This window comes from Streptomyces sp. NPDC004658, assembly GCF_040609555.1.
Lineage (GTDB): Bacteria > Actinomycetota > Actinomycetes > Streptomycetales > Streptomycetaceae > Streptomyces.
Genome location: NZ_JBEXKG010000028.1, coordinates 1 through 56100 on the forward strand (window position 1 = coordinate 1; position 56100 = coordinate 56100).

Consider the following 56100-nt stretch of genomic DNA (forward strand, 5'->3'; position numbering starts at 1 on the left):
CCTCCTCAACCGCGGCCCCTGGAAGCTCAGCGGCGGCGAGGCGACGGTGAACGCCACGGGCTGGAACGCCGCCGGCGGCTACAACGTGGTCTGGGTGCCGTCCATGCGGATGGTCGTCAACCTCGCCGACCTCGACAAGTCCAAGTGGATCAACCTGACCGGCGCCTCCGGGCACGCCTTCAGCGCGCACTACACGGACCAGACGAGCAAGTGGGCCAAGGGCGAACTGCTGCCCTGGTCGTTCTCGGGCAAGGCGGTGGACAAGAGCACGAGCGACACCCTGGTGCTCAGGCCCTGACCACCGGCGCCCAGCACGGGAACGGCCCTCCACGCGCGCGTGGAGGGCCGTTCCCGCGTCGCGGGAGCGGGGTCAGCCGCGCGGGAAGCGGCGCACTCCCGACGGCGTCACCACCGCGTCCACCGGCTTGTCGTGCGCCTCGGCCGGGACGCGCGCGACGACCTCCGTGTCGTACAGCAGCACCACGAGCCGGGGGTGCGCGCCCGCGCGCTCCAGCCGGGCCAGCACCCGGTCGTACGACCCCCCGCCGCGCCCCAGGCGCATCCCGCGCGCGTCCACCGCGAGCCCGGGCAGCAGGACCACGTCCGCGGCCGTCACGGCGTCCGGGCCCAGACGCGGGCCGGAGGGCTCGAAAAGCGCCATCTTCCCGCCGTGTTGCACCCGCGCGAGGGAGTCCGGGCCGGCGTACTCGCCCCAGTCCAGGTCGTTGTCGGGCAGCAGCGCGGGGAGCAGGACGCGCACGCCCCGCGCGCGCAGCGCGTCCAGCAGAGCGAGCGTGCCGGGTTCGCCCCCCACGGACACGTACGCCGCCACCGTGCGCCCGCGCGCCAGCTCGGGCAGCTCCAGGGCGCGCTCCGCGAGCGCGCGGCCCGCCAGCCGGACGTCATCCGCCGTCAACCTGTTCCTCACCGCGAGGACCTCTCGCCGCAACACGCGCTTGTCAGGCTGGTCCGTACGTCCGTCGTGTTCCACTGGTCGTCCTCGCGCCCTTCTCATGCAGGTCATACAAGGGTCAAGCAACCCGAGCCACAGATTCCCCACAAAGGCACCGGATATGGTTGCGGGCATGACTCAGTCCCACCCCAGGATCAGCAAGGCTGTCATTCCCGCAGCCGGCCTCGGCACCCGGTTCCTGCCGGCTACCAAAGCCACTCCCAAGGAGATGCTGCCGGTCGTAGACAAGCCGGCGATCCAGTACGTGGTCGAGGAGGCCGTGTCGGCGGGGCTCGACGACGTCCTGATGATCACCGGGCGCAACAAGCGTCCTCTCGAGGACCACTTCGACCGCAACTACGAGCTGGAATCGGCGCTGGAGAAGAAGGGCGACGCCGAACGGCTCGCGAAGGTGCAGGAGTCCAGCGACCTGGCCACCATGCACTACGTGCGCCAGGGCGACCCGCGGGGCCTCGGCCACGCCGTGCTGTGCGCCGCCCCGCACGTCGGCCACGAGCCCTTCGCCGTCCTCCTCGGTGACGACCTGATCGACCCGCGGGACCCGCTGCTCGCGCGCATGATCGAGGTCCAGGAGCGGCACGGCGGCAGCGTGGTCGCGCTGATGGAGGTCGCGCCCGAGCAGATCCACCTCTACGGCTGCGCGGCCGTGGAGGCCACCGCCGACGGTGACGTCGTCAAGGTGACGGGACTGGTCGAGAAGCCGGACCCGGCGGACGCGCCGTCGAACTACGCGATCATCGGCCGCTACGTCCTCGACCCGCACGTCTTCGACATACTGCGCAAGACCGAGCCGGGCCGCGGCGGCGAGATCCAGCTCACCGACGCCCTCCAGCAGCTCGCGCAGGACGAGAAGGTCGGCGGCCCGGTGCACGGCGTCGTCTTCAAGGGCCGCCGCTACGACACCGGTGACCGTGGCGACTACCTGCGTGCCATTGTCAGACTCGCGTGCGAACGTGAAGACCTGGGCCCGGACTTCCGGACCTGGCTTCGCAGTTACGTAGCCGAGGAGATGCAGCAATCTTGAGCAGCGCCGCGACCCGCCCCGCCGGCCCGGACGACCTGTGGTCGGTGGACGAGCATCTGGAGGACATCCTCTCGACCGTCCGCCCCCTCGAACCCATCGAGCTGCAACTGCTCGACGCCCAGGGCTGCGTCCTGGTCGACGACGTCACGGTGCCGGTGTCCCTGCCGCCGTTCGACAACAGCTCCATGGACGGGTACGCGGTGCGGGTCGCGGACGTGGCGGGCGCCGGGGAGGAGTTCCCGGCCGTCCTCGAGGTCGTCGGGGACGTCGCGGCCGGCGCGGCCGAACCGGTGCGGGTCGGCCCCGGACAGGCCGCGCGCATCATGACCGGCGCGCCCCTGCCGCCCGGCGCCGAGGCCGTCGTCCCCGTCGAGTGGACCGACGGCGGGCTCGGCGAGGGCCCGGTCGGCGGCATGCGGGCGCGCAGCCTGGCCCCCGAGGGCGCCGAGGGACACGTGCACGTGTACCGCCCCGCCGAGGCACGCGCGCACGTGCGGGCCCGGGGCAGCGACGTGAAGGCCGGGGACCTCGCCCTGGAGGCCGGGACGATCCTCGGCCCGCCGCAGATCGGGCTGCTCGCCGCGATCGGCCGCGGCACGGTGCGCGTGCGCCCCCGCCCGCGCGTGGTCGTGCTGTCCACCGGCAGCGAACTGGTCCAGCCCGGCGAGCAACTGGCCGGCGGGCAGATCTACGACTCCAACAGCTTCGCCCTCACCGCCGCCGCACGGGACGCGGGCGCCATCGCCTACCGGGTGGGCGCCGTCGCCGACGACGCCGAGACGCTCCGCTCCACCATCGAGGACCAGCTCATCCGCGCCGACCTGCTGGTGACCACGGGCGGGGTGAGCGTCGGGGCGTACGACGTCGTCAAGGAGGCGCTGTCGTACGCCGGGGACGCGGACGAGCCGGGCGGCGGCGTCGAGTTCCGCAGGCTCGCCATGCAGCCCGGCAAGCCCCAGGGCTTCGGCTCCATCGGCCCCGACCACACCCCGCTGCTGGCGCTGCCCGGCAACCCCGTGTCGTCGTACGTCTCCTTCGAGCTGTTCGTCCGGCCCGCCATCCGCGCGCTGATGGGCCTCACGGACCTGCACCGGCCCCGCGCGCGGGCCGCTCTCAAGGCGGACGCGGCGCTGCGCTCGCCGAAGGGGCGCCGGCAGTTCCTGCGCGGCACGTACGCCGACGGCGAGGTGACCCCCGTGGGCGGTGCCGGGTCCCACCTGGTCGCCGCGCTGGCGCGGGCGGACGCGCTGATCGTCGTGCCGGAGGACGTGGAGTCCGTCGAGCCCGGCAGCGAGGTCGAGGTGGTCCTGCTCGGCTGAGCCCCGTGGCTTGGCGGTACCGTGTCGCGCACAGCAGGCCCGCGCGCCGCACCGCGCCGGGCCCGGACCGGGAGCGCCACAGCCATGACCCAGCCTTCCCGGGGGGAGACCCCCGGAGCCCCTGCGCAGGACCGACTGACGCACATCGACGAGGCGGGCGCGGCCCGCATGGTCGACGTGTCCGGCAAGGACGTGACCGCGCGCACCGCCCGTGCCAGCGGCCGGGTCCTCGTCGCACCACGCGTGGTCGAGCTGCTGCGCGGCGAGGGCGTGCCCAAGGGGGACGCCCTGGCCACCGCGCGGATCGCCGGGATCATGGGGGCCAAGCGCACCCCGGATCTGATCCCGCTGTGCCACCCGCTGTCGGTGTCCGGTGTGACACTGGACCTGTCGGTCGCGGACGACGCCGTGGAGATCCGGGCCACCGTGAAGACCACGGACCGCACGGGCGTCGAGATGGAGGCCCTCACCGCCGTGACGGTCGCCGCGCTCACCGTGATCGACATGGTCAAGGCGGTCGACAAGGGAGCGGTCATCACGGACGTACGGGTGGAGGAGAAGACGGGCGGCAAGTCGGGCGACTGGAGCCGGGCATGACCTACCGCGCTCTGGTGATCACCGCCTCCAACCGCGCCGCCGCGGGCGTCTACGCGGACAGGGGCGGCCCGCTGCTCGCCGAGGGCCTCAAGAGCCTCGGGTTCGACGTCGACGGCCCGCGGGTCGTCCCCGACGGCGACCCCGTGGAGGCGGCCCTGCGCGCGGGAGTCGCCTCCGGGTACGACGTGGTCGTCACCACCGGCGGCACCGGCCTGTCGCCCACCGACCGCACGCCCGAGGCGACCCGCGCGGTGATCGACCACGAGGTGCCGGGCATCGCGGAGGCCGTCCGCGCGTACGGGCGGGAGAAGGTGCCGGCCGCCGCGCTGTCCCGGGGTCTGGCCGGGGTGGCCGGGCGCACGCTGATCGTCAACCTGCCCGGGTCGACCGGCGGGGTGCGCGACGGCCTCGCCGTGCTGGAGCCCCTGCTGATCCACGCCGTCGACCAGATCCGCGGCGGTGACCACCCGAGACCCGGTGGTACGGGGGGTGCGAGCTGAACAGCCCTTCCTGGCCTGTCGTACTGGCGGACGGCGATGTCGTCCTCCGGCCGATAAAGCTGCGCGACCAGCGGGCCTGGCGCGAGGTGAACCGGCGCAACCGCGACTGGCTGCGCCCGTGGGAGGCGACGATCCCGCCGCCCACCCCGAGCGGGCCGATCGCGCACCGGCCGACCTACCGCCAGATGGTCCGGCACCTGCGCTCCGAGGCGAACGCGGGCCGGATGCTGCCGTTCGTCATCGAGTACCAGGGGCAGCTGGTCGGGCAGTTGACGGTCGCCGGGATCACCTGGGGGTCCATGTGCTCGGGGCACGTCGGCTACTGGGTGGACGAGGCGGTGGCCGGGCGCGGGGTGATGCCGACGGCCGTAGCGCTCGTGGTGGACCACTGTTTCCGCACCGTCGGCCTGCACCGCATCGAGGTCTGCATTCGCCCCGAGAACCGGCCGAGCCGGCGGGTCGTGGAGAAACTCGGATTCCGCGAGGAGGGGCTCCGGCCCCGTTATCTGCACATCGACGGCGCCTGGCGCGACCATCTCGTGTTCGCGCTCACCGCGGAAGAGGTGCCCGACGGTTTGCTCGCGCGGTGGAAGCGGGCACGCTCTCGCGGGAGCCAGCGGACCGAGAGCCAGTGAATTGAATATGTGTTCGAAAATGATCGGCGGTTGACCGTCTCGGGGCGCTGAATTCCCGGCTGCGGTGGTCCTCTGATCGCAAGGGTCGCAAAAAATGCTGGAAATATGAGCCGGATCGTGCGACACACCGGCCCAATTGGCGGATGGCCTCGCGCAAACCCCTCTACGGTGTGAGCGTGAGCAGCAGCGGCCTCATCTACGCAGTCATTGTCGGGGCCTGGGCCGCCTACTTGGTGCCGATGTGGCTCCGTAGGCAGGACGAGCTGAACGAGGCCCGTCCGACGGAACGCTTCAGCACCGCCATCCGGCTGCTGTCCGGACGGGCGGGTATGGAGCGCCGGTACGCCAGGGACCTGCGGGCGCGCTCCGCCCAGGAGGGGGAGCCGGACGCCGTCGATCCGGACGCCGTCACCGACTCGGTGGACGTCCGGGCCTTCGCCGTGCCTCCGACCCGCCGTCAGGTGGCCGCGGAGGCCGAGCCCGAGGCGCCCGACGGCCCCGAAGCGGCGGGCGACCACGCCTCCGTCCCGGCCTCCCGGCCCGTCTCCGCGCCCGCGCCCGCGTCCGGGACCCCACCGGTCCAGCAGCGTGAACCGGCAGCACGGAGCGCGCCGTCGGCGCAGTCGGCCGCGGCACGCGCCCAGCGCTCCAAGGTGCTCGCGCGCCGCCGGCGCACCACCGTGATGCTCTTCCTCGCCTTCACGCTCGGCGCGATCGTCGCCGCCGTCGGCGGCCTCGCCTTCCTCTGGGCTCCCGGCGTGCCCGCCGTGCTGCTCAGCGCGTACATCGCCCATCTGCGGACGCAGGAGCGCCGCCGGTTCGCCTACCAGATGGACCGCCGCCGCGCCGAAGCCGCGGCCCAGCGCCTGCGCGAGCGCCAGCCGCGCCGGCGCCCGCCCGTCGACGCGGCACCGGGCGCCGAGGAACCGCAGGAGGGGCAGGCCACCGAGACCGGCACCGGCCTGTCCGCGCTCGCCGCCGACCGGCGCGCCCTCGTCGAGCAGACCGACCACGCCGAGTGGGTCGACCAGCAGCGCGAGCGGCAGCGGCGGCCCGGCCACGGGGACAGCTGGGACCCGGTGCCGGTGCCGCTGCCGACGTACGTCACCGCGCCGGTCGCCCCGCGGGCCACCTCCGACGTGGATCTCGGGGCCCCCGACACCTGGAGCTCGGCGCGGTCCAGCACGGTCGTGCCGGAGCATGAGGCGGGCCACGCCAAGGAGGGCGAGACACGCGAGCCGGAGCCGGAGCCCGGGGAGAAGGCGGACGGGACGGCGGGCGGGCGCGGCGAGGGACGCCCGCACCCCCGGTCCCGCTCGCGCGGCGGGGCCTCCGCCGCGGCCGCCGCCCGCCGGGCACGGGAACGGGGACGCACGCCCCTCTTCGATCAGTTCGACCAGTTCGACCAGTACGACGACGGCGACCGCCCGCGCGCGGCCAACGAGTGACCCGGGTCACCCCGGAGACCTGCGCTCTGACCAGTCAGGGAGCGGATTTCCAAGCACGCCGATCGGGATGCTAAAGTTTCACTCGTTGCAAGGGCCTGTGGCGCAGTCCGGTAGCGCACCTCGTTCGCATCGAGGGGGCCAGGGGTTCAAATCCCCTCAGGTCCACGCAGCTCAAAGCCCCGGTCGGGATCTCCCGACCGGGGCTTTGACGTGTCGGACGGCAGCGAACTGATCATGGCCCCCGCCCACCTCCCGGAAGTCGTCCGGGAAGCGGTCGGCGTACACCGTGGGGCAGCGGCTTCACCGCCCCCGCGGTCAGAGCCGCTTGGCGTAGCAGAGGCTCTCCTCGTGGTGCCGGTAGTAGCCGAACTTCGCGCACGGCTCGTAGCCGCTGGAGGCGTACAGGGCGATGGCCTCCGGCTGCTTGGTGCCCGTCTCCAGGACCATGCGGACCCGGCCGGCCGCGCGGGCGTCCTCCTCCAGGGCCGCGAGCATGCGGCGGGCCAGGCCCCGGCCGCGCATCTCCGCGACGACGAACATCCGCTTGAGTTCCGCGTCGCCGTCCTCGTTGCCCTCCTCGTTGCGGTCCTGGCTGCGCCAGCCGCCGGTGGCCACGGGGCGGTCGCGCTCGTCGTACGCGATCAGGTACACACCCCGGGGCGGGTCGAAGTCGGCGGCGTCCAGGACCGTGGCGTCGCCCCCGTCGCCGTAGCGCTGGTGGTATTCCTCCTGGACCTCGTCGTTGAGTTTGACGGCGTCGGGGTGATCGAAACGAACGCGGCGGATAATCATGCTGGGTATCGTACTTCTATGCAGTCGGCGGGGGTCCCCGGATTTTGCGGACCCGGACCAGTGTGCCGGTATCGTGCCCGGGTGCTGACTGTGACCTCGGTGAACGTGAACGGGCTGCGGGCCGCCGCGAAGAAGGGCTTCGTGGAATGGCTCGCCGGGACGGACGCGGACGTCCTCTGCCTTCAGGAGGTGCGGGCCGAACCGCACCAGCTGCCCGAGGAGGTCCGCCGGCCCGACGGCTGGCACGTCGTGCACGCCCCGGCCGCCGCCAAGGGCCGCGCGGGCGTCTCCCTCTACACCCGGCGCGAGCCCGACCGCGTCCGCGTCGGCTTCGGCTCGTCGGAGTTCGACGGCAGCGGCCGTTACGTCGAGGCCGACCTGCCCGGCGTCACCGTCGCCTCCCTCTACCTGCCCTCCGGTGAGGTCGGCACCGAGCGGCAGGACGAGAAGATCCGCTTCATGGGCGAGTTCCTCGCCCACCTGAAGGAACTGCGCGAGCGGGCCGCCGCCGACGGGCGCGAGGTCCTCGTCTGCGGCGACTGGAACATCGCCCACCGGCAGGCCGACCTCAGGAACTGGCGCGGCAACACCAAGAACTCCGGCTTCCTGCCCGAGGAACGGGACTGGCTCGGCCGGGTGTTCGCCGCCGAGGACGGCGGGTACGTCGACGTCGTCCGCGCCCTGCACCCGGAGGCGGAGGGTCCGTACACCTGGTGGTCGTACCGGGGGCGGGCTTTCGACAACGATTCGGGTTGGCGCATCGACTACCACGTCGCCACGCCGGGACTGGCCGGCAAGGCGGTCAAGGGCCTGGTCGAGCGCGCGGCCACGCACGCCGAGCGCTGGTCGGACCACGCGCCGGTCACGGTCGTCTACGACCTCTAGCCCCCGTGTCCGGCCGGTCCCACCCGGTCAGTCCCGCTTGTTCAGCCGCCGGTCCAGCGCCAGGGAGAGTTCCGCCTCCACGACGCTGCGGGCCAGCGGGCGCAGTCGGCGCAGGTTCTCCTCGGGGCCGTGGCGCAGGATCAGGTCGGTGAAGAGTCCGGCCAGGGCGTCGGCGTGTTCGCGGACGCGGGCGCCGGCCGCCAGCACCTCCGCGAGGGGGATGCCCTCGCGGACCAGGGCGGAGGAGACGTCGAGCAGGCGCCGGCTGATGTGGACGATCTCGTCGCCGTCGGTGCCGAGGTAGCCCAGCTTCAGGGCGGCGGCCAGGTTCTCGGCCGTGACCTCGCCCTCGAAGCGGGCGGCGAGTTGCTCGGGGGTGAGGCGGACGGGCTCCTCCTCGGTGGGGGTGCCGACGCCGAGCAGGTCGGCGACGTCGCGGCCCTGGTCGAGGGCGTCGGCGAGTTCCGCGATGCCGTTGAGGGTGTGGCCGCGCTCCAGGAGGGCCGCGATGGTGCGCAGCCGGGCCAGGTGGTGGTCGTCGTACCAGGCGATGCGGCCCTCGCGGCGGGGTGGCGGTATCAGCTTGCGTTCGCGGTAGAAGCGCAGGGTGCGCACGGTGATGCCCGCGAGTCGGGCCAGCTCCTCCATGCGGTACTCGCGCCTGACCGGGGGGTGTTCCGCGTCCTCTGCCACGACCGCAGCCTATGGCGTACCGACGGTAACTTTCCTTCGCCCGCCCCCTACCGCTCGGTAGGCGGCTGCTCTACAGTCCCATTGCGCCAGTGTTCACTGGCAGAGTTCCTAGGTGACGCGTGGAGGCTTCGGGATGGCCGAGCACGAGCATGTACGGGTGGCGGTGATCGGGTCCGGGTTCGGCGGGCTGGGGGCCGCCGTGCGGCTGCGCCGCGAGGGAATCACCGACTTCGTCGTCCTGGAGCGGGCGGACAGCGTCGGCGGCACCTGGCGGGACAACAGTTACCCCGGGTGCGCCTGTGACGTGCCCTCGCACCTCTACTCCTTCTCCTTCGCCCCCAACCCGGACTGGCCGCGCACCTTCTCCGGGCAGCGGCACATCCGCGCCTACCTGGAGCACGTCACCGACCTCTTCGGACTGCGCCCGCACATCCGCTTCGACTCCGAGGTCAAGCTGATGACCTGGGACACCGAGAACCTGTGGTGGACCGTCGAGACCACGCGCGGCACGCTGACCGCCGACGTGGTCGTCTCCGCCACCGGGCCGCTGTCCGACCCGAAGATCCCCGACATCCCCGGCCTGGAGTCCTTCCCCGGCAAGGTGTTCCACTCCGCCCGCTGGGACCACGACTACGACCTGCGCGGCAAGCGGGTCGCCATGGTCGGCACCGGCGCCTCCGCCATCCAGATCGTCCCCGCCATCCAGCCGCAGGCCGGCCGGCTCACCCTCTTCCAGCGCACCCCGCCCTGGGTGATGCCCCGCGTCGACCGCGCCATCAGCGGCGCCGAGCGCTGGCTGCACCGCCGGCTGCCCGCCACCGCCCAGGCCCGGCGCGCACTGCTGTGGGGCATCCGCGAGCTCCAGGTGCAGGCCTTCACCAAGCACCCGGACGAACTCGGCCTGGTCGAGCAGCTCGCCAGGCGGAACATGGCCCGCGCGATCAAGGACCCGGCCCTGCGCGCCAAACTCACCCCGGACTACCGCATCGGCTGCAAGCGGATCCTGCTGTCCAGCACGTACTATCCGGCGCTGGCCCAGCCGAACGTGGACGTCGTCGCCGGCGGGCTGAGCGAGATCCGGGGGTCCACGGCCGTGGCGGCCGACGGCACCGAGGCCGAGGTCGACGCGATCGTCTTCGGCACCGGCTTCCACGTCACGGACATGCCCATCGCCGAGCGCGTGGTCGGCGCGGCGGGCGTCACGCTCGCGGAGTCCTGGAAGAACGGCATGCGGGCACTGCGCGGCGCGTCGGCCGCCGGGTTCCCGAACTGGATGACGATCATCGGGCCCAACACCGGCCTCGGGAACTCCTCCATGATCCTCATGATCGAGTCCCAGCTGAACTACATGGCCGACTATCTGCGCCAGCTCGACGTCCTGGGCGGCCGTACCGCCCTCGACGCCCGGCCGGCCGCGGTCGACGCCTGGAACGACCGGGTGCAGCAGCGCATGGAGCGGACCGTGTGGAACACCGGCGGCTGCACCAGCTGGTACCTGGACGCGAGCGGCCGCAACACCACCATCTGGCCCGGTACGACGACCGAGTTCCGGCGCGCCACCCGGCGGGTGGACCTCGCGGAGTACGAGGTCCTGCGCAAGCCCGCGCCGGTGTCCGGTGCCGGCGCCGCCCCGGCCGGCCGGCCGAGCGGGGCCGCCGCATGAGCCGGAGCGCCCACGTCACCTCCGGCCCCTACGCCCCGCCCGCCCCGGCCCGCACCCTCACCGCCGTCTCCGCCGACGGCGCGCGGCTGCACGTGGAGGTGCACGGCCCCGCGGACGCGCCACCGGTCGTCCTGGCCCACGGCTGGACCTGTTCGACGGCGTTCTGGGCCGCCCAGATACGGGACCTGGCGGCCGACCACCGGGTGATCGCCTACGACCAGAGGGGGCACGGGCGCAGTCCCGCGAGCCCCGCCTGCACCACCCGGGCGCTGGCGGACGATCTGGAAGCGGTGCTGGCGCAGACGCTGACGCGCGGGGAGAAGGCGCTCGTCGTCGGCCACTCCATGGGCGGCATGACGGTGATGGCCGCGGCGGAGCGCCCCGGTTTGCGGGAGCACGCCGCCGCCGTCCTGCTGTGCAGCACGGGGAGTTCGCGGCTGGTCGCCCAGTCGCGGGTGGTGCCGCTGCGCGCCGGGCGCGTGCGCACCTGGATCACCGGGCGCGTCCTCGGGTCCCGCGCGCCCCTCGGGCCGGTCACGCCGGTCGCGCGGAGCATCCTCAAGTACGCCACGATGGGCGCCGGTTCGGAGCCGCACATGGTGGACGCGTGCGCGCGGATCGTGCACGCCTGCCCGCGCGCCGCGCGCCACGCGTGGTCGGTCGTCCTCGCCGGGCTCGATCTCGACCACGGCGTACGGCGGTTGAGCGCGCCCACCGCCGTGCTGCACGGCGCGTCCGACCGGCTCACGCCTCCGGTGCACGCCCGTGCGCTGGTCGCGGCGCTGCCGCACTGCGTCGGCCTGACCGAGCTGTCCGGCGTCGGTCACATGACCCCGGTCGAGGCACCCGAGCCGGTGACCGCCCGCATCCGGGAACTCGTCGGCACGTATGTCACGGGGGCTGCCCCCGAGCACGGTTCCACCCCCGAGCAGATCAAGGAGGGCGCATGAGCAGGGTCAGCCTCGAAGGGCAGGTCGCGGTCGTCACGGGGGCGGCACGCGGCGTCGGTGAGCTGCTGGCGCGCAAACTGTCCGCGCGCGGCGCGACGGTGGCGCTGGTCGGGCTGGAGGAGGAGGCGCTGAAGGAGGTCTCCGGGCGGCTGCACGGCGACAGCGCCCACTGGTACGCCGACGTCACCGACCACGAGACGATGAGCCGGGTCGCCGAGGAGGTCAAGGCGCGGTTCGGGAAGGTCGACATCGTGGTCGCCAACGCCGGTGTGGCGACGGGCGGTCCGTTCGCCGACTCCGATCCGCAGGCGTGGCGGCGGGTGATCGAGGTGAACCTCATCGGTTCGGCGGTGACCGCGCGGGCGTTCCTGCCGGTGCTCGTGGAGAGCCGCGGCTATCTGCTCCAGATCGCCTCGCTCGCCGCCATCACACCCGCGCCGATGATGACGGCGTACTGCGCGTCCAAGTCGGGCGTGGAGGCCTACGCGCACAGTCTGCGCGCCGAGGTCGGCTACCAGGGCGTCCGCGTCGGCGTCGGGTACCTGTCCTGGACGGACACCGACATGGTGCGCGGCGCCGACGAGAACGACGTCATGCGGGAGCTGCGGCAGCGGCTGCCGTGGCCGTCCAACAAGACCTACCCGCTGGGTCCCGCCGTGGACCGGCTCGTCGCCGGCATCGAGCGGCGCTCCGCGCACGTGTACGGGCAGTGGTGGCTGCGCGGCATGCAGGGCGTGCGCGGCTATCTGCCGGCGCTCATCGGGACGGTCGGGCAGCGCGAGATGAAGCGGTTCGCGCCCCGCCTGAAGGACATGCGCTCCGGGCTCGTCGGCGCAGGTGGGGCGGCTGACGAGGCAGCGCGCGCTACACAGCGTAACTGATCGACATGCAGAGGGTGTTCGTCCGTGTGAATCTGGTCGAGGCCCCACCGAGGGGCCGGACCCCCACTCATCACGGGAGTGAACCCACATGGGTATGAAGGACCAGTTCCAGGACAAGTCGCGCCAGGCCAAGGAGAAGATGGACCAGGGCCGCGAGAAGGCCGGCCAGCGCGGTCAGCAGGGCCGCCAGGGTCAGCAGCAGGGCCGTCAGGGCCAGCAGCCGCCGGAGCGGGGCGGCCAGAACCACCGTGACATCGAGGACACGGAGCAGCAGATGGAGGACCGGTTCGACCGGGACTACGACGCCTGACCGCTGCGCTCGGCCTCGGCCGGTTGACGTGGGGTGCCCTTCTTCCGGGAGGGCACCCTGCGTCGGTTCCGGGTGGCTCAGGAAGTCGCCCGTGGGGGCAGTTTCGGGCGGGATCGGTTCGGGACGTCGCTGTAGGTCGGGGGGACCGCCGCCGGGTTGGACTCCAGGAGTTCGAGGGCGAGTTCGACGGCGTCGGCGAGCTGGGCGTGACGGCCCTCCGCCCAGTCCAGGGGGGTGCGCAGGATCTCCAGGTCGGGGGCGACGCCGTGGTTCTCCACGGACCAGCCGTAGGCGTCGAACCAGGCGGCGTTCATCGGGACGGTGATGACCGTGCCGTCGCCGAGGCGGTGCCGGCCGGTCATGCCGACCACTCCGCCCCAGGTGCGCTGGCCGACGACCGGACCGAGCTTCAGCAGCTTGAAGGCGGCGGTGATCATGTCGCCGTCGGAGGACGTCGCCTCGTCGGCCAGGGCGACCACGGGCCCGCGCGGGGCGTTCGAGGTGTACGACACCGGTTGCGCGTCCCGGGTGAGGTCCCAGCCCAGGATCGTCCGGGTCAGCTTCTCGATGACGAGTTCGCTGATGTGCCCGCCCGCGTTGCCGCGCACGTCGACGATCAGTGCCGGCCGGGACACCTCCATGCGCAGATCGCGGTTGAACTGGGCCCAGCCGGAGCCGCCCATGTCGGGGATGTGCAGGTAGCCGCACTTGCCGCCGCTCAGCTCGCGGACGACCTCGCGGCGTTTGGCCACCCAGTCCTGGTAGCGCAGCGGCCGCTCGTCGACGAGCGGGACGACGGCGACCCGGCGGGCGTGCCCGGTCTCGTCCTCGGACGGGGTGAACGTCAGCTCCACCGTCGTACCGCCCGAGCCGGCCAGCAGCGGGTACGGGCCCGTCACCGGGTCGACCGGGCGCCCCTCGACGTGGGTGAGGACGGCGCCCTCGCGGATGCCCGTGCCGGCGAGCGGCGAGCGGGCCTTGGAGTCGGAGGAGTCGCCGGACAGGATGCGCTTGACCACCCAGCGGCCGTCCCGGCGGACGAAGTTGGCGCCGAGGAGGCCCTGCCAGCGCTGGTAGTGCGGCGGGCCCTCGTTGCGGCGCGCGGCGGTGACGTAGGCGTGCGAGGTGCCCAGCTCGCCGAGGACCTCGCGGAGCAGGTCGGCGAACTCGTCGGGGGACGCGACCCGTTCGACCAGCGGACGGTACTGGTCGAGCACCGCCTCCCAGTCGATGCCGCACATGCCCGGCTCCCAGAAGTAGGCGCGGATCAGGCGGCCCGCCTCGTCGTAGGCCTGGCGCCACTCGGCGGGCGGGTCGGCCTGGTGCAGGATGCGGCGCACGTCGATCCAGACGGTCGAGTCCGCGTCGCCGAGCTCGGTCGACGGAACGGCCCGCAGGTCGCCCTCGTCCACGACGACCAGCCGGGTGCCGTCGCCGCTCACCGTGAACCAGTCCAGGTGGTCGACCAGTTCGGACTTCTTCGCCTTGGTGATGTTGAAGTACTCCAGGGTCGGGCGTCCGCTGATGTCGGCCGGGTTGACGAAGGTCTCGCCGAGCGCGCCGGAGATCGGCCAGCGCAGCCAGACCAGTCCACCGCCCGCGACCGGGCACAGCCCGGAGTACTTGGAGGCGATCACCGGGAAGGGCGTCACCCGGTCCGCCAGCCCCTCGACCTCGACCGTCACCATGCCGGCCTCGCCGGTCTCCTCGTCCTCCAGCGGATCGAGCCCGCCGGCGGCCGGGCGGCCCTCGGGGTTGAGGGCGAACGGGGAGGGGGTCGCCGAGGAGAGCGGGACCAGGTACGGGCGGCAGCCGAGCGGGAAGGACAGGTCGCCGGTGTGCACGTCGTAGACCGGGTCGAAGCCGCGCCAGGAGAGGAAGGCGAGGTAGCGGCCGTCGCGGGTGAAGACCGGGTTCTCGTCCTCGAAGCGGCCGTTCGTCACGTCCACGATCAGCCGGTCCTTGATGCGGGCCAGTTTGATCTGGCGCAGGGAGCGGCCGATGCCGGGGTGCGACCAGGTGAGCCAGGAGCCGTCGGGCGAGAAGGCGAGGTCGCGGACCGGGCCGTTGACGGACCGGATCAGCTCGGTGATCCCGGCCCCCGCCTCGGCGGTGTCCGGCCCCGCCGCCCCTTCCTCCCCCTCCGCCGGCGCTTCCTCCGGCCCCGCCGTCCCCTCCTCCGGTACGTCGATCAGCAGCAGCCGCCCGTCGTGCGAGGCCACGGCCAGGCGTTCGCCCTCGGGGTCGCAGGCCATCTCCAGGACCCGGCCCAGCGCGCCGGAGGCCAGCCGCCGGGGCGCGCGGTCGCCGGTGGCGCGGGGCAGGTGGGCGATCTCGACGGCGTCCTCGCCCTCGGCGTCGGTGACGTAGGCGACCTGCCCGGTGGAGCCCAGCATCTCCGGCAGCCGTACCCGGACGCCGGGCGTGTCGGTGATCGTGCGGGCCGGTCCGTCGCGGTGGGTGAGCCAGTACAGGCTGCCGCGGACGACGACCGCGCTGGCCCGGCCGGTCTCGTCCACGGAGATGCCGTCGATGTTCTGCGCGGCCGGCACCTGGTAGCGGCGGCGGCCGGTGCGCGGTCCGGCGAGGCGGATGTCGAGCTTGCGCGGCGTCCCGCCCGGGGAGAAGTCGTCCACCAGCCACAGGTCGCCGGCGCACTGGTAGACCACCCGGTCGCCGTCGCTCGAGGCGTGCCGGGCGTAGAAGGCGTCGTGGTCGGTGTGCCGGCGCAGGTCGGTGCCGTCGTGGGCGCACGAGTAGAGGTTGCCGACGCCCTCGTGGTCGGAGAGGAAGGCGATCCGGCCGGCGACGAACACGGGGCAGGCCAGATGGCCGTCGAGGTCCGGCAGCAGGCGCCGCCCGTGCAGCCAGAGGCGGCCCGTGGCGCCGCCGCGGTACCGCTTCCAGGAGGCCGGTTCGTGCGGCGGGGTGCCGGTGAGCAGCAGTGTCCTGCGCTCGCCGGCGATGTCGGCGACCTGGATGTCGGCGACCGGGCCCCAGGGCAGCCGTCCGCCGGGGTCGCCGTCGGCCGGGACCTTGTAGGCCCAGGTGAAGTGGGAGAAGGGCTGGCCGTGGGAGGCCACGGCCAGGATGTCGCTGTCCGGGGTCCAGCCGCACACCTGGGTGTCGGCGCTGCCCCAGTACGTCAGCTGGCGTGCGGGGCCGCCGTCGACGTCGACGAGGTGGATCTCGGGGACGAGGCTGCGCCAGGTCGTGTAGGCGATCCGGCGGCCGTCGGGGGAGAAGCGCGGGTGGCCGGTCTTGGTGCGGTCCGCGGTGAGCCGCCAGGCGCGGCCCGGGACGTCGAGGGGAGCCAGCCAGAGGTCGTCCTCCGCGACGAAGCACAGCAGGTCGCCGCTGAGGTGGGGAAGGCGCAGATAGCTCACGTCCCCATGCTTTTCCGGTCAAAGGGCGCGGGCAACTCCTGGGGCCGGTGCTGTCAGGTTCCTTACAGGCCCTTCACCTTCGTGACCCAACGCACGTACGAAACGGTTTCGTTTCGCTGGAGGGCGGGGTATCGTCATGGATGTACGAAGACGAAGGCTCCGGAGCGGGAAGGTGACGGGCATGACGGAAGCTGTTGCGGCGACACGTCGTAGCCGGATCACGCCCGAGCGCGAGGCCGAGCTGTACGAGGCCGTGCTCGACCTGCTCCGCGAGGTCGGCTACGACGCCCTGACCATGGACGCCGTGGCCGCCCGCACCCGATCCAGCAAGGCCACGCTCTACCGCCAGTGGGGCGGCAAGGCCGAACTGGTCGCCAAGGCCGTGCGGCACAACAAGCCGGGCCGGGCCGAGAACGTCGACACCGGCTCCCTCAAGGGCGATCTGCACGCGCTCACCCTGCGTGCGGACGACTGCGAGATGGAACAGAGCTCCGCGCTGATGCGGGGCCTGGCCATGGCGGTGCACGGCAACCCGGACCTGCTCAAGGCGTTCCGGGAGCATCTCATCGAGCCGGAGATGGCGGACTTCCGCCGTGTGCTGCAACGGGCGATCGACCGGGGCGAGGTCCGTGCGGACAACCCGGCGCTCGGGTTCGTGATGCACATGATGGTCGGCGCGTTCGCCGCCCGCACCATGATCGACGAACAGCCGCCGACACAGGACTTCCTCCTTTCGTACATCGACGCCGTGGTCCTCCCCGCCCTCGGCGTTCGCGCGAGCTGAACGCTCTTCCCCAGCAAGCCCACCACCTGACGTCACCGCTCACGTCGTCGGGCTGATCACCCCTGCCCAGCTGAACCCAACGACCTGACCGGGAGTACGCCTCCGTGGCCACGTTCCTCTACAAACTCGGCCGCCTCGCCTTCCGGCGACGGCACTTCGTCGCCCTCATATGGGTCGCGCTGCTCACCCTCGCCGGGGTGGGCGCCGCCTCCGCGCCGGCCGCCGGCAACACGTCCTTCTCCATCCCCGGTACCGAGGCCCAGAAGGCCTTCGACCTGCTGGAACAGCGCTTCCCCGGGATGAGCGCCGACGGCGCCACCGCCCGGGTCGTCTTCAAGGCCCCGAAGGGCGAGAAGATGACGGACGCCGTCAACAAGGCGACCGTCGAGAAGACCGTCAAGGAGCTGGGAAGCGGCTCGGAGGTCGCCTCCGTCGCCGACCCCTACACCGGGCACGCCGTCAGCAAGAACGGCACCATCGCCTACGCCTCGGTGAAGTACAAGGTCTCCGGCATGGAGCTGGAGGACTCCTCCAAGGACGCCCTGAAGGACGCCGCCCAGGACGCGCGGGACGCGGGTCTCACCGTCGAGGTCGGCGGTGACGCGCTGAGCGCGACCCCCGAGACCGGCTCCAGCGAGATCATCGGCATCGCGGTCGCCGCGGTCGTCCTGGTCATCACCTTCGGCTCGCTGCTCGCGGCCGGATTCCCGCTGCTCACCGCCATCATCGGCGTCGGCATCGGCGTCTCCGCCATCACCGCGCTCGCCAGCGCCCTGGACCTGGGCTCCACCACCTCGACCCTGGCCTCGATGATCGGCCTCGCCGTCGGCATCGACTACGCCCTCTTCATCGTCTCCCGCTACCGCGCCGAACTCGCCGAGGGCCGCGAGCGCGAGGACGCGGCCGGACGCGCCGTCGGCACGGCGGGCTCGGCGGTCGTCTTCGCCGGCCTCACCGTCGTCATCGCCCTGGTCGGCCTGTCCGTCGTCAACATCCCCATGCTGACGAAGATGGGCATCGCCGCGGCGGGCACGGTCGCCATCGCCGTCCTCATCGCCCTCACCATGATCCCGGCACTGCTCGGCTACGCCGGCCGCAGGATCAAGCCGGCCGGCCAGAAGAGCAGGCTGCTCGGCGGCGGCCGTACGCCGAAGAAGCCGGGCCGCCCCAACATGGGCACCCGCTGGGCGAGCTTCGTCGTCCGCCGCCCGGTCGCCGTCCTGCTGCTCGGCGTGCTCGGCCTCGGCGCCGCGGCGATCCCGGCCGCCTCGCTGGAACTGGGTCTGCCCGACGACGGCTCCCAGCCGACCTCCACCACCCAGCGCCGCGCCTACGACCTGCTCTCCGAGGGCTTCGGGCCCGGCTTCAACGGTCCGCTGATGATCGTCGTCGACGCCAAGGACAGCCCCGACCCCAAGGCCGCGTTCGCCGAGGTCGGCGACGAGATCAAGGGCCTGAAGGACGTCGTCACGGTCACCCCGGCCACGCCCAACAAGGCCGGCGACACCGCGACGATCACGGTCGTCCCCGACTCCAAGCCGTCCTCGACCACCACCGAGGACCTGGTGCACGCCATCCGGGACAAGGGCGCGGACATCGCCCGCGAGACCGACTCCCAGGTCCTGGTCACCGGCTCGACGGCGATGAACATCGACGTCTCGCAGAAGCTGAACGACGCGCTCCTGCCGTACCTGGCCCTGGTGGTCGGCCTCGCCTTCCTCCTGCTGATCGTGGTCTTCCGCTCGATCCTGGTCCCGCTGAAGGCGGCCCTCGGCTTCCTGCTCAGCGTGATGGCGGCCCTCGGCGCCGTGGTCGCGGTCTTCCAGTGGGGCTGGCTGTCCGGCCTGATGAACGTCGAGGAGACCGGCCCGGTCATGTCGATGATGCCGATCTTCATGGTGGGCGTCGTCTTCGGCCTCGCGATGGACTACGAGGTGTTCCTCGTGACCCGCATGCGGGAGGCGTACGTCCACGGCGAGAAGCCCAGCCAGGCGGTGGTGACCGGCTTCAGGCACGGCGCCCGGGTGGTGACCGCCGCCGCCGTCATCATGATGGCCGTCTTCTCCGGCTTCATCGGGTCCAGCGAGTCGATGGTCAAGATGATCGGCTTCGGCCTCGCCATCGCCGTCTTCTTCGACGCGTTCCTCGTCCGCATGGCCATCGTCCCGGCGGTCCTCGCCCTGCTCGGCAAGCGGGCCTGGTGGCTGCCGAAGTGGCTGGACCGCGCGCTGCCCAACGTGGACGTGGAGGGCGAGGGCCTGCGCACCCACGCCGACTCCGGGGCGGAGAAGGAGCTGGTACGCGCCTGACGTACCGCTCCTGACACAGAGCCGCCGGTGAGGGTGCCCGTGGGGACGGGGCTGCACCCTCACCGGCTTCCCGCCGTCACCGCACGGCGTCCGCCCGGCCGGAATGCGTTTCGTCCGTCGCGCGGGGACCCGCTACCGTGCCGCGTATGACGACGACCGCCCATCCTCGTTTCGCCGCCGCCGTGGAGGAGTCGGGACTGGGGGCGCTGCTGCCGCGGGTACGCAGCTTCCCCGAGGCGACCCGGACCGCCGCCGAGGCCGCCGCCGCCATCGGCTGCGAGCTGAGCCAGATCTGCAAGTCGCTGGTCTTCGCCGCCGACGGGGTGCCCGTGCTGGTGCTCATGGACGGGGCCTCCCGGGTGGACGTCGAGCGGGTGCGGCAGGAGCTGGGCGCCGGGAAGGTCACCCGGGCCGACGCCGGGCTCGTGCGCGAGACCACCGGGTACGCCATCGGCGGGGTGCCGCCCTTCGGGCACCGCACGCGCACCCGGGTCCTCGCCGACCGTTCGCTGCTCGCGTACGACGTGGTGTGGGCGGCGGCCGGCACGCCGCACACCGTCTTCCCGATCGAGCCGAAGGAACTCGTCGCCCACGCGGGCGCGACGCTGGTGGACGTGCGCGAGCAGCGCGCGTGACGCCGCTGGTCGCGACGGCCGTCCTGCTCGCCGCCGTCACCCACGCCAGCTGGAACGCCATCGCGCACCGCATCACCGACAAGCTCGTCGGCTTCGCCCTGATCTCCGGCGGCGGGCTGCTGATCGGGCTCGCGGCGGCACCGTTCACGGCGTTCCCGGCGGGGCCCGCCTGGCCGTACCTGTTCGCCTCCGCCGCCGTGCACATCGCCTACTACGCGCTGCTGATGACCTCCTTCCGGCTGGGCGACTTCGGGCAGGCCTACCCCATCGCGCGCGGCAGCGCCCCGCTCCTGGTCACCGTGCTCGCCGCCGTCTTCGCCCACGAGGTTCCCGGCGCCTGGGCGAGCGCCGGCGTCACCGTGTCCTGCCTGGGGCTCGGCGGGGTCGGGCTGTGGGGACTGCGCGGGCGGCGGCCCGACTGGGCCGCGATCGGCGCGGCCCTCGCGACCGGTGTGACCATCGCCGCGTACACCGTCATCGACGGCATGGGCGTACGGGCCTCGGGCACGTCCCTCGGGTACATCGCCTGGCTCATGGCCGTCCAGGGAGCGGCGCTGCCCGCGTTCCTCTACGCACGCGCGCGTGCCGGCACCGTCCGGCTGCTCCGGCCGTACGCCGCCCTCGGGTTCCTCGGCGCCGCTCTGTCCGTCGCCGCGTACGGCCTGGTGCTGTGGGCCCAGACCCGGGCCGCGCTCGCCCCCGTCGCCGCCCTGCGCGAGTCGTCCATCATCGTCGGCGCGGCCATCGGGGCGCTGTTCTTCAAGGAGCGCTTCGGGGCGCCCCGGATCGCCGCGGCGGGCCTGGTGGTCGTGGGGATCGGGCTGATGCTGCGGGCCGGTTAGCGCCGGACACGGCGCCGACATGACGGGCCGGGGTGCCGTGGCGCACCCTGGAAGCAGCGGTTTTCGGAGGTGGTCGTCATGATGCACACGGCTGTGGGATGGCACATCGAGATGGAGTTCATGGAGGACGATCAGCACACGCGCGCGGCGGCGCTGGTGCGCTTGCCCGACGGTTCCGAGGTGCGGGCCCACGGCCGCGCCAGCCGGCACAACGTCGACGCGAACCAGCCCCGGGTCGGCGAGGAGATCGCCGGTGCCCGCGCCCTCAACGAACTCGCCATGCAGCTGCTGACCAAGGCCCACGAGGAGATCGACCAGGCGTCCGGACGGACCTCGCACCCGATCCACGTGTGACACGCGCGCCCGGCGTGCGCCGGGGGCACGCGAGGTTCAGGAGAGCGCCGTGCGGACCGCTCGTACCAGCGCCTGCGCCCTCGGGTCCGCCGTGACGCTCTGCCGGAAGCCGTTGGTGACGTAGCCGAAGGCGATGCCGGTGTCCGGATCGGCGAAGCCGAGCGCGCCGCCGCGTCCGGGGTGGCCGAAGGAGGTGGGGGAGAGCAGCGGGGACGCGGCGCCGTGCAGCATGTGGCCGAGGCCGAAGCGGGTGCCCACCACCAGGACCCGGTCCGGCCCGGCGGACTGCTCCGTGCGGGCCAGCTGCGTGGTCCGAGGGGTGAACAGCCGGGTCCCGCCGTCGACGTCGCCGATGAGCGAGGCGTAGAAGCGGGCCAGTCCGTCGGCCGTGGCGATGCCGTTGGAAGCGGGCAGGGCGGCGGCGCGGTAGCCGGGGTCGTTCTCGTCGGGGAGCGGGCTGATCGCCGCGAACGCGCGGCGGGTCAGGGAGTCCGGGTCGGCGTAGGCCTCGGCCACCGCCCGCTTGGGGCGGGTCTTCAGACCGCCCGCGGTCTCGGGCGCGTCCACCGGGCCGACGCGGCCGACGCGCGCGTGCTCCGACGTGGGCAGGCCGAGCCACAGGTCCGCGCCGACCGGCCCGGCGATCTCGTCCGCGATCCACTCGCCGACCGGGCGGCCGGTGATCCGGCGGAGCAGCTCGCCGGTGAGCCAGCTGTAGGTCTGGGCGTGGTAGCCGTGGTCCGTGCCCGGCTCCCACACGGGGGCCTGCGCGGCGACGGCGGCGGCGCCCAGGTCGGGGTCGGCGGCCTCGGCCGGGGTCAGCGGACGGTCCAGCACGGGCACGCCCGCGCGGTGCGCGAGCAGGTCCCGTACGCGCGTGCGCTCCTTGCCGGCCGCCTTGAACTCCGGCCAGTAGGTGCCGACCGGGGCGTCCAGGTCCAGCTCGCCGCGCTGGTGCAGGAGCAGCAGCGCGGCGGCGGCGACGCCCTTGGTCGCGGAGCGCACGATCTGCGCGGTCCCGTGCTGCCAGGGAGCGGTTCCGTCCACGTCCCGGGTGCCGGCCCACAGGTCCACGACCCGGTGTCCGTCCCGGTAGACGGCGACGGCCGCCCCGCGCTCGCCGAGCAGCGCGAAGTTCGCGGCGAACGCCTCCCTGACCGGCTCGAAGCCCTCGGCCACAGTGCCGTTCACGTCCACGCCCGCCGTCCCTTCCGCCTCGTTCCTCCTGCGACAGTGGGTGCAACACGGGGTGGACGCCTGCGATTCCTCGGCGGGATCAGCCCAACAGAATCGTTACGTCGATGTTGCCGCGCGTCGCGTTCGAGTACGGGCACACCTCGTGCGCCGCGTCCACCAGCCGGGCCGCCACCTCGGCGTCCAGCACCGGCAGGGAGACGCTGAGGGCGACCGCGAGGCCGTAGCCGCGGTGCTTGTTCGGGCCGATGCCGACCTTCGCGGCCACGGTGGAGCCGGTCAGGTCGTAGCCCTCGCGGTTGCCCACCAGGATCAGCGCGTTGTGGAAGCAGGAGCTGTAGCCGGCCGCGAACAGCTGCTCCGGGTTGGTGCCGTCGCCGTCGCCACCCAGCGCCGGGGGCATCGCGACCTTCAGCCCGATCTGCCCGTCCTGACTGGTGACATAGCCGTTGCGGCCGCCGTGGGCGGTGGCCTCGGCGACATACATGATCTTCGTCGGACGCGTGTCGACGGCGGTGCCCTCGGTCATGGCCGGCCTCCCCCGGAACAAGTGGCGCACAAGTACATCGTGCACAAGGTACTGGCCGGTAGGTCAGGGTGTACCGGCAGGGTGGGCAACCGCGGGTAACGCGTGATCAGTACCGGTCCGCCGCCGCGTGGGCGCGCTCGGTCAGCCTCCACAACTCCTCGCGCAGCCGCGCGATCTCCCTGGCCCCGAGCCCTGTGGTCGTGAGCAGCGCCCCGGGTACGCGCGCCGCACGCCCCCTGAGTTCCTCGCCGCGCCCGGTGCACGCGACCAGCACCGAGCGCTCGTCGTCCGCCGCGCGCTCCCTGCGCACCAGCCCCGCCCCCTCCAGCCGCTTCAGCAACGGCGAGACGGTGCCGTAGTCCAGCCGGAGGGCGCGCGCCAGCTCCTTCACGCTGATCTCCCCGCGCTCCCACAGCACCAGGAGCACCAGGTACTGCGGATAGGTGAGCCCGAGGTCGTCCAGCAGCGGACGGTACGCGGCGGTCACGGCCCGCTGGGCGGCGTACAGCGCGAAGCACAGCTGGTCGTCCAGCAGCAGCGAGCCGTCGACGGCCGGGTCCTCGTTCGTCACGCGCCCATTGTCACGGACGCGGGGTCGAACCCGAACGGCAGCTCCAGCCGGTGTGCCCGCATCAGCTCCTGGTCGGACAGCAGCGCGCCGGTCGGGCCGTCCGCCGCGATGACGCCGTCGCTGAGGATGAGGGAGCGCGGGCACAGCTCCAGGGCGTACGGCAGGTCGTGCGTGACCATGAGGACCGTGACGTCCAGCGAGCGCAGGATGTCGGCGAGTTCGCGGCGCGAGGCCGGGTCCAGGTTGGAGGACGGCTCGTCCAGGACCAGGATCTCCGGCTCCATCGCGAGCACGGTGGCCACCGCGACCCGGCGGCGCTGTCCGAACGACAGGTGGTGCGGCGGCCGGTCGGCGAACTCCCGCATCCCGACCCGCTCCAGGGCGGTGTGCACCCGCTCCTCCAGCGCGGCCCCCTTGATCCCGGCGGCGGCCGGCCCGAACGCCACGTCCTCCCGCACGGTCGGCATGAAGAGCTGGTCGTCCGGGTCCTGGAAGACGATGCCGACCTTCTGCCGGATCGCGGCCATGTGCTGCCCGGACACCGGGAGCCCGGCCACGGTCACCGTGCCGGTCCCGCCGCCCAGGATGCCGTTGAGGTGCAGCACCAGGGTCGTCTTGCCGGCGCCGTTCGGGCCGAGCAGGGCGACCCGCTCCCCGCGCGCGATCGAGAAGTCCACCCCGAACAGGGCCTGGTGCCCGTCCGGGTAGGCGAAGGCGAGGCCGGAGACCTCGAGAGAAGCAGTCACAGGAACCATCCCAGCAGACAGACGACGAGGGCGGCGCAGGGGAGTGCCAGGGCCTGCCGCCACTGGGCACCGGACGCGGTCACCTCGTCGATGACCGGCATGGAACCGGCGTACCCCCGGCTCACCATGGCGAGGTGCACGCGCTCCCCCCGCTCGTAGGACCGGATGAACAGCGCGCCGGCGGACTTGGCGAGCACCCCCCAGTGCCGTACGCCCTTCGCCTCGAAGCCGCGCGACTCCCGGGCGATCCGCATCCGGCGCATCTCGTCGGTGATGACGTCGCCGTAGCGGATCATGAAGGAGGCGATCTGCACGAGCAGCGGCGGCAGCTTCAGCCGTTGCAGCCCGAGCAGGAGTTCGCGCAGCTCGGTGGTGGCGGCCAGCAGCACGGAGGCGGCGACGCCCAGGGTGCCCTTGGCGAGCACGTTCCAGGCGCCCCACAGCCCGTTCACGCTGAGCGAGAGCCCCAGCACGTGCACCCGCTCGCCCTCCGCCACGAACGGCATGAGCACCGCGAACGCGACGAACGGCACCTCGATCAGCAGCCGCCCGAGCAGGAAACGGGCGGGCACGCGCGCCTGGTGGGCGACGGCCGCGAGCAGCCCGGCGTACACCGCGAACGCCCACATCGCCTCGCGCGGGGTCGACACGACGACCACCACGAACAGGAACGCGGCGGCCAGCTTGGTGTGCGGCGGCAGGCCGTGCACGGGCGAGTGCCCGTGCCGGTACAGCCGGTGCGCGTGTCCCGCCCCCATCAGACGCCGGTGTTCACGGGAGAGACGTCGTCGCTGCGGCGCCTGCGCAGCGCCCAGAACACCGCGCTGCCCGCGACGACCGTGACGCCGACGCCGATCACGCCCGCGAGGCCGCCGGACAGCCGGGCGTCGGAGACGTCCTTGACCCCGTAGTCGGCGAGCGGCGAGCCGGCGCCGGCGTGCTCCTTGGCCTTCTTGTCGATCCCCTGGTCGTGCGCGACCTTCTCCAGGCCGTCGGGGTTCGCGGAGGCGTAGAAGCTGACGAAGCCGGCGAGGACGAGGGAGGTGACGAGCCCGGTCACCCACAGCGTGCGGCGCGAGGTGCGCGCCGCCACGGGCGCCGTGGGAGCGGGCGCGTCCACCAGCGCGCCGTTCACGCGCAACTGGAGCCGCTGCCGCAGGCCGCGCGCGCCGTACACCAGGTCCGGGCGTACGGCGATCACCGCGCCGACCGTCAGCGCGGTGATGACCGCCTCCCCGATGCCGATCAGCACATGGACGCCGATCATCGCGGTGGCGACCTTGCCGAGGGAGACGTCGGTGGTGCCGCCGATGGCGTAGATCAGCGTGAAAGCCACGGCGGCGGCCGGCACGGACACCAGCGCGGCGACGAAGGAGGCCACGGTCACCGAGCGCCGCTTGCGGGGCAGCACGGCGAGCAGGACCCGGAAGACGGCGTAGGAGACGACCGTCGTGACGATCGCCATGTCGGTGATGTTCACACCGAGCGCGGTCAGACCGCCGTCGGCGAACAGCACGCCCTGCATGAGCAGCACGACCGACACGCACAGGACGGCTGTGTACGGGCCGACGAGGATCGCGGCCAGGGCGCCGCCCAGGAGGTGGCCGCTGGTCCCGGCGGCCACCGGGAAGTTGAGCATCTGCACGGCGAAGATGAACGCCGCCACCAGGCCGGCCAGCGGGGCCGTCCGCTCGTCGAGTTCGCGTCGGGCGCCGCGCAGGCTCACCGCGAGGGCGCCGGCGGCGACCACTGCGGTGACCGCGGAGGTCGGGGCGTCGATGAATCCGTCAGGTACATGCACCGTACGATTTTAGGCCCTTGTTGCGAACGCTTTGCAAGAGAGACGAAGTCTCGTCTCTCACCGAGGCGCGAACAGGAAAATGTGCGACTCTGGGAGGAAAGCGGATGCACAGCTTTCACATAGGTCACCGTGCGTGAGAGGGCGGTCCGATGTCTGTAGTCGAACAGTACGCGCGCGCTCATATCGTCACGGACGAGGAGGATCCCGGGGCCGTGCCCGTCGTGCTGCGGTACGACCCCGACGCCGATCCCCGCTCCGTCCGGGTCGGGCTTCCCGGACCGCACGAGTGGACCTTCTCCCGCGCGCTCCTCGAACGGGGACTGCGGGCGCCGGCCGAGAGCGGCGACGTCCGGGTGTGGCCCTGCGGGCGCGTCCAGGCGGTGGTCGAGTTCCACACCGACGACGGCGTCGAAGTGGTGCAGTTCGAGTCGAAGACGCTGGTGCGGTTCCTGCGCCGCACCTACACCGTCGAGCCCGTGCGGGGCTGACCGGGCCGACCGGCGGGCCGGAGCCGGTCAGCTCCCGAGCTTCAGCAGCTTCGCCACGATCGGGCCGGCCGTGTCACCGCCGTGCCCGCCCGCCTGGACCACGCCGGCGGCGGCGAGGTCGCCCCGGTAGGCGGTGAACCAGCCGTTCGGCTTCTTCTGCCCGTCGACCTCCGCCGATCCGGTCTTCGCGCCGTAGTCCGGGCCGAGCCCCGACATCGCCTCGGCGGCGGTGCCGTACGCGGCCGTGTACCGCATCAGCTCGCGCAGCTGGGACAGCGTCTTCGGCGACAGCGTGCGGGAGGCGGTGGCCAGCGTGCGGTGGTCCACGGACGGCGCGACCAGGTACGGCTGGTGGAAGGTGCCCGACTTCACGGTCGCGGCGACGGAGGCCATGTTCAGCGGGTTCATGCGCACCCCGCCCTGCCCGATCAGCGAGGCCGCCATCTGCGCCGCCGACTGCACCGGCACCGAGCCGTCGAAGCTGGGCACGCCGATCGCCCAGTTGTTCATGGACAGCCCGAAGACCTGCTGGGCCTGCTTGGTCAGGTCGTCGTTCTTCAGCTTCTTCGCCTGGCTGATGAAGGCGGTGTTGCAGGACCGGGCGAAGCTCGCCTTGAACGTGCCGCCCTTGATCTCGAAGTCGTCGTCGTTGTGGAACTTCCAGCCGCCGTAGGTGAACGTCTTGGGACAGGGGTGCGGCTTGTCCACCGACGCCAGGCCCTTGTCGATCAGCAGCGACGACGTGATGACCTTCATCGTGGAGCCGGGTGCGAGGGCCCCCTGGAAGGCGGTGTTGAAGCCGTGCCCGCTGTTGGCGACCGCGAGGATCTCCCCCGTCGAGGGCCGCAGCGCGACCACCGAGGCCCGCGGGCGCCCCGCGACCTGCTGCTCCGCGGCGGCCTGGAGGGTGGGGCTGAGCGTCGTCTTCACGGTGCCCGGGGTGCCCTTGCTCAGCTCCACCAGCGTCTTGTCGGAGAGCTTGGCCTCCTTGGCCGCCTTGCCGCGCACCACGCGCAGCTCGACGCCCGCCGTGCCGCCCGCCTTCTTGCCGTACTTCTCCCGCAGTCCGTCCAGCACCGTGCCCAGGGACGGGTACTTGGCGGCCGTGATCTCACCGCCGTCGCGGTCCAGCGCCTTGACCGGCGGGGTGCCGGACTCGCCGGTCACGAGCGTGTCGCCGTCCCGCAGCTCCGGGTGGACCACGGCGGAGTGCCAGTCGACCAGCGGCGCGCCGTCGCTCGCCCGGCGCACCACGGTGAGCGAACTGGTGTAGGACAGCGGCTTGCTGAGGCCCCGGTAGGCCACCGTGGCCTTCACGGAGAACGGCACCTTGGCGCCCTTCGCCGTCCCCGGGGTGAGCGTGACGTCCTTCAGATGGGCGTCCTTGGTGTAGCCGGCGAGCAGCTTCCCGGCGGCGGCGGGGTCGTCGGTGGCGTCCGCCGCCCGGTCCGCCTTGCCCTGCTGCCAGGCGGTCAGGAAGCGGGTGGAGGCGGTGCGGATCTCGGTCGCGGTGAGCGGGCCCGTCCTGACGGTCCTGTGGCCGGCCGTGGCGGCGGAGCGCTCGTCGGCCGCGGCACCGCCGTCGTACAGCGCGTAGACGCCGAACCCGGCACCGCCGACCACCACGGCGATCATCCCGCCGAGCACGGCGGGTCGGGTCTTCCGTCGCTCGGCGACGCGCCTTCTCTTGCCCACAGCCTCAGTTCCTCCGCACCTTTCCCAGGGTCCCCGTAGCCCTCACATTCCCCAACGACGGCAATCACCTTAAAGTCCCCGTCTTCCCGGGTGACGTCAGCCCGCGTTCCGTAGCACGCTTGCGACAATCGGTCCGGCGGCGTCGATGCCGTGTCCGCCGTCCTGGACCATGGCCGCCGCGGCGACGTCGTCGCGGTAGCCGGTGAACCAGCTGTCCGACCTGGCCTCGCCGTCGACCTCCGCGGAGCCGGTCTTCGCGCCGACGTCCCCGCTCATCCCGGCCATCACACCGGCCGCGGTGCCGCTGCGCGCGGTGCGGTTCATCATCGCGCGCAGCTGCTGGACCGTGGACGACGACAGCCCGCGCGCGCGGGCCGGTTCGCGGTCGTCGAGCCTCAGCGGCACGATCAGGGGCTGGCGGAAGGCGCCGGTCTTCGCGGTGGCCGTCACGGACGCCATGTTCAGCGGACTCATCTGGACCTGGCCCTGGCCGATCAGGTTGGCCGCGGTGTCCGGGCCGCCGGAGGCCGGCACCCGGCCGTCGAACGTGGGCACGCCGACCTGCCAGTTGTTCCGCCCGAGCCCGAAGCGGTCCTCGGCCTCCCGGGTGAGGGAGTCGACCTTCACCTCGTCCGCGAACTTCACGAACGCCGTGTTGCAGGAGCGGGCGAAGCCGTCGGCGAGGGTGGCGTGCTCGTCCGGCGCCAGGCCCTTGAGGTTCTGGAAGGTCTGGCTCTGCCAGACGGCCGACGGCGGGCAGGGCGCCGGCCCGTTCGCCGTGCTCAGGCCGTTGTCGATGAGGGTCGCCGCGCTGATGATCTTCATGGTGGAGCCGGGTGCGCGTTCGCCGAGGAGGGCCGCGTCGAAGCCGTCGTCGCGGTTGTTGGCGACGGCGAGTATCTCGCCGGTGCTCGGCTTGACGGCCACGACGGAGGACTCGGGGTACTTCAGCACGGCCTTCTCGGCCGCCGCCTGGGCGCTCGCGCTGAGCGTCGTGGGGAGCCTGCCCGGCTTGCCCTTGGCCAGGGTGAGCAGCGGGGTGTCCGCGGGCCGGCTGCCGTCCGCCGCCGCCTGATGGCGGATCACGAGTTCCACCCCGGGCCGGCCGCCGGTCCTGTCGCCGTACCGCCGGCGCAGCTCGTCCAGGATCGGACCGAGGGAGGGGTACGTCACCCGGGTGAGCACCTTGCCGTTCCGGTCCACGGCCTCGATCTCCGGGGCGGCCGAGTCGCCGGTGGTGAGCGTGTCCCCCTTGCGCAGGCGCGGGTGGACGACGGAGGGCTGCCAGTCGACCAGCGCGCGGTGCGAGGTCTCGCCGCGTACGACGGTCAGCTCGCTGCGGTAGGAGAGCGGCCGGGACACGCCGGCGTACGACACCGTCGCCTTCACCGTGAACGGCACCGTGTCGCCGGTGGCCCGGCCCGGGGTGATCCGCACCTTGCCGATGTGCGCGTCGCCGCCGTAGGCCGACAGCACCTCCTGGGCCGCCTCCGGGTAGTTCGTGTACGACGCCGCGGCCGCCGCGTCGCCCTTCTCCCAGGCGGTGAAGAACGCGCCGGTCGTCTCCTTCACCTCGGAGCCGCTGGGCGGACCGGTCCGCACGGCCGCCGAGGCCCCCGGGCCGTCGTCGCCGTTCAGCGCGGACGCGACGTTGTAGACCCCGTACCCGGCACCGCCGAGCAGCGTGACGCACACGCCGCCGATGACGGCCGCCTTGACCCCGTTGCGCATGGCGCGCTTCCCCTCCCGTTCAGCCTGTTGAACATGTTCAAAACAGGTCTGGGGGCACTGTAAGCGGTTGCACCGCCGCTGGGGCAGGAGTTGTCGAAACCGTGACTCAGACCCAGGTGTCCAGCCACATCCGCGACCGCCAGCTGTCGATCGGGATGGCCTGGCCGGTGTAGAGGGGCCAGAAGTAGATGAAGTTCCAGGCGATCAGGAGGACCAGGACGCCCGCCGCCGAGGCGCCGATCACCCGGCGGGTGTCGGTGGAGCCCCGTGGGCCGATGATCGCGCCGGTCATCATCGCCACCGCCAGGCACAGGAACGGCAGGAAGACGACCGCGTAGAAGAGGAAGATCGTGCGCTCCTGGTAGTGGAACCAGGGCAGGTAGCCCGCCGCGATGCCGCAGGCGATGGCGCCGGCCCGCCAGTCGCGGCGGAACGCCCAGCGCCACAGCACGTAGAGGATCGCGAAGCAGGCCGCCCACCACAGCAGCGGCGTGCCGATCGCCAGCACCTCCCGGGCGCACTTCTGGCCCGCGTCCACCGGGCAGCCGTCGGAGCCGGGGGAGGGGGACTCGTAGAAGTACGACACCGGGCGGCCCAGCACGATCCAGCTCCACGGGTTGGACTGGTACGTGTGCGGCTGGTCGAGGTGGACGTGGAAGTTGTACACCTCGTGCTCGTAGTGCCACAGGCTGCGCAGCCAGTCCGGCAGGAAGGACCAGGTGCCGCCCCTGCCGTCGGTGGCCGCCCAGTTGCGGTAGTAGCCGCCCGTGCCGTCGGCCGGGGAGAGGATCCAGCCGGTCCAGGAGACCAGGTAGACCGCCAGCGCGACCGGGACCGTCGCCACGAAGGCGGCACCGGTGTCGTACTTCAGGACGGCGAGGTACGGGCGGCGCGCGCCCGCCACCTTCCGGGTGCCGACGTCCCACAGGACCGTCATCACGCAGAACGCGGCCAGGATGTACAGCCCGTTCCACTTCGTGCCCACGGCCAGGCCCAGCATCACCCCGGCCCCCCAGCGCCACGGGCGCCACCCGAAGCGGAAGGCGTCGGCGACCCGCTCGTCGGGCCGTACCCGCCCGTCCGGTCCGGCCGGCAGCGCGGCGGCCAGTCTCTCCCTGGCCCGGTCCCGGTCGACGACGAGGCAGCCGAACGCGGCCACGACGAAGAACATGAGCACGCCGTCGAGCAGCGAGGTCCGGCTCATCACGAAGTGCAGGCCGTCCACCGCCATCAGCGCGCCCGCCAGACACCCCAGGAACGTCGAGCGGAACATCCGGCGGCCGATCCGGCACAGCAGCAGGACGGACAGCGTGCCCAGCAGCGCCGTCATGAACCGCCAGCCGAACGGGTCGAACCCGAAGATCAGCTCACCCAGGCCGATGACGTACTTGCCGACCGGCGGGTGCACCACGTACGCCGGGTCCGTGGGGATCGCCAGGTGCCCGTGCTGCTGGAGGACCATGTCGTTGGCGTTCTTGCCGTACCGGTCCCAGCTGACCTCGAAGCCGCGGTGGACGAGCGCCCACGCGTCCTTCGCGTAGTACGTCTCGTCGAATATCACCGCGCGCGGGCTGCCCAGGTTCCAGAACCGCATGACGCCCGCCATCAGCGTCACCAGCAGCGGCCCGCCCCAGCCCGACCACCGCGTGAGCCGCTCGGCCAGGAGCGGCGGCACGCCGAGCACCCGCCACAGCCGGGGGCTCGGCTCGGCGTACGGCGGCACCAGCCGGTCGCGTACGTCGCCCGAGGGCGCGTCCGTGGCCGGCGCGTACCCGAATCGGCGCAGCCGACGCTGCCACGACGGCCGGCTGTCGTGCGGTGCCTGGTCCTGCCGGAGGTCCATGGAGGACGCGGTACTGGTCACCGCGCCATCGTAGGGAAACGTCCTGTGCGAGTCCCGCGCATGTGCGGTACCGGTCGGGACACGGTCGCATTCGTCCCGCTCGGGGCCGCCCCGGACCCGGCCCCGGACGCCGGGGAAGCGGCCCGGGATCTCCTGGGAGGATGGGGGTGTGACTGGAACCCTTGTCCTGGCAGGTACCCCCATCGGCGACATCGCGGACGCGCCGCCCCGGCTCGCCGAGGAGCTGGCCGGCGCCGACGTGGTCGCCGCCGAGGACACCCGGCGGCTGCGCCGGCTCACCCAGGCGCTGGGCGTGACGCCCAAGGGCCGCGTCGTGTCGTACTTCGAGGGCAACGAGTCCGCCCGTACCCCGGAGCTGGTCCAGGAGCTGATCGGCGGCGCGCGCGTGCTGCTGGTGACCGACGCCGGCATGCCCTCCGTCTCCGATCCCGGCTACCGGCTGGTCGCCGCCGCCGTCGAGCAGGACATCCGGGTCACCGCGGTGCCGGGCCCGTCCGCCGTGCTCACCGCGCTCGCCCTGTCCGGGCTGCCCGTCGACCGCTTCTGCTTCGAGGGCTTCCTGCCCCGCAAGGCCGGCGAACGGCTGTCCCGGCTGCGCGAGGTCGCCGGCGAGCGGCGCACCCTCGTCTACTTCGAGGCCCCGCACCGGCTCGACGACACCCTCGCCGCCATGGCCGAGGTCTTCGGCGCCGACCGGCGGGCCGCCGTCTGCCGGGAGCTGACCAAGACGTACGAGGAGGTGCGGCGCGGCCCGCTGGCCGAGCTGGCGCGCTGGGCCGCCGACGGCGTGCGCGGCGAGATCACCGTGGTGGTCGAGGGGGCGCCCGAGACCGGGCCCGAGGAACTCGACGCCGAGGAGCTGGTGCGCCGGGTGCGGGTCCGGGAGGAGGCCGGCGAGCGCCGCAAGGAGGCCATCGCGGCGGTTGCGGCGGAGGCGGGACTGCCGAAGAGGGTGGTGTTCGACGCGGTGGTGGCGGCCAAGCGCTCCACCGGGTGAGGCGGGTCGTCGGGTAGGTCCCCGCGCCCCCGCGGAGCGCCTCCGTGCGCCCCATGGGGGAGCAAAAGGCTGGCGTCGATGGCAAAGCACAGCCGTCTCATTCGCGACCCTTTGGCAAGCGATGTCCAAATCGCCTCCAACACTCGACAGCCCTGCTGCGCATCCGCCGGTGGAGGCGTCCACTGGTCGAAGGGACGCACCCGTCCAGAGGGACGCACCCGTCCGACAGGGAGCTGGCATGAGTGACATAGCAGGGCGGACCGGCCTCCGTGCCACAGCCACAGCCGTCGTTCACGAGTCGTACTCGTTCGCCTGCATGCGCTGCGGGCAAGGCTGGGAGCAGTCGTACGAGATAGAGCACCACACGAACGCGCAGGGGGAGGAGTTCGTGCTGTACGTGGCCGACGGCCAGGTCGTGCCGTCACCGCTGAGCCGCCCGTCCTGCCACAACTGCGACGGCCGTGTCGTGCGGATCATGCGCGCGGGCCAGGTCTCCGCGGTGCGCGGGTCCGCGCAGGGGCAGCACCACCGCGTCCCGCAGGCGGGCCCGGTCGAGACGCCGCAGGTGCCCGCGCGGACCGCCGAGGCCGGGCCGGCCAGGGCGCCGCACCACTGGCACCTGTCCGATCTCCTGCACCCGTTCCAGCGCCGGGCGAGCTGAGCGGATCGCCGGCCGTCGAGGGCATGCCCCTTCCGTAGGATCGGAGCATGCCTTCGAACGCCGGTCAGAGCACCAAGGACGCCGACAAGAACGCGGCGCCGCCGCTGCCCCAGCCCCTGGCGGTGCCCGTCGCCGACTCCCACACCCACCTCGACATGCAGTCCGGCACGGTCGAGGAGGGCCTGGCGAAGGCCGCCTCGGTGGGCGTCACGACGGTCGTCCAGGTCGGCTGCGACCTCAAGGGCTCGCAGTGGGCCGCCGAGACCGCGGCGGCCCACGAGAACGTGCACGCCACCGTCGCCCTCCACCCCAACGAGGCCCCGCGCATCGTGCACGGCGACCCGGACGGGTGGTCGAGGCAGGGGGCCCGGGAGCCCGGCGGCGACGCCGCGCTGGACGAGGCCCTCGCCGAGATCGACCGGCTGGCCGGGCTGCCGCAGGTGAAGGGCGTCGGCGAGACGGGCCTCGACCACTTCCGCACCGGCCCCGAGGGCAAGGCCGCCCAGGAGCGGTCCTTCCGCGCCCACATCGAGATCGCCAAGCGGCACGGCAAGGCCCTCGTCATCCACGACCGCGACGCCCACGCCGACGTCCTCAGGATCCTGAAGGAGGAGGGCGCCCCCGAGCGCACCGTCTTCCACTGCTACTCCGGCGACGCCGAGATGGCCGGGATCTGCGCCCGCGAGGGCTACTTCATGTCCTTCGCCGGCAACGTCACCTTCAAGAACGCGCAGAACCTGCGGGACGCCCTCGCCGTCGCCCCGCTGGAGCTGGTCCTGGTGGAGACCGACGCGCCGTTCCTCACCCCGGCGCCGTACCGCGGACGGCCCAACGCCCCGTATCTCATTCCGGTCACGGTCCGCGCGATGGCCGCCGTGCGCGGGATCGACGAGGACGCTCTGGCGGCGGCTCTCGCCGCGAACACGGCCCGGGCGTTCGGCTACTGACCGTCCGTCCGGGCCGCCGACCGGCCGTCCCGGGGTACTGACCACCCGTTCGAGACACCACGTTCCGTAGTCGAGTCGCTTTGGAGAGTGACCGGCGCTCCGCTAGGTTCTGGGGGCCCGATCCGGACCCCTCTGGACCCTGGAGCGTGTCGGCGTGAGCACGTCGCAGTACAAGACGTACGACCCCTACGGCCATGACGCCTCCGTCCACACCGCGGAGACGCTGCCGTACGGCATCCGCGAGGACACCTACCGGCCCGCCTACGAGGCCGAGGCGTACTTCGTCACCGAGCCGGCGACGCCGCTGCCCCGGCAGACGACGAGCGCGCCCGCGAGCGCGGCTCACGAGACGCGGGCTCCCGAGGCCGAGCCGCCCGAGGAGACCGGGGGGCGGGCCCCGCGCCGGCGCCGGGCCCGCTACGCCGAGCGCCCGGACTCCACCGTGCGCCGCCTGCTGCCGCAGGCGCTGGTCGTGGCCTTCCTGGCCGGCGGCACCACCGCCTTCGTCGCCAACGACAAGGCGGTCGAGCTGAACGTCGACGGCAGGCAGCGCAGCCTGCACACGTTCGCCGACGACGTGAGCGAGCTGCTCACCGAGGAGGGCGTGCGCGTGGGAGCGCACGACATGATCGCGCCCGCCCCCGGCACGGCCCTCGCCAGCGGCGACGCGGTCGCGGTGCGGTACGGGCGCCCGGTACGGCTCACCCTGGACGGCCGGCGGCGCGAGGTGTGGACGACGGCGCGCACGGTGGAGGGGGCGCTGGACGAGCTGGGGGTGCGCGCCGAGGGCGCGTATCTGTCGGCCTCGCGCGCCCAGCGCATCGGACGCGCCGGGCTCGCGCTCGACGTGCGCACCGAACGCGCGGTCACGGTCCTGGCGGACGGCCGGACCCGCACCGTCCGCACCAACGCGGCCACCGTCCGGGAAGCGGTCGAGGAGGCCGGGATCACCCTGCGCGGCCAGGACACCACCTCCGTGCCGCCGGACAGTTTCCCGCGCGACGGGCAGACGGTGACCGTGCTGCGGGTGAGCAGCACCCGGGAGATCCACGAGGAGCAGATCCCCTTCACGACCGAGCGGACCGCCGATCCCGCCCTCTTCCAGGGCACCGAGGTCGTCGCGCGGCCCGGGCAGCCGGGACTGCGCCGGACCACCTACCACGTGCGCACCGTCAACGGGGTGCGGCAGAAGCCGCGCCCGGAGAAGTCGGAGGTGGTGCGCGCGCCGCGCGCACAGGTGGTCAAGGTGGGCACCAAGCCCCGGCCGCCCTCCGTACGCGACGCCGACCGCCTGAACTGGCGGGCGCTCGCCGCCTGCGAGTCCGGCGGCCGGCCCGACGCGGTCGACCCCTCGGGAACCTACGGCGGGCTGTACCAGTTCGACACCCGCACCTGGCAGAGCCTCGGCGGCAAGGGCCGCCCCCAGGACGCCACGGCGCAGGAGCAGACGTACCGGGCGAAGAAGCTGTACATCCGGCGGGGGGCGAGCCCCTGGCCGCACTGCGGGGGGAGGCTGCGGGGGTAGGGGCCGCGGACCGGGCGGACGCCCCGTGCCGCGGGCCGCCGTCCGGCCGCGGCGCGGGCCACCTGGCAACCCGGCCCCTCCCGCCCCCGTACCCTTGTCCCGTGAGCAGCCCCACCCCCGACTCCCTCCTCGGCCCCGCCGACATCCGCGAGCTCGCGGCGGCGCTCGGTGTGCGCCCCACCAAGCAGCGCGGCCAGAACTTCGTGATCGACGCCAACACGGTCCGCCGTATCGTCCGTACCGCCGAGGTCCGCCCCGACGACGTGGTCGTCGAGGTCGGCCCGGGGCTCGGCTCGCTCACCCTCGCGCTGCTGGAGACCGCCGACCGCGTCACCGCCGTGGAGATCGACGACGTCCTCGCCGCGGCCCTCCCCGCGACCATCGCCGCGCGCATGCCGGACCGCGCCGACCGCTTCGCGCTGGTCCACTCCGACGCCATGCACGTCACCGAGCTGCCCGGACCCGCGCCGACGGCCCTGGTGGCGAACCTGCCGTACAACGTGGCCGTCCCCGTGCTGCTGCACATGCTCGACACCTTCCCGAGCATCGAGCGGACGCTGGTGATGGTGCAGTCCGAGGTCGCCGACCGGCTCGCCGCCGCGCCCGGCAACAAGGTGTACGGCGTGCCGTCCGTGAAGGCCAACTGGTACGCCGACGTGAAGCGGGCCGGGGCCATCGGGCGCAACGTCTTCTGGCCCGCGCCGAACGTCGACAGCGGGCTGGTGTCCCTGGTGCGGCGGGCCGAGCCGATCAAGACCACCGCCTCCAAGGCCGAGGTCTTCGCCGTCGTCGACGCGGCCTTCGCCCAGCGTCGCAAGACCCTGCGGGCCGCGCTCGCCGGCTGGGCCGGGTCCGCGGCGGCGGCCGAGGCGGCCCTGGTCGCGGCCGGGGTCTCGCCGCAGGCGCGCGGCGAGTCGCTGACCGTGGAGGAGTTCGCGCGGATCGCCGAGCACAAGGAGGCGGGCGCGTGAGCGTCACGGTCCGGGTCCCGGCCAAGGTCAACGTCCAGCTCGCGGTCGGCGCCGCCCGCCCCGACGGCTTCCACGACCTCGCCAACGTCTTCCTCGCCGTCGGGCTGTACGACGAGGTCACGGTGACCCCCGCGGACGAACTCCGAATCACCTGCGAGGGCCCGGACGCCGCCCAGGTCCCGCTGGACCGCACCAACCTCGCCGCCCGTGCGGCCATCGCCCTCGCCGGGCGCCGGGGCATCGACCCCCACGTCCACATCCACATCGCCAAGGACATCCCGGTAGCCGGGGGCATGGCGGGCGGCAGCGCGGACGGCGCGGGCGCGCTGCTCGCCTGCGACCGGCTGTGGGGCACGGGTGCCTCGCGCGCCGAACTCCTCGCGATCTGCTCCGAGCTGGGCAGCGACGTGCCGTTCAGCCTGGTCGGCGGCGTGGCGCTCGGGGTCGGGCGGGGCGAACGGCTGACCGCGCTGGAGGCCGGCGGCACCTTCCACTGGGTGTTCGCGATGGCGGAGCGGGGGCTGTCGACGCCGGCGGTGTTCCGTGAGTTCGACCGGCTGGCCGAGGGGCGGCAGATCCCGGAGCCGGTGGCGTCGGCGGAGCTGGTGGCGGCGCTGGCGAAGGGGGACGCCGAGGCGCTGGCCGCGTCCGTCTCCAACGATCTCCAGCCGGCCGCGCTGTCCCTCTTCCCCGAGCTGGCCGGCACGCTGGCGGCGGGGCGCGGGGCGGGTGCGCTCGCCGCGCTGGTCTCGGGATCCGGGCCTACGACGGCCTTCCTCACGCGGGACGCCGAGTCGGCGCAGAAGGTGGCCGGGGCCCTTCGGGCGTCGGGGACGTGCAGGGCGGTACGGACCGCGGTGGGGCCGGTGGCGGGGGCGACGGTGGTCTGAGCAGGTTCAGTACTCGTTGAACGTGGTCAGGTCGATGAGGATGTCGTAGGGGACGCTCACCTTGACGTGGTCGTGGTGGATGCCTGTCAACGCACAGGTACCGGGGGCCTCGCCGCGTTCGTACACCCGTTCGCCAGCAGGTGGATCGCGGCGAAGTGGAAGTAGCGCTGCGGGCGACGTCATCACACAGAGTGACAACCCCCTCGCGCCCCGCCCGCACCTCCGCAGGCCCTACGCTAGAAGGCTGACCCACGCGGCGGAGCCGCACGTCGAAACAGCCCCGCGCACAGGAGTGAAATGGCCGTCAACCTGGTCAATGTCGAGAACGTCAGCAAGGTGTACGGCACCCGTGCCCTGCTGGACGGCGTCTCGCTCGGCGTGCAGGAAGGGGACCGGATCGGGGTCGTCGGACGCAACGGCGACGGCAAGACCACCCTCATCCGGATGCTCGCCAAGCTGGAGGACGCCGACACCGGACGGGTCACGCACTCCGGCGGGCTGCGGATCGGTGTGCTCACCCAGCACGACTCCCTCGACCCCGCCGCCACCGTGCGTCACGAGGTCATCGGCGACATGGCCGACCACGAGTGGGCCGGCAACGCCAAGGTCAGGGACGTCCTGACCGGGCTGTTCGGCGGGCTGGACCTGCCGGGCTTCCCGAAGGGGCTGGACACCGTCATCGGCCCGCTGTCCGGTGGCGAGCGGCGCCGTATCGCGCTGGCCAAGCTGCTCATCGAGGAGCAGGACCTGCTCGTCCTGGACGAGCCCACCAACCACCTCGACGTCGAGGGCATCGCCTGGCTCGCGAAGCACCTGCAGAACCGGCGCTCGGCGCTGGTCTGCGTGACCCACGACCGGTGGTTCCTGGACCAGGTGTGCACGCGCATGTGGGACGTGCAGCGCGGTGACGTGTACGAGTACGAGGGCGGCTACTCCGACTACGTCTTCGCCCGTGCCGAGCGCGAGCGGATCGCCGCGACGGAGGAGGCCAAGCGGCAGAACCTGATCCGCAAGGAGCTGGCGTGGCTGCGGCGGGGCGCCCCCGCCCGCACCTCCAAGCCGCGCTTCCGCGTGGAGGCCGCCAACGAGCTGATCGCGGACGTGCCGCCGCCCCGCGACAGCAGCGAGCTGATGAAGTTCGCCTCCTCCCGGCTCGGCAGGACCGTCTTCGACCTGGAGGACGTCACCGTGCAGGCCGGGCCGAAGGTGCTGCTCAAGCACGTCACCTGGCAGCTCGGCCCGGGCGACCGGATCGGCCTCGTCGGGGTCAACGGCGCCGGGAAGACCTCGCTGCTGCGGGCCATGGCCGAGGCCGCGCGGACCGAGGGCGAGGAGCAGCCGGCCGGTGGCCGCATCGCCGTCGGCAAGACCGTCAGGCTGGCGTACCTCTCCCAGGAGGTCGCCGAACTCGACCCGACCTGGCGGGTGCTGGAGGCCGTGCAGCGGGTCCGGGAGCGCGTCGACCTCGGCAAGGGCCGCGAGATGACGGCCGGGCAGCTGTGCGAGACGTTCGGCTTCACCAAGGAGAAGCAGTGGACGCCGGTCGGGGACCTCTCCGGCGGTGAGCGGCGGCGGCTCCAGCTGCTGCGGCTCCTCATGGACGAGCCCAACGTGCTCTTCCTGGACGAGCCCACCAACGACCTCGACATCGAGACCCTCACCCAGCTGGAGGACCTCCTCGACGGCTGGCCCGGCTCGATGATCGTCATCTCCCACGACCGGTTCTTCGTGGAGCGGACGACGGACCGGGTGTTCGCCCTCCTCGGCGACGGCACGCTGCGGATGCTGCCGCGCGGCATCGACGAGTACCTGGAGCGGCGGCAGCGGATGGAGGAGGCGGTCGCCGCGCAGACCGCCGCCGCGGCACCCAAGCCGGTCACGCAGGAGAAGAGCGCCGCCGACCAGCGCGCCGCGAAGAAGGAACTCCAGAAGATCGAGCGCCAGTTGGACCGCATCTCCGAGAAGGAGTCGAAGCTGCACGCCCAGATCGCCGACAACGCCACCGACTTCGCGAAGGTCGCCGAACTCGACGCCCAGCTGCGGGATCTCGCCGGGGAGCGCGAGGAACTGGAGCTGCGCTGGCTGGAACTGGCGGAGGACGCCTGACCTTTCACGCCCGCACACGGAGGGGGCGCGTGCGCCGGGTGAAGGGGGCGTGAAGGCGCGTAACGGCGGTATCACGGGCCGGTCGTCCCTTGGGAACAGGGGAGGACACGGCCCCGTGTGCTGTCTGTACCGGGTGATAGAAAGGGCCGTCTGAGAACCGTCTTACCTGTCTGAGAACGACCTTGAGTCCGTCGCGAACCTCAGGGCGTGGCTAAAAATCAGTGAACGAGGGGGAAGAGCGCTGATGACTCAGCCGCCCAACCAGCCGCCGCAGGGCGGATTCGGACCGCCGCAGGACCAGCCGCCGGGGGCCCAGCCTCCGCCGGCCGGTGGTTTCGGCCCGCCCCCGCAGACGCCACCGGCGCAGGGCGGACAGGGCGCCGCTCCCCAGGCCCCGCCGGCGCAGGGCGGTTTCGTCGCGCCCCAGCCGCCCGCCGGCCCTCCGCAGCAGCCCCCGCAGCCCCCACCGGGCTACGGCTATCCGCAGCAGCCGGGCCCTTACGGTGGCACCCCCGGTCCCTACGGCTACCCGCAGCAACCCCCGCAGCAGCCCGGCCCGTACGGCACCCCGCAGCCCGGCTACGGCCCCCCGCAGCAGCCGCCGTACCCGGGCATGCCCGGCGCCGCGGCCGGCGCCCCCTTCGACGGCAAGCCGGCCTCCGGGAAGAGGACGGCCCTGATCATCGGTGCCGCGGTGGCCGCGCTGCTCGTCATCGGCGGCACGGTGTTCGCGTTCACCGGCAGCGGCGACGGCGGCGGGAAGAAGCCGGTCGCCCGGCAGAGCGACGACCCGAAGGACTCCGCCACCCCCTCCCCGACCACGTCCGGCGGCGGCGAGGACCCGGAGAACCTCAACAAGGACCGCCGGCCCGGCGAGGCGAAGGTGCTCTGGTACAAGCCGGCGCCGGACGCCCCGGCCTCGGGTGCCGACGCACCCGGCATGTGGATCACCGGCGACACGGCGGTGAAGGCGGCCTACAAGCAGGTGTTCGCCTTCCGCACCGGTGACGGCGGCACCGCCTGGGGGCCGCTCGCCTTCCCGCAGAAGATCTGCGCGGTCACCCCGCAGAAGTCGGCCGACGACAAGGTCGTCGTGGCGTACATGAGCGGCGGCGGCGACCGCGCCAAGTGCAACCAGCTCCAGCAGCTCGACCTGCGCACCGGCGAGAAGGGCTGGAGCACCGAGGTCGCCGACGGCGGACTGTTCGACAGCGCGCTCACCGTCGAACTCACGGTCAGCGGCAAGACGTTGATGGTGGGCCGTTCCCAGTCGGGCACGGCGTACGACATCGACAGCGGCAAGAAGCTGTACGACAAGAAGAGGTACGGCGCGGCCTGCTTCCCGGCCGCCTTCGCGGGCGGCACCGGCCGGCTGGTCCAGGTGGCCTCCTGCGGCGCCGGCACCGCCAAGGAGCACGAGGAGATCCAGGAACTCGATCCGGCCACCGGCAAGGTCCGCTGGACCCAGACGGTGAAGAAGGGCTGGGAGGTGACCCGGACCTACTCGGTCGACCCGCTCGTGGTCTACCTGACCAACCGGGACAAGAAGGCCTGGAACATCTCCACGTTCACCAAGGACGGCAAGTTCCGTTCGGAGGTGAAGGTGAACGAGAAGTTCGCCCCCCGCTGCGGCTGGGCCGTCCTCGAACGGGAGTTGCAGGGCTGCCAGGGCGTGGCGGTCGACGCCGACACGCTCTACCTGCCCACCGACTCCACGGTCAGCGCCAACGAGATCGTCGCGATCAGCCTCTCCGACGGCAAGGCGAAGTGGCGGGTCAAGTCCCCGGTGGACCAGCCGATGGCACCGGTGAAGGTCGAGGGCGGCAAGCTCATCGCGTACGTCCAGCCGTCGTACGACGCGGGCGGCCAGGTGGTGTCGGTGCCGGTCACCGGCTCCTCCCACAGGACGACCAGGCTCCTGCAGAACCCGCAGGGCGCCGCCGAGGTCGAGGACACCTTCTACGACGGCGTCGTCGACTGGGTCGGCGGGCGGCTGTTCATCTCCTCGGGCCGGCTGTCCGGCGACGACGACTCGAAGGAGAAGCTCATGATGGCCTTCGGCAACTGAGCCCGGCGCACCGCCGCGGCCGGCCCCCGTGCCGGCCGCGGCCCGTCCTTCCCGAGTCCCGTCCGCCGTACGGCCTTCCGAGCGTCACCGAGGTACCCGCGCCATGACCCAACCGCCCCCGCCACCCCCGAACCAGCCGCCCAACCAGCCGCCGTCCCAGCCCCCGCAGCCGCCGTCCCAGCCCCCGCAGCCGGGGTACGGCCATCCGCCGGCACCGCCCGCGCAGCCCGGCTACGGCTATCCCGGCACGCAGCCCAACCCGTACGCGCAGCCCCCGGCCCCCACCGCCCCGCAGGTTCCCGGCTACGGCGCCCAGCCGCACAACCCCTACGCCCAGCCCACGCAGCCCCTCCAGGGCATGCAGCCGGGTTACGGCCACCCGGGCCAGGGACAGCCGCCGACCGTGCCGATGGCGCCCCAGCCGGCAGCGGGCGGCGGGCGGAACAACACCGTGCTGTTCATCGTCGTCGCGGCGGTCGTCGCCATCGCGCTGATCGTCGGCGGCGGCATCTGGTACGCCAGGTCCTCCGGGGGCGACGGCGGCAAGCACGAGACCGCGTCCTCCTCCGGCGGCACCGGCGGCTCGAACGACAAGGGCTCCGGGGGCACGACCGGCGGTGGCGGCAAGGAGAAGGCGCCCGCCGACCCGGCCTCCCGGCTGCTCTTCGGCGTGCCGCTGCCCAAGGCGGACGACACGGTCAGCACCGTGGGCTCGTGGCTGACGGACACGGTGTACGCCAAGAGCGGCATCGCGAGGATCACCGGGTACGACCCGGTGAAGGGCACCGTGCTGTGGACGGTCAAGCTGCCCGGCCCGGTCTGCGCGGCCAGCAAGCACGTCGACGAGGACGGCCGGACGGCGGTCGCCTTCCAGCCGAAGATGCCTGAGAAGAACTCTTCCGCGGGGTGCAGCCAGGTCGCCGCGATCGACCTCACCGCGGGGAAGAAGCTGTGGACGAAGTCGGTCAAGTCCGGTGACTACCCGGTCATGTTCTCCAACGTGACGGTGGCTCGGCACACCGTCGCGGTCGGCGGCTCCTCCGGCGGCGCCGCGTTCGACATCGCGTCCGGCAAGACGCTGTGGCAGCCGAAGCCGGACGACACCTGCTACGACGAGGGGTACGGCGGCGGCACCAGGCTGGTCGCGGTGCGCAAGTGCGGCGAGTACGACGACCCGCAGCTCAGCATCCAGACCATCGACCCGGTCAGCGGCAAGGTGATCTCCGAGTACAAGATGCCGGACGGCGTCGCCTACGCCTCCGTCGTCTCCACCGACCCGCTGGTGGTCGCGGCCGACGTCGGCCAGAGCGCGGGCGACGGCAGCGGTGTCTCGGACTACTTCTCCATCGACGACCGGACCGGCAAGCTGCTCGCCCGCATCCCGGCGCCCGGCGACACCTACGGGGGCCGCTGCGACGGCACCACCCGCATCGAGGACTGCCGGCAGATCGTGGCGGGCAACGGCAGGCTGTACCTGATGACCGAGGCGCACGACGGCAAGGGCGAGTACACCAAGACCAACGAGATCGTCGCCTTCGACCTGAGGACCGGCAAGCCGACCGGCCAGCGCGCCGAGGCCGGCGACGGCTACACCCTCTCCCCGCTGCGCATGGACGGCGGCAATCTGCTCGCCTACAACGCGCCGCCGTACAACAGGGGCGGCCAGGTCGTCAGCATCGACGGCGGCTCGTTCAAGGTGACCGAGCTGCTGGAGAACCCGTCCACGAAGAGCGTGCGGGACTCCGAGGTCAACCTGCTGCCGGAGTACGCGGAACTCCGCTTCGCCAAGGGCCGGCTGTACATGTCCGCGGTGTTCGCCAAGGAGCGGGACATGTCCTCGTACAGCAAGGAGTACCTCGTGATGGCGTTCGGCGCGGACGGCTGACCCGCCGGCCTCACCCGAATGAGTGACTTGCCGAGAAGTGCCCCGGATTTCATCGATCCGGGGCACTTCTCATGAAGAGGGGCAGCGCGACGTCGAACAAGCGTGTAGCTTCCGGGGGCATGAAGGGCGGGGGTGCCGGGGGGACTGGGGGGTTGCTCTATGGGAGTGCGGCTCATGGTCGTGGACGACCATCGGCTGCTCGCGGAGGCGCTGGCGTCCGCGCTCAAGCTGCGCGGGCACCGGGTGCTCGCCGCGGCGGCGCCGGCCGCGGGCGCGGCCGACCTCGTGATCGCGCGGGCGCCCGAGGTGTGCCTGCTGGGCACGGCGGCGCCGGCCGAGCCGGGGGTCTTCGACCCGGTGGTCAAGATCAAGCGGGAGCGTCCGCAGGTGGCGGTGCTGGTGCTGGGCCCGGTGCCGTCACCGCGCGGGATCGCGGCGGCCTTCGCCGCGGGCGCGTCGGGGTACGTGCGGCACGACGAGCGGATCGAGGGCGTCGAGCGGGCCATCATGAAGGCGAGGGCCGGGGAGGCGGCGGTGGCCCCGCAGCTGCTCCAGGGGGCCTTCGGTGAGCTGCTGAATCCGGCCGCACAGCCCGACGACGAGGCCCAGCGGCTGCTGGAGATGCTGACGCCGCGGGAGGTCGAGGTGCTGGTGCGGGTGGCCGACGGGGAGGACACGCGGCGCATCGCGGCGGGCATGGGCATCGCACCGAGCACGGCGCGTACGCATGTCCAGCGGGTGCTGATGAAACTGGGCGTGGGCTCCCGCCTGGAGGCGGCGGCCCTGGCAGCCCGAACGGGCCTGCTGGACCGCGCGGGCCCCGCGCGGGGCGTCGGCGGCCCTGAATAGGCGCCCTTCGCCGGTGGCGGGGTGGAGTCGCTTGCCCGCGCTGACGGGGTGCCGCCTGCGCGGGCATGCCGGCCGACGGTGGCTGCACGTGCCCAGGGGCGCGGGGAACTGCGCGACCAGCCCCCCGCGCGCCCGCAGACGGAGACGGCGCCTACTCGCCGGTCTTCTCCTCCGGCAGACCCTCCGGAGGAAGCGGCGGGGGAGTGGGCCGCAGCTTCAGCCAGGCCAGGAAGAAGATGCCCAGGAGCAGCATGCCGATCCCGGTCCACAGATTGATGTTCACGCCCTCGGCCTTGTCGATCGCGGCCTGCGAGTCGGTGATCCCGGTGATCGTGACGATGACGCCGTAGACCACGAACAGTCCGCCGATGATGCGCCGCAGGTCGAAGATGCGCGCCGCGGTCGCCGACTTGGTCTCCAGCTCGGAGACCTCCCGCAGGACGTCCTGCTCGGTGTAGTGCAGCGGACGCCGGCCCTGCTCGGGGTGCTCAGGATGCTCAGTCATGGTTCCTCGGTCCTCCCGCGTCAGAACGAGAACGGGATGTAGCAGACGGCGGCCAGCACGACCGCGCCCCAGCCCAGCAGGGCCGGCTTGCGGTACCACGCGTCGTCGCCTTCGGCGGGCGGTTCGGTCATGCCGGGGGAGCGGGTGCCGTAGACCAGGCCCTGCAACTCCTCCACCGGCTTCGGCCTGGTGAACAGGGACACCGCGACCATCACCACCGCGCCGGCGACGAAGCCCGCGATGGCGGAGACGAAGTTGGCGCCCTGGTCGGTCGGGATGGAGATGATGTCCTTCTTGTAGAGGACGAAGTAGTTGACCATCGCGGTGACGGTGCCGGCGAGCAGGCCCCAGAACCCGGACTTCGCGGACGCCCGCTTCCAGAACATGCCGACGATGAAGACGACGAACATCGGCACGTTGAAGAAGGAGAACAGCGTCTGGAGGTAGCTCATGATGTTCGAGAACGAGGACGCAAGGAACGCCGTGCCGACGGACGCGCAGACGCCGATCGCGGTGATCAGCCGGCCGAAGCGGACGTAGTAGCCGTCCTCGCGCCCCCGCACCACGTACTTCGCCCAGATGTCGTTGGTGAACACCGTGTTGAAGGACGACACGTTGGCCGCCATGCCCGCCATGAAGGCGGCCAGCAGGCCGGTGACGGCGATGCCGAGCACGCCGTTGGGCAGCAGTTCCTGCATCAGGAAGGGGATGGCGTCGTTGTACTGGTAGCCGGAGCCGGCGGTGCCGAACTTCGGGACGATCGCGGCGGCGACCAGGCCCGGGATCATCACCAGGAAGACGATGAAGATCTTGGGGTAGGCCGCGATGAGCGGGGTGCGCTGACCCGCCGAGAGGTTCTTCGCGGACAGGGCGCGCTGCACCTCGGCGAAGTTGGTGGTCCAGTAGCCGAAGGAGAGCACGAAGCCGAGGCCGAGGACGATGGTCAGCCAGTTCGCGCCGAGTGGGTTGGCGTGCCCGATGCCGGTACCTCCCCAGGCGGTGGTGAAATCGGCGCCGTGGGTGGCGGTGAGCTTGTCGGTCAGCCCGCCCCAGCCGCCGACCTTCTTCAGGCCGAGGATCGTGATCGGGATGAGCGCGGCCAGGATCACGAAGAACTGGAGCACCTCGTTGTAGATCGCCGAGGACAGGCCGCCCAGGGTGATGTACGCGAGGACGAACGCGCCGGCGACGACGATGGCGACCCACTGCGGCCAGCCGAGCAGGGCCTCGACGACGATCGCGAGGGCGTAGAGGTTGACGCCCGCGATCAGGATGGCGGCGAACGCGAACAGGATCGAGCTGAGCAGGTGGGCGCCCCGGTCGAAGCGCAGCAGCAGGAACTCGGGGACCGAGCGGACCTTGCTGCCGTAGTAGAAGGGCATCATCACCAGGCCGAGGAAGACCATGGCGGGGATGGCACCGATCCAGTACCAGTGGACGGTGTAGGCGCCGTACTGGGCGCTGTTCGCGGCCATGCCGAGGATCTCGGTGGCCGCCAGGTTCGCCGAGATGAAGGCGAGGCCGGTGATCCAGGCGGGCAGCGAGCGTCCCGAGAGGAAGAAGTCGAGGCTCGTCTTGACCGAGCGGCGGGCCGCGAAGCCGATGCCCAGGACGACGACGAAGTAGATCGCCAGGATCGTGTAGTCCAGCCAGTTGGTGGGGAGTCGTAGCTCCGCCGCCAGTTGGGTGGGGGCGTATGTGGGGGTTTGCATGAGAACTCGCTTCGTTGCGCGAACTGATCCAGAGCGGAACCTACGCCGCCGTGTTCGATATTTGAACACTTCGACTGGTGTTCTTTGTTTGATTGTGATCGACCGAGGTGTTGTGGAGTTGTGGTCTGTTATGTTTGTTTGTGTTGAGTGATTGGGTGCGGACACACCCGTAGGGCCCGAACAAGGAGTCCGGCGTGAAGAAGACCTCGACCCGGCTGGCCGACGGTCGTGAGCTGATCTACTACGACCTGCGGGACGACACCGTGCGCGACGCGGTCGACCGGCGCCCGCTGGACCGCACGGTCACCACGTCCGAGATCCGCCGCGACCCGCTGCTCGGCGACTCGGTCGCCGTGGCCTCGCACCGCCAGGGCCGCACCTACCACCCGCCGGCCGACGAGTGCCCCCTGTGCCCCACCCGCGGCGACCGGCTCAGCGAGATCCCGGACTCCTCGTACGACGTCGTCGTCTTCGAGAACCGCTTCCCCTCCCTCGCCGGCGACTCCGGCCGCTGCGAGGTCGTCTGCTTCACCTCCGACCACGACGCCTCCTTCGCCGACCTGAGCGTCGAGCAGGCGCGGCTGGTGCTGGACGCGTGGACGGACCGCACGTCGGAGCTGTCGCATCTGCCCTCCGTCGAGCAGGTGTTCTGTTTCGAGAACCGCGGTGCCGAGATCGGTGTGACCCTCGGCCACCCGCACGGACAGATCTACGCCTACCCCTTCACCACGCCGCGCACCGCGCTGATGCTCCGCTCACTCGCCGCGCACAAGGAGGCCACCGGCGGGGAGAACCTGTTCGACGCCGTCCTGGAGCGGGAACTCGCCGGCGAGCGGGTCGTCCTTGAGGGTGAACACTGGGCGGCCTTCGTGCCGTACGCGGCGCACTGGCCGTACGAGGTCCACCTCTACCCCAGGCGCCGCGTGCCCGACCTGCTCGCCCTGGACGAGGCCGCCCGCACAGAATTCCCCCAGGTCTACCTGGAACTCTTGAGGCGCTTCGACCGGATCTTCGGCGAGGGTGAGCCGCCCACGCCGTACATCTCGGGCTGGCACCAGGCCCCGTTCGGCGCGCTGGAGGAGTTCGACGGTGTCACGCGCGACGACTTCGCGCTCCACCTCGAGCTTTTCACCATCCGCCGTACTTCCGGCAAGCTGAAGTTCCTCGCGGGTTCCGAGTCCGGCATGAGCGTGTTCATCAACGACGTGCCGCCGGAGCGCGCGGCCGAGCGACTGCGAGAGGTAGCGAGTTCATGAAGTACCTGGTGACGGGTGGCGCGGGATACGTCGGCAGTGTCGTGGCCCAGCACCTGCTGGAGGCCGGCCACGAGGTCACCGTCCTCGACAACCTCTCCACCGGCTTCCGCGCGGGCGTCCCGGCCGGCGCGGCCTTCATCGAGGGCGACATCCGCGACGCCGCCAAGTGGCTCGACCCCTCCTTCGACGGCGTCCTGCACTTCGCCGCGTTCTCGCAGGTCGGCGAGTCGGTGGTGAAGCCGGAGAAGTACTGGGACAACAACGTCGGCGGCAGCATGGCCCTGCTCGCCGCGATGCGCGAGGCCGGCGTCCGCAAGCTGGTGTTCTCCTCCACGGCCGCCACCTACGGCGAACCGGAGCAGACCCCGATCCGGGAGACCGCCCCCACACGGCCCACCAGCCCCTACGGCGCCTCCAAGCTCGCCGTCGACCACATGATCACCGGCGAGGCGCACGCGCACGGCCTGGCGGCGGTCTCCCTGCGCTACTTCAACGTGGCGGGCGCCTACGGCGCGTACGGCGAGCGCCACGACCCCGAGTCGCACCTGATCCCGCTGGTCCTCCAGGTCGCCCAGGGCCGCCGCGACGCGATCTCGGTGTACGGCGACGACTATCCGACCCCCGACGGCACCTGCGTCCGCGACTACATCCACGTCGCCGACCTGGCCGAGGCCCACCTGCTGGCCGTCCGCGCCGCCACCCCGGGCGAGCACCTGATCTGCAACCTCGGCAACGGCAACGGCTTCTCCGTCCGCCAGGTCATCGAGACCGTCCGCGAGGTCACCGGCCACCCGATCCCCGAGGTGGTCGCGCCGCGCCGGGGCGGCGACCCGGCGGTCCTGGTCGCCTCCGCGGACACCGCCCGCGAGAAACTGGGCTGGAACCCGACCCGCGCGGATCTCGCGGGCATCGTCGCGGACGCGTGGGAGTTCGCGCAGAGCATCACGAGGGAGCACTAGTGGGGGCACAGCAGGTCGCGGAGCGCTTCGCCGAGCTGTACGGGGCCGAGCCGGAGGGCGTGTGGGCGGCGCCCGGCCGGGTCAACCTGATCGGCGAGCACACCGACTACAACGACGGCTTCGTCATGCCGTTCGCGCTGCCGCACCAGGCGGTCGCCGCGGTCTCCCGCCGCGACGACGGCGTCCTGCGCCTGCACTCGGCGGACGTCGAGGGCGGGGCCGCGCGGATCACGGAGCTGCGGCTGGACGCCCTCGCCCCGGGGACCGACCGGGAGTGGACGGCGTACCCGGCGGGCGTGGTCTGGGCGCTGCGCGAGGCGGGTCACGAGGTGACCGGCGCCGACGTCCACCTGGCCTCGACGGTCCCGACGGGCGCGGGCCTGTCCTCGTCGGCCGCGCTGGAGGTCGTGATCGCCCTGGCGCTGAACGACCTGTACGACCTGGGCCTGCCGCGCTGGCGGCTGGCCCGCCTGTGCCAGCGCGCCGAGAACGTCTACGTCGGCGCGCCGACCGGGATCATGGACCAGACGGCGTCGGCCTGCTGCGAGCAGGGCCACGCGCTGTTCCTGGACACCCGCGACCTGTCCCAGCAGCAGATCCCCTTCGACCTCGTGGCCGAGGGCCTGCGCCTGCTGGTGGTCGACACCCGGGTCAAGCACGCCCACAGCGGGGGCGAGTACGGCAAGCGCCGGGCCGGCTGCGAGAAGGGCGCGGCCCTGCTCGGCGTCGACGCCCTGCGGGACATCCCCTACGACGGCCTGGACGCGGCCCTCGCCCGCCTCGGCGACGAGGAGGAGGTCGTCCGCCTGGTCCGCCACGTGGTCACGGAGGACGAACGGGTCGAACGCACCGTCGCCCTCCTGCGGGCCGGCGACACCCGCGCCATCGGCCCGGTCCTCACCGCTGGCCACGCCTCGCTCCGCGACGACTTCCGCATCTCCTGCCCCGAGCTGGACCTGGTCGTCGACACGGCCCTCGGCGCGGGCGCCCTGGGCGCCCGCATGACGGGCGGCGGCTTCGGCGGCTCGGCGATCGTCCTGGCGGAGGCGACGGACGTCGACACCCTGACCAAGGCGGTCGAGGAGGCCTTCGCGGCGTCGGGCTTCACGGCCCCGCGGGTCTTCGAGGCGGTCCCGTCGGCGGGGGCGCTACAGCTCCTGTGAGCCTGGGTCAGCCGAGCCTCTTCGTCAGGACGTACTCCGTGATCCCCGGCGGGTAGTCGGGGATCACGCACACCACCTCGTAGCCCTGTTTCCGGTAGAAGTCCGGGGCCTGGAAGTCCCACGTCTCCAGGCGGGACGCGGTGCAGCCGCGGTCGGCGGCGGCGATGCGCTCGGCCTCCGCGAGCAGGCGGCTGCCGAGGCCCGAGCCGCGGTGCTGGGCGTCCACCCACAGGTAGGTGACGTGCAGCCAGGTCGTCCAGGTGTGGCCGACCAGGCCCCCCGCCAGGCCGCCCGCGGTGTCCAGTGCCCATACGTGGAGGGGCGTGTCGCGTTCGGCGGGCGTGCCGCGCAGCGCGGCCAGCACCGGGGACGCGGCCGTGTTGGTCTCCCACAGCCGTGAGCGGAGCAGTTCCCGTCGTTCTTTGTCGACTTCCGCCTCAATACGAAACATGCGGCACACCATAAACGCGTCGGACGGCCAGTTCTGCGATTCGCCTTCCGCTGCGTGCTCCCATCCGTACTCTGTGGAGCAGCACCGGTGGGGGCCGGTGCCGCTCAGGGGGCGAGACAGGCGGGTACGGCGCCCGCGGTGGGGGTAGCACTGTCCGCAACGGCGGCGGCCGTGCGGCGCGCGTTCCCCTCTCCGCGGGTGTCGTACCCGCGCCGGTCGTCGTTCTCCGGATCCTTTCCGGGCTTTTCCGGACCGGCCAATTCCGGAGCTTTCCGGACCTTGGGTATCCCCTGCTCCACGCGGAGCCTGGGGAAGGGGGTTACGTGGTTCGCATCCGAGTCCTGGTCGTGGACGACCACCGCATCTTCGCCGAGTCGCTCGCCGCCGCCCTGGCCGCCGAGCCCGACGTCGACGTCTTTGCCGCCGGCAGCGGCCCGGCCGCGCTGCGCTGCCTGGAGCGCGCGGCCGGCGAGGGCCGGCGCTACGACGTCCTCCTGGTCGACGCCGACCTGGGCGGCCGGCTGCCCGGCGCCCGCCCGGCCGTACCGGTGCAGGAGGGCGACGAGGAGGGCCTCGTCGACGGGATCTCGCTCGTCACCGGGGTCCGGGCCACCCACCCCGCCGTACGGATCGTCGTGCTCGCGGAGAAGGACGACCCGCGCCGCGCTGCCCTCGCCCTCCAGGCCGGGGCGTCCGGCTGGGTCGCCAAGGACTGCTCGCTGTCCCGGCTGCTGACGGTGATCCGGGGAGTGCTGCGCGACGAGACGCATCTGCCGCCCGCGCTGCTCACCGGCGTGCTGAAGGAGCTGACGGCGGCGCGCAAGCACCGCACCGAGAGCGAGCGGCTGGTGGAGTCCCTCACTCCGCGCGAGCGGGAGGTGCTGCGCTGCATGGTCGCCGGGCTCGGCCGCAAGGCCGTCGCCGAGCGGCTGTTCCTCTCCCCGCACACCGTCCGCACGCACATGCAGAACGTCCTCGGCAAGCTGGGCGTCCACTCCACGCTGGCCGCCGTCGCGCTGGCCCGGCGGGCCGGGGTGGGCCCGGTGGACCTAACCGGGGATGTTGTCGAACGGGGCGGTCAGCTGGCGTAGCAGGCTCGCCAGTTCCGCGCGCTGGGCCCGGGACAGCTCGGCGAGGATCGCCCGTTCCTGCTCCAGCAGGCCGGCCAGCGCCTGGTCCGCGCGGTCGCGGCCCTCGTCGGTCAGCCGCACCAGCACGCCCCGCCGGTCGCTGGGGTCGGGCAGCCGCTCGACCAGGCCCTTCTTCGCCAGCCGGTCGATGCGGTTGGTCATCGTGCCCGAGGTGACCAGGGTCTGGGTGAGCAGCTGGCCGGGCGAGAGCTGGTACGGCGTGCCCGCGCGCCGGAGCGCCGTCAGCACGTCGAACTCCCAGGGCTCCAGCTGGTGCTCGGCGAAGGCGAGCCGGCGGGCGCGGTCGAGGTGCCGGGCGAGTCGGCTCACCCGGCTGAGCACTTCCAGCGGCTCCACGTCGAGGTCCGGGCGCTCCCGGCGCCACGCTGCGACCAGCCGATCGACCTCGTCCTCCATGGAGATCAGTGTAGTGGTTCTGTCGATGTGAAGTCTCTTGATATCGAGCATCTTGACATCGAGAGAGTGGGGCGGGGAAAGTGAGAGGCATGACGACTCCCAGCTGGGACCCCGCCCAGTACCTCCGCCACGCGGGTCACCGGGCCCGTCCCTTCGCCGACCTCCTCGCCCGGATCCCGCGCCTGCCCGGTGACCCGCCCCGCATCGCCGACCTCGGCTGCGGCCCCGGCAACGTCACCGCCCTGCTCGCCGACCGCTGGCCCACCGCCCGCATCACCGGCTACGACAACGCGCCCGAGATGCTCGACAAGGCCCACGTCGACCACGAGGGCCCCACGGCCCAGGGCGGCCGGCTCGACTTCGCCCACGCCGACGTGCGGACCTGGACGCCCGCCGAGCCGTACGACCTGATCGTCTCCAACGCCACCCTCCAGTGGGTGCCGGGCCACGCCGACCGCTTCGCCGACTGGATCGCCGCCCTCCCACCCGGCGGCACCCTCGCCTTCCAGGTCCCGAACAACACCGACGCCCCCCTGCACGCCCTGATGCGCGACCTGGCGGCCACCCCCCGCTGGCGGCACCGCCTCGCCGGCGTCCCGCGCCCGACGGACTCCGTGCACGCCCCCGGCACCTACCTCGACCGCCTCACCCGCCTCGGCTGCGCGGCCGACGTGTGGGAGACGACGTACTACCACGTCCTCCAGGGCGAGGACCCTGTCCTCGACTGGGTGAAGGGCACCGGCCTGCGGCCCGTCCTGACCGCCCTCGCCGACGACCCCGAGGAGCGGGACGCCTTCCTCACCGCCTACCGGGACCTGCTGCGCGAGGCCTACCCGAGCGCACCGTACGGCACGGTCCTGCCGTTCCGGAGGCTGTTCGCCGTGGCCGTGAAGGCGGCCTGAGCACAGGCGGAAGGAGGCCTGAGCATGCTCGTGGCCCTCGACCACGTCCAGCTGGCCGCACCCCCCGGCTCCGAGGACCGGCTGCGCGCCTACCACACCGGTGTCCTCGGCATGACCGAGATCCCCAAACCGCCGGCGCTCGCCGCACGCGGCGGCTGCTGGTTCGAGGCGGGCTTCGTCCGGCTCCACGTCGGGATCCAGGACGACTTCCGGCCCGCGAAGAAGGCCCACCCGGGGCTGCGGGTCCGGGGCATCGAGGCCTGCGCGGCCCGGCTCGCCGCGTTCGGTGCGCCCGTCATCTGGGACGACGGACTCCCCGGCCACCGGCGCTTCCACTCCGAGGACCCCGTCGGCAACCGGCTGGAGTTCCTGGAGCCGGCCCCCTACTAGCGCGTTCAGCTCTTGCGGTGCCCTATCAGGCGCGGCTTCTGCTCCAGACCGTCCAGGCCGTGCCACGCCAGGTTCACCAGATGGGCCGCCACCTCCGCCTTCTTCGGGCGGCGCACGTCCAGCCACCACTGCCCGGTCAGCGCGACCATGCCGACCAGCGCCTGGGCGTACAGGGGGGCGAGCTTGGGATCGAAGCCGCGCGACTTGAACTCGCGGCCCAGGATGTCCTCCACCTGGGTGGCGATGTCCGAGATGAGGGACGCGAAGGAGCCCGTGGACTGGGGGATCGGGGAGTCGCGGACCAGGATGCGGAACCCGTCCGTGTACTCCTCGATGTAGTCCAGGAGGGCGAACGCCGCCTGCTCGCACAGCTCACGCGGGTGGCCGGCCGTCAGCGAGCTGGTGACCATGTCCAGCAGGCGCCGCATCTCGCGGTCCACGACCACCGCGTACAGCCCCTCCTTGCCGCCGAAGTGCTCGTACACCACCGGCTTGGACACCCCGGCCTTCGCCGCGATCTCCTCCACCGACGTGCCCTCGAAGCCCTTGGCGGCGAAGAGGGTGCGACCGATCTCCAGCAGCTGCTGGCGGCGCTCGGCACCGGTCATACGGGTCCGGCGGGTCCGCCGTTGCTTGTCGTTGCCTGAGGTGCTGCTGGAGTCGGTCGCCACGGCGTCAATCATGCCGCCTCGGCCGTCTCCCTCCCGCGCCGGGAGCCGCCTTCCCCGGTGTCACGGCGCGAATCGATACGCGAGCGTGACGGCCAGCGCACGTCGTACGCCCAGCCGAGCAGCTCGAACCAGCGGATGAACCGGGCCGAGGAGTCGATCTGCCCGCGCATCACGCCGTGCCGCGCCGACGTCGGGTCGGCGTGGTGCAGGTTGTGCCAGGACTCCCCGCAGGACAGCACCGCCAGCCACCACACGTTGCCCGAACGGTCCCGGGACTTGAACGGCCGCTTGCCGACCGCGTGGCAGATGGAGTTGATCGACCAGGTCACGTGGTGCAGCAGCGCCACCCGGACGAGTGAACCCCAGAAGAAGGCGGTGAACGCACCCCACCAGGACATCGTCACCAGACCGCCGATCAGCGGCGGCAGCAGCAGCGACACGGCGGTCCACAGCACGAACAGCCGGGAGATCGTCCGGATCGCCGGGTCCTTGATCAGATCCGGCGCGTACTTCTCCTGCGGCGTCTGCTCCTCGTCGAACATCCAGCCGATGTGCGCCCACCACAGGCCCTTCATCAGCGCCGGAACCGTCTCGCCGAACCGCCACGGGGAGTGCGGGTCGCCCTCCGCGTCGGAGAACCGGTGGTGCTTGCGGTGATCGGCCACCCAGCGCACCAGCGGGCCCTCGACCGCCAGCGAGCCCATGATCGCGAGCGCGATCCGCAGCGGCCGCTTCGCCTTGAACGAACCGTGGGTGAAGTACCGGTGGAAACCGATCGTGATGCCGTGGCACCCCAGGAAGTAGAAGAAGACCAGCAGGCCCACGTCGAGCCAGCTCACCCCCCAGCCCCAGGCCAGCGGCACGGCCGCCACCAGTGCCAGGAACGGCACGGTGATGAACAGGAGCAGCGTGATCTGCTCGATCGAACGCTTCTGCTCGCCGCCCAGCGTGGCGGAGGGAGGGGGTGTGTCGGTGGCCTTACGGGCTTCTTCGATCACATCGGAACTTGAGGTCATGCGCGTCCCCTGTGGGGTCGATGGTCGAGGCAGGTGCCGGGCCCCCGGGACCGTACGGGACTCTGCGGTGCTTCCCTACGGTTCCGTAACCTACGGCTACGTAAGTATGGCAGCGTGGCGCGCGGCGGCAAGAGCCCCAGAACCAGCGCGTCCACATGGCCACCTATCCTTGGACTCGGTCGGACAGCGCGGTCCGCTGAAGTTTCCTTCCCGGACCCTCCGGCCCGTATGCGGCACCCGCCGTGTGTGGCAGCCGGTCGGGTTCCCTCCCAGACGAGCTTCAACACTGCAAGGAGCCGCACCTGTGAGCAGTGCCGACGACCAGACCACCACAACCAGCAGCGAGCTGCGCGCCGACATCCGCCGGCTGGGTGATCTCCTGGGGGAGACCCTCGTCCGGCAGGAAGGCCCCGAACTCCTCGAACTGGTCGAGAAGGTCCGCCGCCTCACCCGCGAGGACGGCGACGCCGCCGCCGAGCTGCTGCGCGGCACCGAACTGGAGACCGCGGCCAAGCTGGTGCGCGCCTTCTCCACCTACTTCCACCTCGCCAACATCACCGAACAGGTGCACCGCGGCCGCGAACTGCGCGCCCGGCGCGCCGCCGAGGGCGGCCTGCTCGCCCGCACGGCCGACCGGCTCAAGGACGCCGACCCCGAGCACCTGCGGCAGACCGTCCAGAACCTCAACGTCCGCCCGGTCTTCACCGCGCACCCCACCGAGGCCGCGCGCCGGTCCGTCCTCAACAAGCTGCGCCGCATCGCCGCCCTCCTGGACACCCCCGTCCTCGACACCGACCGCCGCCGCCACGACGTCCGCCTCGCCGAGAACATCGACCTCGTCTGGCAGACCGACGAACTGCGCGTCGTACGCCCCGAACCCGCCGACGAGGCCCGCAACGCGATCTACTACCTGGACGAGCTGCACGCCGACGCCGTCGGAGACGTCCTGGAGGACCTGACCGCCGAACTGGAACGCGTCGGCGTCAGGCTCCCCGACGACACCCGCCCCCTCACCTTCGGCACCTGGATC

The 56100-nt window shown here is 72.4% G+C and carries 54 protein-coding genes and 1 tRNA gene (1 of these 55 only partly in view); 36 read left to right on the plus strand and 19 right to left on the minus strand.

Annotated elements, in window-relative coordinates; genetic code table 11:
• The coding region (locus ABZV94_RS12980; protein ID WP_356340249.1) for a penicillin acylase family protein at positions 1-298 on the plus strand (298 nt) is incomplete at its 5' end.
• A gap of 72 nt (positions 299-370) precedes the next feature.
• On the opposite strand, the gene ABZV94_RS12985 is transcribed toward ABZV94_RS12980, so the two are convergent.
• Complete coding sequence (locus ABZV94_RS12985) at positions 371-1015, minus strand: 5-formyltetrahydrofolate cyclo-ligase (protein WP_356340251.1); 645 nt, start codon at positions 1013-1015, stop codon at positions 371-373.
• A gap of 70 nt (positions 1016-1085) precedes the next feature.
• Here ABZV94_RS12985 and galU point away from each other — a divergent pair, with 70 nt between their 5' ends.
• From galU to ABZV94_RS13020, 7 genes are all read left to right on the plus strand, one after another.
• Positions 1086-1997, plus strand: coding sequence for a UTP--glucose-1-phosphate uridylyltransferase GalU (gene galU / locus ABZV94_RS12990; RefSeq protein WP_132785284.1), 912 nt, complete (start codon positions 1086-1088; stop codon positions 1995-1997).
• Positions 1994-3316, plus strand: coding sequence for a gephyrin-like molybdotransferase Glp (glp, locus tag ABZV94_RS12995; protein WP_356340252.1), 1323 nt, complete (start codon positions 1994-1996; stop codon positions 3314-3316). Before galU ends, glp begins: the two co-directional genes overlap by 4 nt.
• Positions 3317-3400: 84 nt before the next feature.
• Positions 3401-3913 (plus strand): cyclic pyranopterin monophosphate synthase MoaC, encoded by a 513-nt coding sequence (gene moaC / locus ABZV94_RS13000; RefSeq protein WP_030650393.1) that lies wholly within the window; start codon positions 3401-3403, stop codon positions 3911-3913.
• Complete coding sequence (locus tag ABZV94_RS13005; protein WP_356340253.1) at positions 3910-4413, plus strand: MogA/MoaB family molybdenum cofactor biosynthesis protein; 504 nt, start codon at positions 3910-3912, stop codon at positions 4411-4413. The genes moaC and ABZV94_RS13005 overlap by 4 nt, the downstream gene beginning before the upstream one ends.
• Positions 4410-5048 carry a GNAT family protein gene (locus ABZV94_RS13010; protein WP_356340327.1) on the plus strand — a complete coding sequence of 213 codons (639 nt, stop codon included), beginning with the start codon at positions 4410-4412 and terminating at the stop codon, positions 5046-5048. The genes ABZV94_RS13005 and ABZV94_RS13010 overlap by 4 nt, the downstream gene beginning before the upstream one ends.
• Before the next feature lie 176 nt (positions 5049-5224).
• Positions 5225-6496 carry a gephyrin-like molybdotransferase receptor GlpR gene (glpR, locus tag ABZV94_RS13015; protein ID WP_356340254.1) on the plus strand — a complete coding sequence of 424 codons (1272 nt, stop codon included), beginning with the start codon at positions 5225-5227 and terminating at the stop codon, positions 6494-6496.
• 91 nt (positions 6497-6587) lie between these two features.
• Positions 6588-6661 (plus strand) — tRNA-Ala (locus ABZV94_RS13020).
• 150 nt (positions 6662-6811) lie between these two features.
• Here the strand turns inward: ABZV94_RS13020 and ABZV94_RS13025 are convergent.
• On the minus strand, positions 6812-7288 hold the full coding sequence (locus tag ABZV94_RS13025; protein ID WP_356340255.1) for a GNAT family N-acetyltransferase: 477 nt from the start codon (positions 7286-7288) through the stop codon (positions 6812-6814).
• Positions 7289-7369: 81 nt separating this feature from the next.
• Here ABZV94_RS13025 and ABZV94_RS13030 point away from each other — a divergent pair, with 81 nt between their 5' ends.
• Positions 7370-8173, plus strand: a complete 804-nt coding sequence (locus tag ABZV94_RS13030) for an exodeoxyribonuclease III (protein WP_356340256.1) — start codon at positions 7370-7372, stop codon at positions 8171-8173.
• A gap of 27 nt (positions 8174-8200) precedes the next feature.
• On the opposite strand, the gene ABZV94_RS13035 is transcribed toward ABZV94_RS13030, so the two are convergent.
• Positions 8201-8821 (minus strand): MerR family transcriptional regulator, encoded by a 621-nt coding sequence (locus ABZV94_RS13035; protein WP_356340328.1) that lies wholly within the window; start codon positions 8819-8821, stop codon positions 8201-8203.
• 178 nt (positions 8822-8999) lie between these two features.
• Here ABZV94_RS13035 and ABZV94_RS13040 point away from each other — a divergent pair, with 178 nt between their 5' ends.
• The 4 genes from ABZV94_RS13040 to ABZV94_RS13055 all read left to right on the plus strand — a co-directional run bounded on the left by ABZV94_RS13040 (position 9000) and on the right by ABZV94_RS13055 (position 12670).
• A complete protein-coding gene (locus ABZV94_RS13040; RefSeq protein ID WP_356340258.1) occupies positions 9000-10529 on the plus strand; it encodes an NAD(P)/FAD-dependent oxidoreductase in 1530 nt (509 codons plus the stop codon).
• A complete protein-coding gene (locus ABZV94_RS13045) occupies positions 10526-11479 on the plus strand; it encodes an alpha/beta hydrolase (RefSeq protein ID WP_356340259.1) in 954 nt (317 codons plus the stop codon). The genes ABZV94_RS13040 and ABZV94_RS13045 overlap by 4 nt, the downstream gene beginning before the upstream one ends.
• Positions 11476-12360 (plus strand): SDR family oxidoreductase, encoded by an 885-nt coding sequence (locus ABZV94_RS13050; RefSeq protein ID WP_356340260.1) that lies wholly within the window; start codon positions 11476-11478, stop codon positions 12358-12360. The genes ABZV94_RS13045 and ABZV94_RS13050 overlap by 4 nt, the downstream gene beginning before the upstream one ends.
• A gap of 88 nt (positions 12361-12448) precedes the next feature.
• On the plus strand, positions 12449-12670 hold the full coding sequence (locus ABZV94_RS13055; protein WP_356340262.1) for a hypothetical protein: 222 nt from the start codon (positions 12449-12451) through the stop codon (positions 12668-12670).
• A 77-nt stretch (positions 12671-12747) separates the two neighbouring features.
• Here ABZV94_RS13055 and ABZV94_RS13060 read toward each other — a convergent pair whose 3' ends face one another.
• Positions 12748-16056, minus strand: a complete 3309-nt coding sequence (locus ABZV94_RS13060) for a S41 family peptidase (protein WP_356340263.1) — start codon at positions 16054-16056, stop codon at positions 12748-12750.
• A gap of 181 nt (positions 16057-16237) precedes the next feature.
• On the opposite strand from ABZV94_RS13060, the gene ABZV94_RS13065 reads away from it, so the two are divergent.
• The 5 genes from ABZV94_RS13065 to ABZV94_RS13085 all read left to right on the plus strand — a co-directional run bounded on the left by ABZV94_RS13065 (position 16238) and on the right by ABZV94_RS13085 (position 20980).
• Positions 16238-16840 carry a TetR/AcrR family transcriptional regulator gene (locus ABZV94_RS13065; protein ID WP_356340264.1) on the plus strand — a complete coding sequence of 201 codons (603 nt, stop codon included), beginning with the start codon at positions 16238-16240 and terminating at the stop codon, positions 16838-16840.
• Positions 16841-16944: 104 nt separating this feature from the next.
• Complete coding sequence (locus tag ABZV94_RS13070; RefSeq protein ID WP_356340266.1) at positions 16945-19149, plus strand: MMPL family transporter; 2205 nt, start codon at positions 16945-16947, stop codon at positions 19147-19149.
• Positions 19150-19295: 146 nt separating this feature from the next.
• Positions 19296-19784, plus strand: coding sequence for a YbaK/EbsC family protein (locus ABZV94_RS13075; protein ID WP_356340267.1), 489 nt, complete (start codon positions 19296-19298; stop codon positions 19782-19784).
• The gene (locus tag ABZV94_RS13080) at positions 19781-20626 is read left to right on the plus strand and encodes a DMT family transporter (protein ID WP_356340269.1); all 846 of its coding nucleotides are present in this window, start codon (positions 19781-19783) and stop codon (positions 20624-20626) included. The genes ABZV94_RS13075 and ABZV94_RS13080 overlap by 4 nt, the downstream gene beginning before the upstream one ends.
• Positions 20627-20704: 78 nt before the next feature.
• Positions 20705-20980 (plus strand): DUF1876 domain-containing protein, encoded by a 276-nt coding sequence (locus tag ABZV94_RS13085; RefSeq protein ID WP_014673231.1) that lies wholly within the window; start codon positions 20705-20707, stop codon positions 20978-20980.
• A gap of 36 nt (positions 20981-21016) precedes the next feature.
• On the opposite strand, the gene ABZV94_RS13090 is transcribed toward ABZV94_RS13085, so the two are convergent.
• The 6 genes from ABZV94_RS13090 to ABZV94_RS13115 all read right to left on the minus strand — a co-directional run bounded on the left by ABZV94_RS13090 (position 21017) and on the right by ABZV94_RS13115 (position 25821).
• Positions 21017-22177: a serine hydrolase domain-containing protein gene (locus ABZV94_RS13090; RefSeq protein ID WP_356340271.1), complete on the minus strand. Its 1161-nt coding sequence runs from the start codon at positions 22175-22177 to the stop codon at positions 21017-21019.
• A gap of 79 nt (positions 22178-22256) precedes the next feature.
• On the minus strand, positions 22257-22703 hold the full coding sequence (locus ABZV94_RS13095; RefSeq protein ID WP_356340272.1) for an organic hydroperoxide resistance protein: 447 nt from the start codon (positions 22701-22703) through the stop codon (positions 22257-22259).
• A gap of 106 nt (positions 22704-22809) precedes the next feature.
• Complete coding sequence (locus ABZV94_RS13100; protein ID WP_356340273.1) at positions 22810-23274, minus strand: MarR family transcriptional regulator; 465 nt, start codon at positions 23272-23274, stop codon at positions 22810-22812.
• Positions 23271-24029, minus strand: a complete 759-nt coding sequence (locus tag ABZV94_RS13105) for an ABC transporter ATP-binding protein (protein WP_356340275.1) — start codon at positions 24027-24029, stop codon at positions 23271-23273. Before ABZV94_RS13105 ends, ABZV94_RS13100 begins: the two co-directional genes overlap by 4 nt.
• Complete coding sequence (cbiQ, locus tag ABZV94_RS13110) at positions 24017-24778, minus strand: cobalt ECF transporter T component CbiQ (RefSeq protein ID WP_356340276.1); 762 nt, start codon at positions 24776-24778, stop codon at positions 24017-24019. The genes ABZV94_RS13105 and cbiQ overlap by 13 nt, the downstream gene beginning before the upstream one ends.
• Positions 24778-25821 (minus strand): energy-coupling factor ABC transporter permease, encoded by a 1044-nt coding sequence (locus ABZV94_RS13115; RefSeq protein WP_356340277.1) that lies wholly within the window; start codon positions 25819-25821, stop codon positions 24778-24780. Before ABZV94_RS13115 ends, cbiQ begins: the two co-directional genes overlap by 1 nt.
• Positions 25822-25970: 149 nt before the next feature.
• Here ABZV94_RS13115 and ABZV94_RS13120 point away from each other — a divergent pair, with 149 nt between their 5' ends.
• The gene (locus ABZV94_RS13120; RefSeq protein WP_356340278.1) at positions 25971-26309 is read left to right on the plus strand and encodes an SsgA family sporulation/cell division regulator; all 339 of its coding nucleotides are present in this window, start codon (positions 25971-25973) and stop codon (positions 26307-26309) included.
• A gap of 27 nt (positions 26310-26336) precedes the next feature.
• On the opposite strand, the gene ABZV94_RS13125 is transcribed toward ABZV94_RS13120, so the two are convergent.
• The 3 genes from ABZV94_RS13125 to ABZV94_RS13135 form a co-directional block, all read right to left on the minus strand.
• A complete protein-coding gene (locus ABZV94_RS13125) occupies positions 26337-28004 on the minus strand; it encodes a penicillin-binding transpeptidase domain-containing protein (protein WP_356340279.1) in 1668 nt (555 codons plus the stop codon).
• A 96-nt stretch (positions 28005-28100) separates the two neighbouring features.
• The gene (locus tag ABZV94_RS13130; RefSeq protein WP_356340281.1) at positions 28101-29735 is read right to left on the minus strand and encodes a penicillin-binding transpeptidase domain-containing protein; all 1635 of its coding nucleotides are present in this window, start codon (positions 29733-29735) and stop codon (positions 28101-28103) included.
• A gap of 106 nt (positions 29736-29841) precedes the next feature.
• The gene (locus ABZV94_RS13135; protein ID WP_356340282.1) at positions 29842-31599 is read right to left on the minus strand and encodes a phospholipid carrier-dependent glycosyltransferase; all 1758 of its coding nucleotides are present in this window, start codon (positions 31597-31599) and stop codon (positions 29842-29844) included.
• A gap of 148 nt (positions 31600-31747) precedes the next feature.
• Between ABZV94_RS13135 and rsmI the strand changes: the two genes are divergently transcribed.
• The 10 genes from rsmI to ABZV94_RS13185 all read left to right on the plus strand — a co-directional run bounded on the left by rsmI (position 31748) and on the right by ABZV94_RS13185 (position 44498).
• On the plus strand, positions 31748-32596 hold the full coding sequence (gene rsmI, locus ABZV94_RS13140; protein WP_356340284.1) for a 16S rRNA (cytidine(1402)-2'-O)-methyltransferase: 849 nt from the start codon (positions 31748-31750) through the stop codon (positions 32594-32596).
• Between the two features lie 238 nt (positions 32597-32834).
• On the plus strand, positions 32835-33257 hold the full coding sequence (locus tag ABZV94_RS13145) for a hypothetical protein (RefSeq protein WP_356340285.1): 423 nt from the start codon (positions 32835-32837) through the stop codon (positions 33255-33257).
• A gap of 47 nt (positions 33258-33304) precedes the next feature.
• Positions 33305-34204: a TatD family hydrolase gene (locus tag ABZV94_RS13150; protein WP_356340286.1), complete on the plus strand. Its 900-nt coding sequence runs from the start codon at positions 33305-33307 to the stop codon at positions 34202-34204.
• A 154-nt stretch (positions 34205-34358) separates the two neighbouring features.
• Positions 34359-35729 (plus strand): ubiquitin-like domain-containing protein, encoded by a 1371-nt coding sequence (locus tag ABZV94_RS13155; protein ID WP_356340288.1) that lies wholly within the window; start codon positions 34359-34361, stop codon positions 35727-35729.
• 101 nt (positions 35730-35830) lie between these two features.
• Entirely contained in the window at positions 35831-36700 is an 870-nt protein-coding gene (gene rsmA / locus ABZV94_RS13160; RefSeq protein WP_014673217.1) for a 16S rRNA (adenine(1518)-N(6)/adenine(1519)-N(6))-dimethyltransferase RsmA, read from the plus strand.
• Positions 36697-37590, plus strand: a complete 894-nt coding sequence (locus ABZV94_RS13165) for a 4-(cytidine 5'-diphospho)-2-C-methyl-D-erythritol kinase (RefSeq protein ID WP_356340289.1) — start codon at positions 36697-36699, stop codon at positions 37588-37590. Before rsmA ends, ABZV94_RS13165 begins: the two co-directional genes overlap by 4 nt.
• Positions 37591-37887: 297 nt before the next feature.
• Complete coding sequence (locus tag ABZV94_RS13170) at positions 37888-39696, plus strand: ABC-F family ATP-binding cassette domain-containing protein (protein WP_356340290.1); 1809 nt, start codon at positions 37888-37890, stop codon at positions 39694-39696.
• Between the two features lie 244 nt (positions 39697-39940).
• Positions 39941-41764: a PQQ-binding-like beta-propeller repeat protein gene (locus tag ABZV94_RS13175; protein ID WP_356340292.1), complete on the plus strand. Its 1824-nt coding sequence runs from the start codon at positions 39941-39943 to the stop codon at positions 41762-41764.
• A 103-nt stretch (positions 41765-41867) separates the two neighbouring features.
• Complete coding sequence (locus tag ABZV94_RS13180; protein WP_356340293.1) at positions 41868-43649, plus strand: PQQ-binding-like beta-propeller repeat protein; 1782 nt, start codon at positions 41868-41870, stop codon at positions 43647-43649.
• Positions 43650-43808: 159 nt separating this feature from the next.
• A complete protein-coding gene (locus ABZV94_RS13185; protein ID WP_356340295.1) occupies positions 43809-44498 on the plus strand; it encodes a response regulator transcription factor in 690 nt (229 codons plus the stop codon).
• A gap of 151 nt (positions 44499-44649) precedes the next feature.
• Here the strand turns inward: ABZV94_RS13185 and ABZV94_RS13190 are convergent, their stop codons facing one another.
• Positions 44650-45003, minus strand: coding sequence for a hypothetical protein (locus tag ABZV94_RS13190; RefSeq protein ID WP_356340296.1), 354 nt, complete (start codon positions 45001-45003; stop codon positions 44650-44652).
• Positions 45004-45023: 20 nt separating this feature from the next.
• Positions 45024-46715 carry a sodium:solute symporter family protein gene (locus ABZV94_RS13195; protein WP_356340297.1) on the minus strand — a complete coding sequence of 564 codons (1692 nt, stop codon included), beginning with the start codon at positions 46713-46715 and terminating at the stop codon, positions 45024-45026.
• Between the two features lie 194 nt (positions 46716-46909).
• On the opposite strand from ABZV94_RS13195, the gene galT reads away from it, so the two are divergent.
• From galT to galK, 3 genes are read left to right on the plus strand one after another with little or no spacing between them, the layout of a single operon-like run.
• The gene (gene galT / locus ABZV94_RS13200; protein ID WP_356340298.1) at positions 46910-47971 is read left to right on the plus strand and encodes a galactose-1-phosphate uridylyltransferase; all 1062 of its coding nucleotides are present in this window, start codon (positions 46910-46912) and stop codon (positions 47969-47971) included.
• A complete protein-coding gene (galE, locus tag ABZV94_RS13205) occupies positions 47968-48930 on the plus strand; it encodes a UDP-glucose 4-epimerase GalE (protein WP_356340300.1) in 963 nt (320 codons plus the stop codon). Before galT ends, galE begins: the two co-directional genes overlap by 4 nt.
• Complete coding sequence (galK, locus tag ABZV94_RS13210) at positions 48930-50093, plus strand: galactokinase (RefSeq protein WP_356340301.1); 1164 nt, start codon at positions 48930-48932, stop codon at positions 50091-50093. Before galE ends, galK begins: the two co-directional genes overlap by 1 nt.
• 7 nt (positions 50094-50100) lie before the next feature.
• On the opposite strand, the gene ABZV94_RS13215 is transcribed toward galK, so the two are convergent.
• Positions 50101-50544 (minus strand): N-acetyltransferase, encoded by a 444-nt coding sequence (locus ABZV94_RS13215; protein ID WP_356340303.1) that lies wholly within the window; start codon positions 50542-50544, stop codon positions 50101-50103.
• A gap of 323 nt (positions 50545-50867) precedes the next feature.
• Here ABZV94_RS13215 and ABZV94_RS13220 point away from each other — a divergent pair, with 323 nt between their 5' ends.
• Positions 50868-51635, plus strand: a complete 768-nt coding sequence (locus ABZV94_RS13220) for a response regulator transcription factor (RefSeq protein WP_356340304.1) — start codon at positions 50868-50870, stop codon at positions 51633-51635.
• Here the strand turns inward: ABZV94_RS13220 and tamR are convergent.
• Complete coding sequence (gene tamR, locus ABZV94_RS13225; RefSeq protein ID WP_030650532.1) at positions 51594-52091, minus strand: MarR family transcriptional regulator TamR; 498 nt, start codon at positions 52089-52091, stop codon at positions 51594-51596. The two genes, ABZV94_RS13220 and tamR, sit on opposite strands and share 42 nt — an antisense overlap.
• Positions 52092-52180: 89 nt before the next feature.
• On the opposite strand from tamR, the gene ABZV94_RS13230 reads away from it, so the two are divergent.
• A complete protein-coding gene (locus ABZV94_RS13230) occupies positions 52181-52993 on the plus strand; it encodes a trans-aconitate 2-methyltransferase (protein WP_356340306.1) in 813 nt (270 codons plus the stop codon).
• Between the two features lie 24 nt (positions 52994-53017).
• The gene (locus tag ABZV94_RS13235; protein WP_356340307.1) at positions 53018-53383 is read left to right on the plus strand and encodes a glyoxalase; all 366 of its coding nucleotides are present in this window, start codon (positions 53018-53020) and stop codon (positions 53381-53383) included.
• A 5-nt stretch (positions 53384-53388) separates the two neighbouring features.
• Here the strand turns inward: ABZV94_RS13235 and ABZV94_RS13240 are convergent, their stop codons facing one another.
• Both ABZV94_RS13240 and ABZV94_RS13245 read right to left on the minus strand, forming a co-directional pair.
• Entirely contained in the window at positions 53389-54066 is a 678-nt protein-coding gene (locus ABZV94_RS13240) for a TetR/AcrR family transcriptional regulator (RefSeq protein ID WP_014673198.1), read from the minus strand.
• Positions 54063-55070, minus strand: a complete 1008-nt coding sequence (locus ABZV94_RS13245; protein ID WP_356340309.1) for an acyl-CoA desaturase — start codon at positions 55068-55070, stop codon at positions 54063-54065. The genes ABZV94_RS13240 and ABZV94_RS13245 overlap by 4 nt, the downstream gene beginning before the upstream one ends.
• 304 nt (positions 55071-55374) lie before the next feature.
• On the opposite strand from ABZV94_RS13245, the gene ppc reads away from it, so the two are divergent.
• Positions 55375-56100: the 5' end (the start) of a phosphoenolpyruvate carboxylase gene (gene ppc, locus ABZV94_RS13250; protein WP_356340310.1), read on the plus strand. 2007 nt of this gene lie beyond the right edge of the window; the window shows 726 of its 2733 coding nt (coding positions 1-726); it begins with the start codon at positions 55375-55377; its stop codon lies beyond the right edge, outside the window.

What these genes read in the sequence shown, in the direction of transcription:
- ABZV94_RS13230 (WP_356340306.1), top strand. Translation starts at nt 52,181, where the DNA reads ATGACGACTCCCAGCTGGGACCCCGCCCAGTACCTCCGCCACGCGGGT.
- ABZV94_RS13175 (WP_356340292.1), top strand. Translation starts at nt 39,941, where the DNA reads ATGACTCAGCCGCCCAACCAGCCGCCGCAGGGCGGATTCGGACCGCCG.
- ABZV94_RS13055 (WP_356340262.1), top strand. Translation starts at nt 12,449, where the DNA reads ATGGGTATGAAGGACCAGTTCCAGGACAAGTCGCGCCAGGCCAAGGAG.
- moaC (WP_030650393.1), top strand. Translation starts at nt 3,401, where the DNA reads ATGACCCAGCCTTCCCGGGGGGAGACCCCCGGAGCCCCTGCGCAGGAC.
- ABZV94_RS13180 (WP_356340293.1), top strand. Translation starts at nt 41,868, where the DNA reads ATGACCCAACCGCCCCCGCCACCCCCGAACCAGCCGCCCAACCAGCCG.
- tamR (WP_030650532.1), bottom strand. Translation starts at nt 52,091, where the DNA reads ATGGAGGACGAGGTCGATCGGCTGGTCGCAGCGTGGCGCCGGGAGCGC.
- ABZV94_RS13130 (WP_356340281.1), bottom strand. Translation starts at nt 29,735, where the DNA reads ATGCGCAACGGGGTCAAGGCGGCCGTCATCGGCGGCGTGTGCGTCACG.
- ABZV94_RS13075 (WP_356340267.1), top strand. Translation starts at nt 19,296, where the DNA reads ATGACGACGACCGCCCATCCTCGTTTCGCCGCCGCCGTGGAGGAGTCG.
- ABZV94_RS13045 (WP_356340259.1), top strand. Translation starts at nt 10,526, where the DNA reads ATGAGCCGGAGCGCCCACGTCACCTCCGGCCCCTACGCCCCGCCCGCC.
- ABZV94_RS13095 (WP_356340272.1), bottom strand. Translation starts at nt 22,703, where the DNA reads ATGACCGAGGGCACCGCCGTCGACACGCGTCCGACGAAGATCATGTAT.
- galU (WP_132785284.1), top strand. Translation starts at nt 1,086, where the DNA reads ATGACTCAGTCCCACCCCAGGATCAGCAAGGCTGTCATTCCCGCAGCC.
- ABZV94_RS13120 (WP_356340278.1), top strand. Translation starts at nt 25,971, where the DNA reads ATGTCTGTAGTCGAACAGTACGCGCGCGCTCATATCGTCACGGACGAG.
- ABZV94_RS13245 (WP_356340309.1), bottom strand. Translation starts at nt 55,070, where the DNA reads ATGACCTCAAGTTCCGATGTGATCGAAGAAGCCCGTAAGGCCACCGAC.
- ABZV94_RS13025 (WP_356340255.1), bottom strand. Translation starts at nt 7,288, where the DNA reads ATGATTATCCGCCGCGTTCGTTTCGATCACCCCGACGCCGTCAAACTC.
- ABZV94_RS13170 (WP_356340290.1), top strand. Translation starts at nt 37,888, where the DNA reads ATGGCCGTCAACCTGGTCAATGTCGAGAACGTCAGCAAGGTGTACGGC.
- ABZV94_RS13185 (WP_356340295.1), top strand. Translation starts at nt 43,809, where the DNA reads ATGGGAGTGCGGCTCATGGTCGTGGACGACCATCGGCTGCTCGCGGAG.
- ABZV94_RS13240 (WP_014673198.1), bottom strand. Translation starts at nt 54,066, where the DNA reads ATGATTGACGCCGTGGCGACCGACTCCAGCAGCACCTCAGGCAACGAC.
- cbiQ (WP_356340276.1), bottom strand. Translation starts at nt 24,778, where the DNA reads ATGGGGGCGGGACACGCGCACCGGCTGTACCGGCACGGGCACTCGCCC.
- ABZV94_RS12985 (WP_356340251.1), bottom strand. Translation starts at nt 1,015, where the DNA reads ATGAGAAGGGCGCGAGGACGACCAGTGGAACACGACGGACGTACGGAC.
- ABZV94_RS13085 (WP_014673231.1), top strand. Translation starts at nt 20,705, where the DNA reads ATGATGCACACGGCTGTGGGATGGCACATCGAGATGGAGTTCATGGAG.
- ABZV94_RS13235 (WP_356340307.1), top strand. Translation starts at nt 53,018, where the DNA reads ATGCTCGTGGCCCTCGACCACGTCCAGCTGGCCGCACCCCCCGGCTCC.
- ABZV94_RS13050 (WP_356340260.1), top strand. Translation starts at nt 11,476, where the DNA reads ATGAGCAGGGTCAGCCTCGAAGGGCAGGTCGCGGTCGTCACGGGGGCG.
- ABZV94_RS13065 (WP_356340264.1), top strand. Translation starts at nt 16,238, where the DNA reads ATGACGGAAGCTGTTGCGGCGACACGTCGTAGCCGGATCACGCCCGAG.
- ABZV94_RS13195 (WP_356340297.1), bottom strand. Translation starts at nt 46,715, where the DNA reads ATGCAAACCCCCACATACGCCCCCACCCAACTGGCGGCGGAGCTACGA.
- galE (WP_356340300.1), top strand. Translation starts at nt 47,968, where the DNA reads ATGAAGTACCTGGTGACGGGTGGCGCGGGATACGTCGGCAGTGTCGTG.
- ABZV94_RS13190 (WP_356340296.1), bottom strand. Translation starts at nt 45,003, where the DNA reads ATGACTGAGCATCCTGAGCACCCCGAGCAGGGCCGGCGTCCGCTGCAC.
- ABZV94_RS13005 (WP_356340253.1), top strand. Translation starts at nt 3,910, where the DNA reads ATGACCTACCGCGCTCTGGTGATCACCGCCTCCAACCGCGCCGCCGCG.
- ABZV94_RS13215 (WP_356340303.1), bottom strand. Translation starts at nt 50,544, where the DNA reads ATGTTTCGTATTGAGGCGGAAGTCGACAAAGAACGACGGGAACTGCTC.
- ABZV94_RS13035 (WP_356340328.1), bottom strand. Translation starts at nt 8,821, where the DNA reads ATGGAGGAGCTGGCCCGACTCGCGGGCATCACCGTGCGCACCCTGCGC.
- ABZV94_RS13150 (WP_356340286.1), top strand. Translation starts at nt 33,305, where the DNA reads ATGCCTTCGAACGCCGGTCAGAGCACCAAGGACGCCGACAAGAACGCG.
- ABZV94_RS13105 (WP_356340275.1), bottom strand. Translation starts at nt 24,029, where the DNA reads ATGGTTCCTGTGACTGCTTCTCTCGAGGTCTCCGGCCTCGCCTTCGCC.
- ABZV94_RS13145 (WP_356340285.1), top strand. Translation starts at nt 32,835, where the DNA reads ATGAGTGACATAGCAGGGCGGACCGGCCTCCGTGCCACAGCCACAGCC.
- ABZV94_RS13040 (WP_356340258.1), top strand. Translation starts at nt 9,000, where the DNA reads ATGGCCGAGCACGAGCATGTACGGGTGGCGGTGATCGGGTCCGGGTTC.